The following is a 57,671-nucleotide window of genomic DNA, read 5'->3' as shown; positions in this document are numbered from 1 at the left end:
AATTACACCAGAATCAACTTGGCCTGAGAGTTGGCAATATAGCTATCAATACGATCTGTTAGAAATATATGAGGACACAAATTTTCCTAGATATCTTGGATATGTCTATGCCTATGCTTATCGTCGCAAACATATATTGGATGTAATAAAAAAAGTTGCCAAGCCAGGTGCAAAAATCTTAGATGTAGCTGCTGCTCAAGGAAACTTTAGTTTATCTCTGGCAGAAATAGGCTATGAAGTTACTTGGAATGATATGCGTGCAGAGTTAGCAGATTATGTCAAACTTAAATGGGAATATGGGAATATTAATTACGTAGCGGGAGATGTATTTACACTTGGTTTTAACTCAGAATTTGATGTTGTTTTAATTGCTGAAATTATTGAACATGTTGCCCATCCTGATGAGTTTCTAAAGAATATTGCCAAGATGGTTAAGCCTGGTGGTTACATTGTTATGAGCACACCTAATGGAGAATATTTTCAGAATAATCTGCCCAAGTTTTCTGAATGTTCTGATCCCAGTCAGTTTGAAGCAATACAATTCCAACCTAACTCAGATGGCCACATTTTTTTATTGCATCTAGACGAAGTTGAATCTCTAGCTCAGCAAACCAATTTATCTATTTTGGAAACTCGGCTTTTTAGTAATACGCTAACAAACGGCTATTTAAAGTTAGGAGCTTTACTTAACTTACTACCTAAGAAATGGATTAATAATTTGGAAATATTTACTAATAAAACTCATTTAGTTTTACAAAGAAAACTCCATACTAGTATGGTTGTTTTATTCTCTCGTTGTGAATAATTTCAATTTATCAAATCCAATTTTTACTTTTTTAATAATACAAAAATTGAACCGCTTAAGTGACGCTAACAAATAAGTCAATTCAAATTATTCAAATTGTTCCTCAACTACCCCCATCCATCAATGGGTTAGGGGACTATGCACTAAATCTGGCTCGTCAGTTGCGGAAAGATTACAATATCGAAACGCGGTTTGTCGTTGGCGATCGCAACTGGCAAGGAGCTACAGAAATTGAAGATTTTACGATACAACAAGTAACGGCTAATTCTGCTGAAGCATTGTTCTCTCTATTATCATTTGACAAGAATCAGTCAATCCCAATCTTACTACATTATGTAGGTTATGGTTATGCCGAAAGAGGCTGTCCAGTTTGGCTAGTTAAAGGTTTAAAACGCTGGAAAGCTAACAGTGCTGACTCGCGCTTGGTAACAATGTTTCATGAAGTTTATGCTTCTGGATATCCAATATGGACTAGTTCTTTCTGGTTATCATCCTTACAAAAACAATTGGCCGAGCGCTTAGTAAATATGAGCGATCGCTGTGTCACTAGTAAAGAGAGCTATGCAGAAATTCTGTACAATATGGGTCGAGGAAAACAAACTCAAATTTCACATTTACCTGTTTTTTCTAACATTGGAGAACCAGAGCATACCCCACTTTTAGTAGAGCGAACTCGAAGACTAGTTGTTTTTGGACATAAAAATAGTAAATTGCAAGTTTATCAGCTAGGTCGTCAAGCCTTGGAACTAGCTTGTAATACTTTGGATATTAAAGAAATATATGATATTGGCATTCCGACTGGGTTAGAAATATCTGAAATGAATGGTATTCTTGTTGTGGAAACAGGAGTCATTGAGACAGTAGAAATTAGCAAAATAATGCTAAATTCTATTGCCGGATTTTTAAATTTTCCTCCACCTGCATATCTAGCAAAATCAACTATTTTTGCGGCTTTCTGTGCCCATAGGCTAATTCCTTGTATGGTTACTCATAACGCAATGCCAACAGATGGTCTTCAAAGCGGTAAGCATTACTGGTCTGCTAGGGATCAAAACAGCCAGTTATCTTTAGAATTAGGACAAGTAATTGCTGACAATGCTTATGCTTGGTATCAAACCCATAGCCTGTCTGTGCAAACTAATATTTTTATTACTCACCTTAATGGTTCAAATTCAATAATCATGAAAAATTAAGCTAATAGTTGTTAGAGGTTATTATAACCTTAGTCAATATGAATACACGTAAGTATAGAGTCTTGGTTGTTACTGCAAATCCTGTGCAGTATTCAACCCCAATTTTTCAGTTAATGGCACAAAATCCTAAGCTAGATATCCTAGTAGCTTATTGTAGTTTGCAAGGTGCTGAACAAGGGTTTGACTCTGAGTTTGGTGTAGAAGTCCAGTGGGACATTCCATTATTGGATGGCTATCCTTGGATTCAACTCTCCAATCAATCTCCTCAACCTAGGTTAGGTAAGTTCTTCGGTCTAATTAATTTAGAGTTATGGAAGCAAGTCCGCACTGGAAAGTTTGACGCTGTAATCGCATACACAGGCTATGCATATGCGAGTTTCTGGATTTTAGTAGCTGCTGCAAAAGCTAGTGGAACTGCGTTCTTATTTAGTACAGATGCTCACGATTTAATTCCTCGCAACGGCTCAGCTTGGAAAGTCCATCTGAAGAAGTTATTATTGCCTTGGATCTTTGGTTTGGCAGATACTGTCATTGTTTCCTCGTCACCAGGCGTAAAATTTATCAGTTCTTTGGGAATTTCTGAGCAACGTATAGTAATGACACCTTCTGTCGTTAATAATGAATGGTGGCTAGCTCAGGCAAAGCAGGTGAATCGAGCAGCAGTACGACAACAGTGGCATATTCCAGAGGATTCGCCAGTTATCCTTTTCTGCGCTAAACTCCAACCCTGGAAGCGCCCACAAGATGCTCTACGAGCATTTGTCAAAGCTAATGTGCCAGACAGCTATCTCGTATTTGCTGGTGAAGGCCCATTGCGATTGGAACTTGAAGTTGAAGCTGAAGCTTTAGGAATAGCAGAGCAAGTTAGGTTTCTGGGTTTTGTCAATCAATCGCAATTACCTTCAGTTTATTGCTCTGCTGATTTGTTCGTCTTTCCATCAGAACATGAACCCTTCGGTGTAGTTGTCAATGAAGCAATGCTGTGTGGTTGTCCTGTAGTAGTAAGCGATCGCGTTGGTGCACGCCACGATCTTGTGCAAAATTACCAAACTGGACTTGTTTATCCTTGCGGTAATTTAGATGCTTTAGCACAAATCCTACAGACAGTCTTAGGCGATCAAGAACTTTTACATAAAATGGTTGCTGCTACTACTAAGCGTATGGAATCTTGGTCTCCGCGCGAGAACGTGGAAGCTCTAGTACAGGCTTTAGATAAAGTTCATAACTAGCAAAGTGACAATTTCTTCCTTTTTTCACCTCAACTTAGTCTGAAACTTATATTAAAGAACCTAGTTATATCCCAACATATAATGTCAAACCAACTTTTTGAACTTAGCGAAGTATCAGGTGATATTTTATGCCTGTTGCTGCAAATAAAAAAATAGTTTTTTATTGTTAAATATATGTTATGAAAATTCTTATTTACTCTCCTCTGTTTTATCCCAGTATTGGAGGATTAGAAACAATTATTTCAACTTTAGCTCATGAATTTACTTATCAGGGACACAAAGTCAAGCTAGTCTCACAAACTCCAGCAACAGACTCAAAGTATTTCCCTTTTGAAATTATTCGACAACCTAGTTCAAAACAAGTATTGAAATTAACTCAATGGTGTGATGTTTATTTTCAAGGCTGTGTGAGCTTAAAGGGTCTTTGGCCATTAATATTGATACCTAAACCCTTGGTTATAACCCATCAAACTTGGTATCGTTCCCTTGATGGAGGCATGAATTGGCAAAATCGTCTAAAGCACTTTGTTACTCGTTTAGCAACTAATATTTCAGCTAGTCATGCTTTAGCTCAATCTATACCAGCACCATCTAATATAATTCCTAATTCTTATCGGGAAGATATATTCTATGAAATACCAGAAATCTCTCGTAATCAAGAACTTGTGTTTTTAGGACGTTTGGTTTCTGATAAAGGAGCTAATCTACTCATAGAAGCATTAGCTTACTTGAAAAAGAGGGGACTTACTCCTAAGTTGACCATTATTGGTAGTGGGCCTGAAGAATCTAAATTACATCAACAGGTAGAAGATTTAGACATTGCTGAACAAGTCAATTTTGCAGGAGTAAAAGTTGAGCATGAGTTAGTCAAATTATTAAATGCTCACCAAATTATGGTAGTTCCATCTATTTGGGATGAACCCTTTGGCATTGTTGCCCTAGAAGGAATTGCCTGTGGTTGCGTGGTTGTAGGTTCAGAAGGTGGTGGTCTCAAGGATGCGATCGGCCCTTGCGGGACAACATTTGCTAACGGCAATGTGGAGCAGTTGACTCAGATAATATTTGACTTACTCAGCCATCCAAAAAAACTAGTAATCTACAGAGAAAAAGCTAAAGCACATTTAGCTCGTCACACCAGTAAAGCAGTTGCTAAAGCATATCTTGATATTTTAGAGAGGGTAATTTAATGCAATTGCTCATTGCTTTGATAGGTGCAGCAGCTCTTGTTTGGCTTTCTTACTTTGGTATATATCACTTCAGTTGGCAACGTGCGGTTAAATTTGCATTGGTTATTGTCATTTTTGAAGGTGTGTTGCGAAAGTGGGTACTACCACAAGCAAGTGAGCAAATTTACTTTATCAAAGACTTCTTGCTTTTAATAGCATATCTTAAGTACTACCTAAGTAGGGAACCAAAGTATCCCTTTCGATTGAGTACTTTTAATATTATCTTAATGATGGCATTTACTTGGTGTGTGTTGCAAGTCTTTAACCCCAGTTTAGGCTCACCCATAATTGGTTTGTTCGGGCTAAAAGCCTACTTCTTTTATATGCCCTTAATGTGGATACTGCCTAGTTTATTTCAAACAGAGGAGGAACTATACCGCTTTTTACGCAACTTTATGCTGCTAGCAATTCCGGTCTGCCTCTTGGCTGTAGCTCAATACTTCAGTCCACCCTCGAGTCCAATTAACGTCTGGGCAGGTGGTCAAGAGGCAAATGCTACTGCTGGTGGAGCAATTAGAGTCACAGGTACATTCCCTTATATCGTGGGTTATTCAACTTATCTAATAATTTGTTTCTGTATATTGGTTCCAATGCTAACCCTTGAACAACCACGAATTTGGAGATGGTTAACATACATTGAAGCATTATTAGTAACTGGTACTTCCTTCATGACTGGTGCCCGTCTGTTGCTTTCATTTGAAATTTTGTTTCTTATCGGATATGCATCTATCTTAGGTTTAACTCAACCTGCGATCGCTACTCGCTCAGCTAAAAAACTCATTCTACCTGTTATTTTGATCTCAGCTTTAGTGCCAAAATTTTTCGCTCAGGCAATAGGCACATTTTTCGAGCGTGCAGGCACTTCAGAAAAAGATTCTCAAGATTTTCTGAACCGCGCTTTGTCTTCCTTCTACGAGCCTGTGAATGCCGCGCAATTTAAAGGGCTTGATAGCTATGGGATAGGAGCAACTCATCAGGCAGCCCCAGCTTTGCGTAAAATTTTTCAGCTACCCACAGGTGAGCCTACTCCCCTAGCTGAAGGAGAGATAGGAAGGGTTGTTTTAGAAATAGGACTATTCGGCTTTGCATTATGGTACGGACTACGTATAGTTCTAATGTTTTATAGTTGGCAAGTTTTTTTGAAACTGAAAAGTCCTTTTCTTCGTCAGTTGGCGCTTTCTGTTCTCTTATTACAAGTTATTAATATTACCAATCAATTCGTATTTAACAATACCTTATCAATTTATTCTTGGTTCTTTAGTGGCTGCATTTTCTTATTTCCAGAATTAGAATATCGGCAGTTTTTATCTGACAAATTCTGGGCATCTCAACAGCATGATTAACTCACTTTCCCTAGCTCATCAAATTAATCCTTCTTTTGCCCGCAATGCGGCTTTAGCTTTTGCAGAGGCTAATTTATTGAAAGAGGTAATTACCCCGATCGCTTATGACCCAGAAGCACCCATATGGGGATGTTTAAATGTGCTGCCCAAAAAGCTCAAAACTACTATCACTAATGAATTGAGCAGGCGGACTTGGACTTCTCCTAATGGTGTACCAATTCAGACTTACCCGTGGAAAGAAATCATCCGTATATTTTTATCGCTAACCAAACTAGCACCTACTTTGGGCTTCAGCTACATGCAATTGGTGGATTGGGTATATGTATCTCTTGATAGCCAAATAGCAAAACACCATCTTGACGGGTTAGATGCTATTTACACTTATGAAGATTTGGCTGCAAAGACCTTTGTCAAAGCAAAACAGCAAGGCGTTCTTTGCTTGTACGATCTGCCTATTCCCTTTTATAAGATGACTCATCGGATCATGCGGCAAGAGGCTGAGTTATTCCCTGTCCTAAGCTCAGCAGTTCAATCGATTCAAGACCCTACCTGGAAACTTGAGCGCAAACAGCAGGAAGTAAAACTAGCAGATCATATCTTTGTGGCTTCTTCGGTGACAAAACAGTCATTGCTAGAGATTGGTGTAGAACCAGAAAAAATTACTGTCATTCCCTACGGCGCACCTGTAGACTTATTTCAACCCCAACCGAAAAATGATACTTGCTTTCGTGCCATGTTCGTTGGTCGTCTTTCTCCACGCAAAGGAGTTCACTATCTCATGCAAGCTTGGCAAGAATTGAAACTAAGCGATGCAGAGTTAGTGTTAGTCGGAAGCAATCTCTTCCCGTCAGGTTGGTTAGAACAGTATAAAGACATCTATCGTCATGTCCCTTCTGTACCTCATCTTCTCCTGAATGAGTATTACAGCAGTGCTAGCGTTTTAGTTTTCCCTTCTTTGATAGAAGGTTTTGGTTTAGTAATACTAGAAGCAATGGCTTGTGGTATTCCTGTGATTACTACACCTAACACAGGAGGAATTGATGTTATTACTGATGGTGTAGAAGGATTTATTATTCCCATAAGGGATGTAGAAGCACTGAAAGAAAAACTAGACTGGTGCTACTCCCATCCTCAAGAGTTGGCAGAAATGGGACGAGCCGCTCGTCGCAAAGCTGAGCAATACAATTGGAGCTTATATCGTCAAACATTAGTTAGCAAGGTCAAGGATATCTTAGAGGATGTTTGAAAAGTCCAAGAGGGTATAATTTCGTCATTCTGTAGACGCTTCTGCGGCTTCCCGCAGGGTGTGGAACGTTGGCGGAGCTTCTCGCAGAGAAGAATCTGGGCTTTTGCTGACATACTGAGATATTTCACTCCACTCCGCTGCGTTCAATATGACATAGAGATACCCTTTTAAAACAACCTCTTAGCAACTCGGAGTTCAAGTTTATAAAAAGATTATGAAAGTAATATATTTCATCCTATTTTTGTAAAGTATAAAGCAAACTAGCTTTATATAAAAATATGCTGTAGCGATCCCATGTGGTACAACTGGGATTTAAAAACATTTGTTTTTAATATTTTCATATCTTGCTAAATGATAAATATCAATCAAGCTGTTCATATCATCTTTGTTACACCTCTAGAAAAATATGTTTAGTTTATCATTTCTCAATAGCAGTACTAGTCAAATAGTTAGTGACCTAAAAACTAAGGGATATTTTGTTTGTGAACAAGCATTAATAGAGCAGTGTGTTGAAGAATTATTACAAGAAGTAGATTTTAACAAAATTTTGGTTAACACCAATGATGTTGGCGTAGTTATTGCTTACGACCAAAAATTTTTAACTCATTGTTTGGCTCATTCCAAAAAATCTTTCGACATTATCACTTCCCAAAAAGTTCTCGATATTTGCAAACAATATTTTGATGATAATTACAAGCTAACTAATCATAGAATTTATCAAACCAGCAAAGTAGGAAATATGCCTTGGCATACTGATAACAACCTTCAAATTGGCAAAAAGCTAGTTAGTAAGCACGACATGCCAGGTTTATTGTTTTTATTTTATCTGTCTGATGTAACCAAAAATGCTTTTCAGTTAGTTAAAGACTCTCATATCTGGTCGCCTAAATTCAATCACGAAATTTATCTAACTGAAAGCTTTATCGACAGTAAATATAAAAAGGATATCCTAACATTTTCGATGAAGAAAGGTACTCTAATATTATGTGATATTCACGCAGTCCATAGGGCTGAACCTTTTCAAGATAAAACATATACTAGGTCTACCTTGCTTTTTCAGGTCGATCAAGTTGGTAGTGAATATGTAGGTCATGGTGAAAAAAATATAGTAAATACAGAGTATCTAGATAATTTGAATTTAGAAGTAATGGAATACCTGGGATTTGGTTTCAAAAGAAATTACCCCGCATTCCCTAGCACTTCAGCTGCTACTATGACACCTGAAGACATATTTAGTTTGCAAAAGCAATTGCTACCTCAAATGTTCAAAGCTTTTACGAAAAAGTTAGTAACCAGTTTGCTACCTGGTAAGATTGTAGTTAATATAAAGCGCATTTTGTGGTTGTTAAAAGATAACAAAAAAACGCCTAAAAATAATTGAAATATTTTAAGCTTAATGAAAATTTTGTTGATAGGTAATTACCAACCAGATGCTATTCAAAGCATGGATCTATTTTCTGCCATGCTGGAAAACTACTTAATACAGTTTGGTCATCAAGTACGTGTCATTCGACCCACGCCCTACTTAGGCAATCTTCATTTATTCCCAAATGTATTCAAAAAATGGTTAGGTTACATTGATAAATTGATTCTCTTCCCACGAAATTTGCGTTCAATAATTTCTTGGGCAGATGTAGTTCATACATGCGATCATGGCAATGCAATTTACACTAGATATTTGCAAAACATACCCCATGTTGTGACTTGTCATGACTTATTGGCAATTCGTTCTGGTTTGGGAGAATTTCCAGAGTATAAAACAGGATGGACTGGTAAAATATTACAGTGGATGATTGTAAAAGGACTCAATCAAACCCAAAGAGTTGCTTGCGTTTCGGAACAGACTAGAAACGATTTGATACGTTTAAGTACTCTCAATGAGAAGGCTGTAACTTTAGTTTCTGTGGGTTTGAACTATCCTTATACCCCTATGACAGTCTTAGAAGCTGAGCAACGCTTAAAAGCTTTAGGGCTTCCTCAAGGTCGCTTTATTCTTCATGTGGGGGCAAATCATTGGTATAAAAATCGTTTAGGAGTTTTAGCCATCTTTTCTCAACTAATACTGAAACTTCAACAACCAGAATGGCATTTAGTTATGGTAGGCAAACCTATGACTGACGAAATGCATCAGTTTATTCAAAGTCATAACTTAGATCAAAGGGTAATAGAGCTAGTAGAAGTAGATAGTGAAAATTTGCGAGCTCTTTATTCTTCCGCAGCCGCCTTACTATTTCCTTCTTTACAAGAGGGCTTTGGTTGGCCGATTATAGAAGCTCAAGCTTGCGGTTGTCCTGTGTTTACTTCAAACCGTCCTCCCATGAATGATGTAGGGGGAGAAGCAGCTATATACATAGATCCAAATAATCATGAAGAAACAGCAGAAAAAATTGTTTCATGTCTGCCTAAACTAGAAATATTGAAGTCTAAAGGATTTATTAATTCGCAAAGATTTACAGCACAGAACATGGTTTATCAATATATTGAGCTTTATCAGCTAGCTATTGAGGAAAGATATAAAACAAAGATTACAAATTAATTTATACTAAAAAAATTTAAAAATTAAATAAGGATGTAAATTGCAATATTATAGTAATCATAATTTGATCAATGGAAAAAGCGACTTGAAGAAGTATAATAATTTACAGAAGTAGCGTCTTGAACTAATCAACATAATTAGGTAATTTTTTTAATTAGAATTAACATTAAAAGCAATTTTATTATATATATTGATATAATATATGAATTATTTTAGTAAATATATAAAAGATTTCAAACATGCAAAAATCTCTGAAAAAAAGTACTTTAAATTTATGGTTTCCTAACTTATTTGAGTTCAAAGGTGGCATACAAGTTTATTTACAAGACATCTTGCAAACCATCCAAGAAAGACTACCTAATTCCTCTCTCTGGATTTTAGATAAGCTTGATAAAAGTAAGCCGACAGATAAATTTAATTCAAATAATTATTCATTTTTTTTTAGCGGTCATCTACCCAAGTATTTACGAACGCAACATTTTGCTTTTAACTTAATCAAAACAGCTATACTTAGTCGCCCAAAGTTTATTTTATGTGGCCATATCAATTTTGCACCAGTAGCACTCCTAATTCATCGGCTCACAGGTATTCCTTACGGAGTTATTGTTTATGGGGTTGATGCTTGGGAAATTCAAAATAAATGGCAAATTAAAGCACTACATGCAGCAGAAATAGTTATATCGATTAGCATGTATACACGCGATCGCCTAATTAATGAGCAGAGTATACCTACCGATAAGATAAAAATATTACCAGTTACATTTGATGAGAATCGTTTTCAACCTAGTCCTAAACCAAAATATTTACTAGAACGTTATGGCTTGAGGTCTAATCAGCCGATTATTTTCACTGTGACTCGTTTATCAAGTGAAGATGGCTATAAGGGATACGACAAAATTATTCAAGCGCTACCAAAAATTAAGTCTCACGTTCCAGATGTTCACTACATACTAGGTGGCAAAGGCGACGACCGACCCCGGATTGAGCAACTGATTGCTCAACTCAACCTGCAAGACAGCGTTACCTTAGCAGGTTTTATTCCCGATCGCGAACTCTGTGATTTCTACAATCTTTGCGATGTGTTTGCCATGCCTAGTCGAGGTGAAGGATTCGGGATAGTCTACCTAGAAGCACTAGCATGTGGCAAACCCACAGTGGGTGGCAATCAGGATGGTGCGATTGATGCTCTTTGTCAGGGTGAACTAGGGGCCCTGGTCGATCCTCTAGATGTGAATGCCATAGCTCAAACTCTCATCCAGATTTTGCAAGGTACTTATCCAAATTCTTTAATTTATCAACCTGACGCTTTAAGGCAAAAAGCGATCGATAAATTTGGCTTTGAACAATTCAAACAAACTCTGACAAAACTTATACATCATTGTTTTGCTATTCCTGAATAACCTTGATATAGTTACCGTAATTTTTTAGTCAATGACGCTTAATCCTTTAGCAGCAAAACTGCTAGAAACCGCTACAGACAAACCTCAAGTTTGTCATGTAATTGCAAGTATTAACGAAAATACTGGCGGCACTGCTTTTTTAGTCACTAGACTAGCATCAGCCCTTGCCAATCAGGGAATCCCATCACATCTGTTTGCGCTTGACTATAAACAACTTGGTAGCCAAATTGTGGCTATGGATGTTGCAATACATAGTTATCCTGCAAATTTCTTAGCTCAGCATCTACGAGGATTTGCTCCCAAATCTAGTCATGCTCTAAAATCTTTAGCATCAAAAGAATTAGATCTGATTCACAATCATGGCTTGTGGATGTTTCCGAATCTTTACGCTCGACAAGCTGCATTAGGCAATCGTCTGCCTTTAGTTATTTCACCTCATGGAATGCTTGAGTCTTGGTCATTGAAGCATAGTCGCATGAAGAAGCAGCTTGTTTGGTTTCTGTATGAGCGCAAAAATTTGATTAGTGCTACTGTTTTTCATGTAACTTCTGCTGAAGAAGCGACTTCTGTTCGTCGTCTGGGTTTTCAACAGCCTATCGCACTAATTCCAACTGGTGTTGATATTGCTGAGTTGAATGAACAACAAGACAAAGAAGTATTAACACAATTATTCCCTGAACTTGCTAATAAAAAATGGTTACTTTTCCTGTCAAGACTGCATCCTAAAAAAGGCATAGATAATTTACTCCACGTTTGGCAAAAATTAGAATCCCAATTTTCTGACTGGCATCTTATACTTGCTGGGCCTGACTTAATAGATTACCAAGCAAAGTTAGAACTACTAGTAGACCAGTTGAATTTGAACCACCGGGTGACTTTTACTGGTATGCTATCTGGAAAGTTCAAGATATCTGTACTGACCAATGCAGATTTGTTTGTCTTGCCAACACACTCAGAAAATTTTGGGATTGCAATAGCGGAATCTCTAGCTTGCGGAGTGCCTGTGATTACCACTAAAGGCGCTCCTTGGGAGGATTTAGAACGCTATGAATGTGGTTGGTGGATTGAAGATAACCAGCAAGCACTTATGGATGCATTAGTTGAGGCAATGGAATTGTCTTCTATTGACCGACAAGCAATGGGTTTGAAAGGAAAAAATTTGGTGACAACTAAATATTCTTGGAATTCAATTGCCAAGGAAATGGCAAGTGTTTACTATTGGATTCTCGGTGGTGGGGAACCGCCTAATTGTATTCAGTTTTATGGCTCTTAGGGGGATCAACTGTGATTATTTCCATTGCTACAGGCCCCTGGTTGCCTGTTCCTGCGGTGCAAGGAGGTGCTATTCCTCGAATTTGGCAAGGTTTAGCAGAAGAATTTGCTAACAGAGGTCATCAAGTTAGAATTTTGTGTCGTTCCTATCCAGGACAACCGCAGACAGAAGTAATTAATGGCGTTGAATATATACGCCAGGGTGGACTTCCTCAAAGTACTAATATTGTCCTAGATTTGTTTAAAGATTTGCTGTATGCTTTGCTTACTTTTCCCTCTTTGCCTTCATCTGATATTTTAATTATTAATGACTTTTGGTTGCCAGTGTTTGCTGCTCTACATCCAAAAGTAGGTCAAATTGTTGTTAATGCTGCTAGATTTCCCAAGGGTCAGTATGGCCTTTATGGTGGTGTAGCTCGATTTGCTGCTGTCTCAAAGGCGATAAAAGATGCGATCGCGCAAGAGTATCCTGCTGCAATTCCCAAAATAAAAATTATCCCTAATCCTATTGATACTAATATATTTTATCCATCAATTTGCTCTAGAGTAGAACAAAAAGAGAAAATTATTCTGTATGTGGGTAGAGTCCATCCAGAGAAAGGTATTCATCTTCTATTAGATGCATTCTCAATTCTATCTCAGCAAATTTCCACAGTGAAACTCAGGATAGTTGGGCCCGTAGAAGAAAATCAAGGTGGTGGAGGAAAAACTTACTTACGTACTCTGGAATCTCAAGTTAATAACTTAAATGTTGAGTTTATAAAACCAATATTTGATGTACATAAACTATCTGATTTTTACCGAAAAGCTGACTTATTTTGCTATCCTTCACTTGCAGAGAAAGGTGAATCATTTGGACTTGCACCATTAGAAGCAATGGCTACATCTCTAGCTCCAGTCGTTTCAGACTTAGCTTGTTTCAAAGATTTTATTCAGGAAGGGATAACAGGATACTTTTTCGATCATCGTAGCCCTAATGCTGCCAATAATCTGGCAAATGTTTTAGCGTCAGCTATTCTCAACCCAGAGAAAACAGAGCAAATATGTTATCAAGCAAGGCAGAAAGCATCTGAATTTAGTTATGAACAGATTGCAAATATGTATCTTTCTGACTTTGAGTTATTACTAAGTCATAGTTGTTGAAGTTCATAAATAAACAGATATGCTTAACGAAGTAACTCCGCTTATCCTCACCTACAACGAAGCTCCTAACATTGATCGCACTCTCCAATTTCTCAAATGGGCAAAAACAATTGTAGTCATTGATAGTGACAGCAATGACGAAACCCTAGAAATATTGCAGTTTTATCCACAGGTTAAAGTATTTAAACGAAAATTTGATACTCATGCTAAACAATGGAACTATGGCTTAGAGCAAGTTGAATCTAAATGGGTGCTCTCTTTAGATGCAGACTACATTGTCACAGCTGATTTAAAGGCTGAAATTATAAATTTGCCAGCAGATGGGCAGATCGATGGCTACTTTGCCAGATTTAAATACTGTGTGTTTGGTAAACCGCTTAGAGGTACAATACTTCCCCCTCGTCAAGTTCTGTTTCGCAAAGATAAAGCTGTATACCTAGATGATGGTCACACTCAACTTTTACAACTTGCTGGTAAGTCTGCAACGCTTACTGGTTACATCCATCATGACGATCGCAAACCTCTAAATCGCTGGCTGTGGGCGCAGGATCGCTATATGGTGATTGAGGTAAAAAAATTATTAGAAACACCGATGAGTAACCTCAGTTGGAGCGATCGCATCCGTAGACAAAAGATTTTAGCTCCCTTGATCATTTTGGTCTACTGCCTCATCCTTAAAGGCGGTATTCTTGATGGTTGGCATGGTTGGTATTATGCATTTCAGCGCATTTTAGCAGAAATTCTTCTAGCTATTCGTTTGATAGAAGCTGAAAAAATTAAAATTTAATTATTTTGGTGTGAATAATTCAATGGATAAAAAGCACAGCCTAGCAGAGATAGACTTATTGAAAGGAATCGCAGCTTATGCTGTAGGTTTTATTCATTCCCAAAGTGGAGAATTTGGAGAGCCAAGCCATGTAAATTTACAACTATTAAGATTGTTTGGCTTAGCTGTTCCTTTCTTTTTAGCTACCTCTTTTTATTTAACAATTAACAAAATTTTCTAGAAAATTATTGTTTGGAGGTTAAGTTATTACATTCTGCAAAATTAAAAAACATTGGATACTTTTTTTAGTAGTAGGTTTTATCCTCTTTCTGCTGCTAATGATTCCTGTGCATGTAGCGATCGCACTGTACCAAGCTCCCCAGCCCCAAGCCATTCTCACCCTTGGCGGCGAATCATTAGGAGAGCGAGAAGCATTCACCGCCGAATTTGCTCACTGGTATCCATCCCTAAAAATTTGGGTTTCTTCTGGTGTAGTTCCCAGCGAAGCGCGTAAAATTTTTCGAGACGCGGGTATTTCGGATAGACGCCTTCACTTAGACTATCGAGCTGTTGACACAGTTACTAACTTTACTACCCTGGTTCCAGATTTTAAACAATACAAAATACAACACTTATATTTAATTACTTCTAACTATCACATGCCCAGAGCCAAAGCGATCGCAACCCTGATTCTTGGTAGCCAAGGCATTGCCTTCACTCCACTCTCTGTACCGTCTAACCATCCCAAAGAATCCTTCCTTCCCATTATTCGCGACATTGCCCGCTCCCTGCTTTGGATTTTTACAGGCCATACAGGAGCGAGTCTTAAGCCTGCTGTTAATTCACCATAATATGCGTTTAGATAACTATACTTTAGGTACTTATACTCCAGGCGCACCATACTGGAAACAACTTCTGTGGTATTTTATCGGGTCGCCCTTAGTAGAAAGTTATTGGCTCCCTATATCAGCTTTAAAAATTTGGATACTCCGCTGCTTTGGAGCGCAAATTGGTCAACGCGTCCGCGTTAAGCCAGGAGTAAGAGTGAAGTTTCCCTGGCGGTTAACTGTGGGTGATTACGTTTGGATTGGGGAAGATACCTGGATTGATAACCTAGCTCCTGTCACCATAGAAAGTCATGTTTGCTTATCTCAAGGAGTCTACCTCTGCACTGGAAATCATGACTGGAATCATCCCGATTTTCAACTAATTACAGCCCCAATTCACATACAAGAGGGTAGTTGGATTGCAGCCAAGGCGGTAATAGGCCCAGGTGTAACAGTAGGTAGAGGTGCAGTACTGACCCTCGGTGGAGTAACTGGGCGTTCTTTAGATCCAATGATTGTTTATGCTGGTAATCCTGCTCAGCCCATCAAGAAGAGATTAAATTCTTGGCATTGCTGAATTGAAGTATGAAATTTAAAAACTTAACATCTTAAACTCTTACTCTCTGCGCCTCTGTCTTGAAAAGTTTCCTAGGTTGGGAAACTCCGTTCGCATCATTGCGTCTCCCCTTGGGAGAAGTTCTGTTCGCATGATTGCGTTGGCGGAGCCATCGCTATGCGGGTCTTACTGCCCAACCGTTCTTTCAGAACGGTTGCCTTGTGTCCTTTAGACACAAGGGAGAGGCGCAAGGCTTTGCGCCCAAAGGCAGTGATAAAGACCATCGCCGGACGCCGACGCTCAGACTTCTCTCCACCTACAGAACTTTTCGCTGCGTCTCTGGGTGTTAGCATTCGCGGAGCGTCTCGTAGAGAAGCGGGGCGTAGCCCGGTAAATTCATACCTGGATTCAGCAACGCCAAATTCTTAATATAGCTGTTGCCAGGTAGTCTAGGACATCATCTGATTATAAAGCAGAGGGGTAAAGGGCAAAGGATAAAAGGATGAATTAGGTCGCCCACTAGGAGCGTTAGCGTAGCGAGACGAAGTTCGGTTTTTACCTTACTTGGATAGGCATTTAACTCACTACTGCACTAACCCAGCACGCAAAGCAAGTACAGCAGCCTGCGTGCGGTCAGCAACACAGAGTTTATTTAGAATACCTCGAACGTGAGTTTTTACAGTACCGACAGTTAAATAGAGCCTTTTAGCGATTTCTGCATTGTCACACCCAGCGACAATCAACTCCAAAACATCCATTTCTCGATGAGTCAGGGGATAGCTCTCTATAGTTTTTTCAATTTCTGGGTCAATACCGTCAATCAGTACTCTTTTTCCGGCTGTTCCACTATTACCATCAGGAAAATCCTGTCGTATTTGTCGCAGTACGAGATCTGCGATCGCTGGATCGATCCATGAGCTACCTGCGTAGGTCGTTTGCACTGCCTCTACTAATTTCTCACTTTCGATATCCTTCATGCAATAAGAGTCTGCACCTGCTGCAAAAGCTGCTAAAACCGCCTGTTCACTACTCTGCATTGTTAAAATCAGCAGCTTTGTTGTGTAGTCTTCTGTTTCCGCCTGGTATTGCCTAAATGTGCGTGTCAGTTCTATACCATCCATGTCAGGCAAACCAATGTCAATGGTGGCAACATCTGGCTTGAGAGTTTTTAGAAGCTCTATTCCCTCTGCTGCATTAGCTGCTTCACCAACAATGTTCATTTCTGCCTGGGTTTGTAAAGCAGCCCGTAAGCCGATTCTGGTAAGGTTGTGATCTTCAATTACGAGGATCTTTATTTCACTCATGGATGGTTATCTTTACTGTTATCTATCTAAAAGTACAGATGAAAATAGCTTTGTTCTTCTATTCGGGATTTTATCCGAAAAGAAAGGCGTTTGGTATTGTTCACAAAACTTCATCCATCATCAGTCATAAACGACCTTATTTTCAAATTTTTTTTAAAGCGGTGTTTGAATATAAGAATTTAATTTCCTCAAAAAATATTTTTATACATTATCTTGATGCGAAGCGATTAGGAATCGGTGACTATTAGTTATAGTTAAAGTTGACTTTGCAGCAATAAAAGTCATGAATACATAGCAGTTTGCGTTTCTGTGCAATACAACTGATAAAGTTGGAGGAAAAAAAGTTTATTTTATACAAATCACTAGCTTTTCTAGTGCAATTACTGATAAAAAGAATATCCTTAATTCCGAAAACTTTAAGCGAACATGTGAATCATGATGATCTTAACGCTGGTGAAGTAAGCTATTACTAGATTTGCTAGGGATAGCCAAGCACTTCTTTTTTTATTAACCATGTCTTTAACTAAAACTTCCAAAAAAGATAGAATTCTCGTTGTAGATGACGTTTTTGACAATTTGCTGATTTTAGAAGCAGTCCTAGAGGATAAGGACTATGAACTCAGCTTAGTGGAAGATAGCAAGACAGCTTTGACTATGGTTGAGCAATCGCCGCCAGACTTGATACTTTTAGATGTGATGATGCCTGGAATCGATGGCTATGAATTCACTCGACGCATCCGACAGAATCGGGCGCTACCCTTTATCCCTATTCTACTAATTACGGCTCACTATGAGTCTAGCGTTGTGGAGGGACTCGATGCTGGTGCAGATGACTTCATCCGTAAACCATTCGATCCAGATGAGCTACATGCACGAGTGCGATCGCTTCTCCGCCTCAAGCATAGTATCGACGAACGAGATCAGATGGCTAACTTGCGAGCCGATTTTGTCTCGCGTTTTACTCATGATTTACGTATACCTCTGGTAGCATCCAACCGGATCTTAAAATTATTGATAGAAGGTAGGTTTTGCGAAGTTTCACCACAACTGCAAGAAATAATTAGTACCATGATTGGCAGTAACCAAGACCTGCTGGAAATGGTAAACACCTTACTAGAAGTTTATCGTCATGAGGCTGGCTGTAAAACTTTAAAAATTTCTCCTTGTAATATTCAGGAGTTAGTTAGTGAAGTTGCTCAGGAGTTAACTCCCTTAGCAGAAGAAAAAGGATTAGCCCTAAATCTTGAATTGGCACAAGAAACAACCGATAAGGGCGAAACTCAAAGCACTGTCATGAGCGATCGCGTAGAGATGCGGCGAGTTCTGACAAATATTATCGGCAATGCCATCAAATTTACAGATAAGGGTTCTGTAGATATTCGCTGCCATCTCACTCCGGCTAATGTGACTATTGATATTGAAGATACAGGGCCGGGAATTTCTAAACAAGATCAGGCAATATTATTCGAGCGATTTCGCCAGGGTAAACACCAGCGTTCCGGTAGTGGTTTAGGGTTATATTTATCTCGCTGCATTATCGAAGCACATCAAGGCACAATTAATGTGATATCTGAGCCGGGACAAGGTAGCACATTCACTATCCGCCTACCTGTGGCTACCAACCAATAGAAATATACAAGTAAATATACACTGCACTAATGAATCAGTGTGGAAATAGTAATTTAAGCCCCAAGGTAGTGTGTGTCTTGCCACATAAAAATTTAAGCTGGGCGTAGAAGTTTAGAGAAATAGTTATGAATAAGGAAACAGTTCCGAGTCAAGCTGAAAAAATGAATTCTGAAGGTGATGCATCGCAATTAAGCCCAGAGGTACTCGACAAAATCAAACACCCTCCAAAAATGGATGATGTCATCCGAGAGCAATCGCCAGCAGAACGTAGGAGTAATCCAGCTTTAGTACCCGAAATGCTTGATGAACCAAACGATGAAATGACCGGACTCACCGAAGAATAGAGCTACTAGTGAGGATACAATGACATTCAGTATCCTGCTAGCAACTGTTTTCGCCCTATGCTGCCAGTCATCTATTCTGATGAGTTTCTGGATCACAAAACTGGAAAATACCATCCTGAAAACCCAGAACGCTTGACGGCGATCGCTAACGCCTTAAGAACATCTGCGTTTGCCAAGAAAATTGAATGGCGATCGCCTACACCAGTAGCAGAAAGTCCGTCATTAATGCCTGTATTGGTAAAGGCTCACACCCCAGCATACATCAAGAAAGTTAGGGAAATTGCCTCTACTAGCGGTAGTTATTTGGATGGAGATACGCCTGTTTGCTCACGCAGCTATGATGTGGCATTGTTAGCCGTGAGTGCTTGGCTGGATGGAGTTGAGACTGTGCTGGCAACAGCAAATCCGGCTTTTGTGCTGGCGCGTCCACCGGGACACCATGCTGAAAGTGATGCAGGAATGGGTTTTTGCTTATTTTCTAATGCCGCGATCGCTGCTTTGTTTGCTCTAGAACAACCTGGAATTAATCGCGTCGCCATTTTAGATTGGGATGTGCATCATGGTAATGGTACACAGGCGATCATTGAAACTCATCCGCAAATTGCCTATTGTTCTCTACATCAATACCCTTGCTATCCTGGTACTGGGAGAGTTACAGAACGCGGCTTTCATAATAATGTATTAAATTTGCCCGTACCTCCTGGTAGTGATATCTCTGTATATCAGCCATTACTGGAAAAAAAGGTAGTGCCATTTTTAGCAAATTTTCAACCAGATTTACTAATTGTGAGTGCAGGTTACGATGCCAATGCCGCAGACCCTTTGGCAAGCATCAATTTGCAACCAGCAGATTATGGTTTATTTACTGATTGTTGTCTAGGACTAACTCGTAAAATTTTATTTGGTTTGGAAGGCGGTTACGATTTTGATACACTTTCTCAATCAGTTGTCGCTACAATTGAACGCTGTTTAATTTAGAACTTACCTGAGTTTGCTAGTTAGATCTGCATAATCCCATTTTGCAAGCAAGAATTATCAACGAATAAATAGTTGTGTAGTACTTTATTGCAAATAATTACTGTTAATTTAATTGGTTCTAGTGCGATCGCTAAACAAATTTTTCATATTCAGACGAATTTGTAAATTTGAGTATTTGCTTTTACTGCTAGATACTCTGCTTTGCACCGGCAGAAGCAATTCTATACTCTAGTGACATACTCCTACACTCTATTGCTTGCAATCGGTGTAGGAGTATGTCACCTAAAAATATTTTCTTTGTATTTTATTGATATAGGTTTCAACAATAAACGTTCGGTAGAGATTTCTAAGGATAATAGTTTCATTGTCTTTGTTACGGCTTATGTATTAATACGGTTCCTTTAACTCTTGTAGTTGATATTATTATCAATAATGTAAAAGCCAATAACGAAATAATAAGATTTTCATCTCTTCACAAGCTCTAGCTCATCAATAACTTAACCATATTGGATTTTGTGTAATTGATACCAGCTTAATAGCCAAACTCGCGTAAGTTTCAGGTGGCTAACTTTGGCATTAATCTCAGCCTCAGTACTTTCTTTTACAAATAACTGGTGAAATTCATTGAATCTTCAAAAATAAAAAGTTTAAGGAGTGTTCTGAAAGAGCTAAAGTTTTGTTAAGATGCAATTGCTAGCATTTTCTCAGCGAAATTCACCTATCGGGGTGTGGAGAAATAAAAAGCACTAGCAGCACAAACCTCAAAAGGTGAAGCCAATGACCACCTACATTTTCTTCGATGAAGCCCTGCGGATGTTTGCCAACGCTTATTTGATATCAGCAGTACTGTTAATAGCCGCTTCTGGTATAGGTTTGGCAGTAATTGAAACAATGGAAAAGACAGGAGAACCCTAACTTCACAGATGGCAGTGTATTTGTTGCCGAAAACCATTGGGTACAAGTGTTCGCCATAAAGAAATCCTGGGAACACTAGACTATGAAAGTCTCACAGCGTTGCAGCATTACCTGATATCACAGAACATACAGGTAGCTGTACCGCTATTGAGGCGCAAACCAAGGAGCTACTACAATGGGTCTATTCGACGCTGTGTTGGGCACTGAAAGCCAAGCCCAAACACTACTCAATCCAGCGGAAGCTTTTGCTGTGATCATTTTGGCTGCAACAACCTCAGATGGTTATCTTTCTGCCGAGCAAACAAATTGTATCACTTCTGTGCTGTCTCGGATGAAACTTTTTAAAAGTTATTCTAATGACCTGATGAACAGGCTGTTTGATAAAATTTTGGGCATTCTCCAGCGGGATGATTTTAATTTCTTATTTAATGCAGCGAAAGAATCTCTGTCTCAAGACTTGCGGGAAGCGGCTTTTGCTGTAGCCACCGATTTGGTCTTAGCCGAGGGGACAGTGAACGAAGAAGAAAAAAACTTTTTAAATGATTTATATCAAGCTTTAGGTGTTTCTAGTGAGATAGCAATACAAATTGTACAAGTAATCTTGATTAAAAACCGGGGATAGGTTAGCATTTTCCATGCCGGATCAAACTATATAAATAGTTTATAAACAAAGCGTGCCAAAAGAGTTAAGCTCTTTTGGCACTACTTTTGGTGTTATTGTGACTGTGTGTAAAAAGATTAACTAGAATACTTTATATTTCTTTGCTCACAAGAATTACCTATTACAATTCGGTTTTACTATTTTGAATTGCTTATGCCTTTTTCTGCCACCCTAACCCAACTGGTTGAAATTCTTTTGTGTCGACCTGTAAATTTATCTGAAGCTGCCTTAGCTCAAGTAAGCAGTGGTATACAAACAGATACCAGGATAATAAAGCCAGGTGAAGTATTTTTGGCTTTACGAGGTGAAAAGTTTGATGGACACCAGTTTGTGCCAACAGCGATCGCCAAGGGTGCGTTAGCAGCCATTGTGGATTTTGAATACGAAAATCCTGGGTTCCCTGTATTACAAGTAAAAGATACTCTCCAGGCATATCAAAAAATCGGCAGATGGTGGCGCGATCGCTTTGAGATTCCGGTGATTGGGGTAACGGGTTCTGTGGGCAAAACCACAACTAAGGAACTGCTCGCCGCAGTTTTGGCAACACAAGGAAGAGTTCACAAAACTTATGAGAATTACAACAACGAAATTGGTGTCCCAAAAACTCTCTTAGAACTTGGTGCAGAACATGACTACGCCGTGATTGAAATGGCAATGCGGGGTAGAGGACAAATTGCCGAATTGACGCAAATAGCGCGTCCGACTATTGGCGTGATTACCAATGTAGGGACGGCGCATATTGAGTTACTGGGTTCCGAAGAAGCGATCGCCGAGGCAAAATGTGAGTTATTGGCTGAAATGCCTGCTAATAGTGTGGCAATTCTCAACCACGATAATCCTCTATTAATCGCCACAGCAGCGAAAGTTTGGGCTGGACAAGTTGTGACTTATGGTTTTTCTGGTGGCGATATCCAAGGGTTATTAATTGATAACGAGACTGTAGAAGTAGCAGGAATCCAACTACCCTTACCATTGCCTGGTCGTCACAATGCGGCTAATTTCTTGGCGGCTTTAGCTGTGGCAAAGGTGTTAGGAATTGATTGGTCGTCGCTAAAAGCAGGTGTGATGGTGAATATGCCCACAGGGCGATCGCAGCGATTTGCTTTACCAAACGATGTTTTAATCTTAGATGAGACTTATAATGCTGCACCAGAAGCTATGTTAGCAGCGTTGCAGTTGTTGGCAGACACACCCGGAAAACGCAAGATTGCTGTGTTGGGTGCAATGAAAGAATTAGGAGAGCGATCGCAGCAGTTGCACTCCTCAGTCGGAGAAACAGTCAAAAAGTTGAATTTAGACGGTTTGCTGGTTTTAGTAGATGGACAAGATGCAGAAGCGATCGCTATGAGTGCCGAGGGCATACCATCTGAATGCTTTGCAACTCATGCTGATTTGGTGGCTAGGTTGAAGACATTTGTGCAAGCAGGCGATCGTTTATTGTTCAAAGCTGCTCATTCAGTAGGGCTAGATCGGGTTGTCAATCAGTTGCGTGCAGAATTCTCCAGATAAATTTTGTAGCTATTAGAAAAGAATTACAAATAATAGACTCAAATGGTAGAGACGAGATATATCTCGTCTCTACAAAGGTTTTGACATTAAAGAAAATCATTTTCACACTCTAATGCCTACTGGAATAGTTGTCATTCTGAGCGAAGCGTAGCCTTGTACGTCAAGTTTAAATTGATGGATATAGCGCAATACAGTTCAGTTAAGCCCAAAAAATTAAATTATGTAGGTTGGGTTGAGGAACGAAACCCAACGTTTGCAGGCCTTTGTTGGGTTTCACTGCGTTCAACCCAACCTACAATTATTCTTAACTGAACCGTATTGGGATATAGCGCGGTGAGTCAAGATCTGTAGGCAAAGATAAGTCTGTAGCAAGATCCCGCAGGGTACGCCGGACTAACTTAACAAAATACATAGTTTTAAGAAAGCTACGTCTTTGTCTTACGGAGAATAATCTCACCAACAGATATGTTTTTATAAGTAATTAATCAGATATAGCTAAGTAATCACCGTAGTTATGCATTGCTTGAGATAAAAATCATACTTAACAATTTAAATTATTCAGTGTGCTCAATAGATATACATCCATACCGTATAAATACAGACTTGAAAACTTTGCTCCGGCATCATCATGCACTGCTGTTCATCTAAAATTGTACTCTTCAAGGCAAGGTGAGGTCAGGAGCTAGGAGTCAGAATACAATAGCCTCCTGACGATTAATACTTTCTGGCTCCATAACTTAAATACTGATTTATTTTGGAAGCTGACATAGTTTTTAATGCTTCAGATATAAATTCATGAGCAAAATCTGGGATATTTACAGGCTAGCTTCTGTTCTGGGATTTAAATTATTTTATGTATTTTTTCTAATAATAAGTAGATAAAGTTATCAGAGGTAGCTGGGATATTTACGGACTAGCCTCTGCTCAGAGATTTAAATTATTTTATGTATTTGCTCTGACGGCAATTCGTTTTTAAAGTTTTTATGATAGGGCGTAACGTACATTAAGTGCTAAGTCATTCAGTGGGTTGTGAGCTAGACAGTTATCAAAAAATATTGATAATTAACCAACTATAATTGGCAAGCTCAACCGTAAACTCCACCTTTTGACTTATTTAATACAGGAAAAGTTTGCGGCCAAATTCAACATTACATAGCCACCATTATTTGGTGAGAAAATGGACACGTCAAATCATCTATTAGAAACTTGATGAGGACATCAGGGGCGAGATTTGTTTGCGAAATATTTGCCAGATTTGTTTAGGGAACAAGTCAGCAGAGTTCCTTTAAAGGAGCAATACTTGCTCAACTTTGTTATGGCAGTTACAGCTCTGATGTGCTGTTGACAAATTAGTTTTGAATCTTTCTCTCAGCAAACACGTAAGTTATATCTGCGTGATTTTTGAGTAGCAAGAAACAGTTAACCAAGCATAATGTAGAGGAATTCTTGAATGTCTACTATCACCGTCAATAATACCAAAGATAGTGGTGCTGGTTCGTTAAGAGATGCACTCGCCAAAGCTAAAACAGGTGACACGATCGCATTTGCACAAAATCTGGCGAACCAAAAGATTACTCTTACTAGCGGTGAATTGTCTGTTAAAAAGAGTATCACAATCGATGGTGCGGGAGCAGAGAACTTAATCATCAGTGGCAATAAAGCCAGCCGAATATTCTTCACAGCATACGGAACTGACATTACTCTAAAAAATTTGACCCTTACCGATGGATACAACACAGGAAAAGGCGGTGCAGTTAGAGTCAGTTCCTATAGCAAATTAACTGTGGCCAATGTTCAGTTCAATAATAATGTTGGCGGTCAAGGTGGAGGAATTCACGTTGGTTATCGTAGTGATGCCACAGTAATTGATAGCATCTTCAACAACAACGATGGTACTATTACCAAAAATGGTTTTAGTGCAGGTGCGATCGCTAACGACAATAATGGCTCGCTAACTGTCAAAGGCAGTCGATTCACTAATAACCGTGGTCAAACAGGTGGTGCAATTTACACCCAACTAGGCCCACTGACTGTAGAGAATTCCGTTTTTCTCAACAACCGCTCAAAAGATGGAGCCGCAGGAATTTTTGCAGATGGCGCAAGTAACGGCGGCCCTAGGGCTAAGCCTGATGCGCCAGGTGGCACAATTAAGGTCAGCGGGAGCTGGTTTGAGGGAAATCAGGGATCTGGTGCAGGCGGAGCGCTTTTTCTGTATACCTACGGCAAAGATAAGACAATTGTTGAAAATAGCACGATTCTCAATAATAAGGTCACTACCGATTATAGAGGCCTTGCTATGGGAGGGGGAGCACGACTTAATGGTAATGTGACGGTTCGCAATGTCACCTTTGCCAACAACACTTCCGAAAGACAAGGCGGTGGGTTGTGGTTAGATGGGGATACAACCTCAAAAAATGCGGTTATCAATATTGAGAACAGTACCTTTTCTGGGAACAAAGCAACTAGCGAAAAAGGTTATGGTGGCGCAATCACCATTAATCCCAGTGCATCTGCTAAGCTAAACGTTGTCAACTCTACACTTGTCAATAACTACGCCGAAAATAACGGAGGAGCGTTTTGGGTTGTTGGTAAGCAAACCGTGACACTCGCCAATTCAATCGTTGCTAACAATACAGCAAACAATCTCTTGGGGTCTGGTCAGCAGACCGCATTCCAGTTGCGTGATGGTGGCGGGAATATCGAGTTTCCATCTCCACCAAATAGCAAGAGTCCGAGAGTAACTGCTAATTCCCTTATTGCTGACCCTAAACTAGGTTCTCTGCAAAACATGAATGGTGTCTTGGTGCATCCGCTGCTAGCGGGTAGTCCCGCCATTAATGCAGGTATTACGGGCGCACCAACAATTGATGAGCGCGGTTTTAGCCGTGACAGTAAACCTGATATTGGGGCGTTTGAAGTTGGCGCTAAGAATATCGGCGGTGTCACGACGAATATAGACAAACTCAATGGCACCTCAGCGCGAGATGTCCTAATTGGTACTTCTAACCACGAGCGGATTACTGGTTTGCAAGGTGCAGATACACTCACAGGCGGTGGCGGTAATGACCAATTTATCTACACCAATGTACGCGATCGCGGTGACACAATTACTGACTTCGAGGTTGGCAAGGACAAAATAGTTTTCACCAAGTTACTCGACAGCCTAATTGCCACAGGTTACACTGGCAGCAACGCAATAGCTGATGGCTATGTGAAAGTCGTGCAAGGTAGTAGTGCTAAGAATTTCAGCGTGCAAATTGATGCTGATGGCCCCACTGGTCAGGACATTTTTAAATCTTTGATCACGGTGAACGTCACAAGTACAGACACCTTAAATAGCTCTACCAACTTTGTGTTTTAGGGCTTGATACCCAAAAATAGGAGAGAGGCGATGGGATCTCTCTCCCTAGTAATCTCATAGTTCCCACAAAGAGATATTAGAGGGTATGAGGAAGCCATAGATTGACTTTGAGTTTTTTGCCAAATCGTTCTGCGGTCAAGTTTAGGTGTTATTAGAAAGACTCAGATTGTTACTGTAGCGTCTCTGAAAAAGAATTGCTGCTAAATTAGTCAGCAAACAGCTGATTGCTAGCCACAGCAAAATATAAGTAGGAGGCATTACCACGCCAATCATGAACCAAGTATATACATGCAATATCATCACGAAAGCAAAAATGCTGGCTATTCCGGCAGATTGCCACACTTGATGTGATGGACGACGTAGTGCAGTCAGGCTAATTGTCAATAAGGTAGCAAGTAAGTTTGCTGGCACAAGAAAAGCACAAATACTAATGCAGTTGGTGCGAGAAAACTCAGTTAAGGTGTTGAAATCTAGCATCAATTTTATTGGGATAATGTTTATCTGCTTAGTAATTTAATTTAACTTATTTCCAAATAACGAAATTAACTTTAGCATATATAGTGAGTAATCACATTGTGAGTGTAACATAATTTAAAGCAAAATTTATCTTTAACAATTATGAATTATTAATTATAAATTATGGATTGCTGAGTATGGTGGGTAGCGCCCACCATAGCGGAATTAACCAGGCAAAATCACTGTATCGATAACGTGAACCACACCATTATCAGCTTCGATATCTGCTGCTAAAACAGTGGCATTTTTCACTTCAAAACCATCAGAAGAATCAATTTTAATGGGTGAACCTTCCACAGAATTAACCGTACCTAGCTCTGCCAGATCAGCCTGCAATAGCTTTCCTGAAACGACATGATACTTTAAAATTCGCGTTAGCTGAGGGATATTCTGTAACAGAGTTTGTATAGTTCCCGGTGGTAATTTGGCAAAAGCATCATCATTTGGTGCAAATACAGTAAATGGGCCAGGACTTTTTAATGTTTCCACTAAACCAGCGGCTTGTACAGCCGTTACCAGGGTTTTGAAAGAATCAGCATTAACTGCAATATCAACAATATCAGCCATATATCTTACCTAAATCTCTGCAAAAGATTTTAAAGGATAGTAAACCTATTTTAATTTTTATTAACCAAAATAAATAAGTTCACGCAGGTGGACTTGGTTTTTAAGGAGTTTAGGAGCACAGGGGTATAGGAATTTTAGATTTTGGATTGAACAATTTAAAATCCGTCTTGGAAAGTTCTGTTCGCCCAAGGTGCTGGCTCCCCTTGACTCCTGGCTCTTAACGCAAAGACTCAAAAATTACCGTTATTGTTATTAGACACAACAAGATAATTCCCAGTGGCAGCATAAACTGTTGCAAAAGGTACACCAGTATGGGGAGAATGTGAAAAACACGTAAACCACTTGATAGAGCATAGGCGATCGCAAAGCCAAACAGCATCAACAAGAAATATTTCAGAGACTTAGAGGCCAAGCGGAATAGAAGCGTATCTTGATTTGTAGTCATAAGTTTACTCACGAAAGTAGCTAAATTGTTAGTAGTGAATATTTTTTTACAGGTAGCCAATCACCTTACTAGGTGAATAGTAAATAGACTCTTGCTGTTTTTGTTGAGTATCTTGCTTTTCGTTATTGGCTAATAGCTGGAATGCGATAAACAAAACAAACAACAACAGCAGAAACGAGCCTAAACCAGAGGGATACTTATTTATTTCTCGCTCTATACCACATTTGAGGCAGACATATCTATTGGGATTACCTGTATCTTGAGCAAAGGGGCAATAACTCGGATTGCAATCATGATGACAATTTTTGTCCAACATTATTGAACCTCCTGTAGGGTGAAAACTTACATAATGGTTGTAAACACGCCTCTACAGAATCTAGTTAGTTAATACCTACTGCCTATTTAGTAAACACCACTTTCATGAGTCATTAATATCAGCGGGTAAGAGTAATATCTGTGATTTACTAAGCTTGCAGTAGCAGCGCTGGTAAAATCTCTCCTCAACCACATTTTCTTGGCGCTTAACTTAACTTCGACTGTATTAATTACAAGAGTAATACAATCTACTATGGCTTGCAGTCGGATAAAGTAGTTTAATATTCGGTAGGAAAAAGTAGTTTGTAGTATGACCAGTAGGAATAAGTACTAAAAATATAGTTATAATGAAGTAAAAATGATACATCAAGTCAGCAAATGGGTGCAGAAGAAGCCTTAGAGTTTGTAGACAGCTTAGTTTTTCTCAAGACGGGAGAACACTTAGATAAAACTCAAAGGATTATCTTGGTTCATTTGTGGGAGGATGAAAAGCGGACTTACCAGGATATTGGCAACAGTTGCAGTTATACAGAAGCGCATTTAAAAGCAGTTGGTGCAGGACTTTGGCATCTACTATCAGATGTTTTAGGAGAGAAAGTCTCAAAATCAACCTTCCAAGGCGTGGTTCAGGGATTTTGGACAACCCAGCACTCACAAAAATCTCATGTCCTCAATTTAAGCAGTAACAATACTAAACCCCAAGATATAGATTCTAGCTTTATAGGACGCGATCGCGAAATAGCCGAGATCCACACCCTCGTTAGTAGAGAAGCAAAAGTTATTCTCATCCAAGGTGAAGGCGGTGTTGGCAAAACAACCTTAGCACGTAAATATTTTAAAAATCAAAAGTTTGATTTTGTTCTAGAACTATGGATGGCTACAGAAATCCAAAACCTCACCCCTGTAGAGAGTGTGGTGGAGGAATGGCTACGGCGAGACTTTAACGAAGAACCAGGACGCGATTTTGGCATCAACTTAGAGCGACTGCGGCGGAAGTTGCGAGAGCATACTCCCAAAATTGGCGTATTTATCGACAACCTAGAAACTGCTCTAGATAAAAATGGCAAGTTCCTAGAATGTCGTCGGCCTTATGTTGAGTTATTAAGAGTATTAGCAGATCCAGATGTACATTCTGTTACCTTAGTAACAAGTCGTGAGCGTTTGCGTGAGTCTAGTATAGAAGTTCATCTTTACACCTTAGAAGGGTTAGATGATGAAGCGTGGCGGCAATTTTTCAGCCGTCGCCAAATAAATTGTGATTCTACTGTTCTCAGTGAAATGTGCAAAGCTTATGGAGGTAACGCCAAAGCAATGCAAATTCTCCGAGGCGCTATCTTGACGGATTTTAATGGCGATATAAATGCTTATTGGCAAGAAAATCGCACAGATTTGTTAATAGAAAGAGAGTTAAAAGATTTAGTCGCCAGTCAATTTACCCGTCTCCAACAGATTGATATTGAAGCTTATTGCTTACTGTATCGTTTAGGATGCTATCGCTATCAAGATATTCCTTCTATACCTATCGAGGGAGTTTTATGCTTGCTTTGGGATGTACCTGAACAACAGTGTAAACGTGTAATCAAAGCCTTGCAAGATTTGTCTTTAATAGAAACTAAAAAAGGGCAATACTGGCTACACCCTGTAATTCGTGATGAAGCAATCAGTAGATTAAGGTTAGTAGGCGAAGAATGGGAAATAGTGAACCGCAAAGCAGCAGATTTTTGGACACAAAAGGTTGAAATAGTCAAAAATATTACAGATGCCTTGACAGCTTTAGAAGCATATTATCACTATGTAGAAATTAGTGATTTTGAGCAAGCTGGTGATGTAATTTTACAAGGGCGAGGTCAACAGTGGAGTACAGGATTACCTTTAGGTTCCTCGTTTTATCAGTTGGGATTGCTCCAGAAAAATTTTTCTGTGATTAAGCGGATAATAGATGATATCAAATCGCAAGAAAGATTAATTAAACTTTACATTATCCTGGGCTATACATATCGAATTATCGGTTGTATTAGAGAAGCTATAGAGTGCTATGAAAGATCAAGTGAAATATTAGATAATTTAGATGTAAAGCCAACAAAAATTTCTATTTGGTTCAATAAAGGACTTTGTAAGCTTGAACTGGGGGAAATGGAAGCAGCTGAAGATTGTTTCATTTCTGTTTGCAGCCTTGCTGAACAAAATAGCCAGCTTGATGATTACATGGCTTATGCTCAATGTTGTTTGGCTTTAATCAAATCATGTTCTGGTAGTAGAGAAGATGCCTTTTATATTGCAGAAGAGGCATTTTCTGCAATGTCATTATCAAGTAGAGTAACTTTATGGGGAATAGGACATAGTTTAATAACTCTCTGCTTAACTTACAAAAATTTAGGGAATACTAAAAAATCGTTTGATTTGTGCAAAAGAGCTATATTTCACTCTGACGATAACAACTTTACCCAGATTAAGGCTAAAGCTATAAGTTGCCTAGCTGAGTTGTATCGTGAACAAGGAGAATTTGCTAGAGCGCTTTTTCACCATTCAGAAGCAATAGAAATTCTGGATAAGATAGGTGCTAAATCAGATTTAGCCGAGGCTTATTTTCAACGTGCGTTGACTTATCAAAAAATGAATGAAATTAATAAAAGTCGGGAAGATTTTGTTCAAGCGATCGCTCTTTTTAATGAAATGCAAGCACCTAGGCAAATTCAGAAAGTAGAAACAGCAATGGAGTGTTTTGAGAAATAAGTAGTAATAATATTAGTAAGTGCTGTCCAGGAGAATAGATAGTCATGGTAACTGCTACAGTTATTACAAATGTGTCACCAGATGTTTCTTTAGAAGACTGGATGCAAAATCCCCCTGATAATACAGAATGGGTGGATGGGGAATTAGTGGAGAAAAATGGAGTGACACTAAAGCATAGTCGGATTCAAGCCAATGTAGCTTATTACTGGAGAAATTACAAAGATTCTAGCGGACAAGGGGGACAAGTTTATACAGAAGTACCCTGTCGCACTAACAAACAGGGACGTGTTCCTGATGTTGCTTATCTCACACCAGAATTAATTACTCAGTTTGGCGAACCCGCTGCGTTACCCCAAAGTTTTCCACTAATTGCTGAGATTGTTTCCCCTACAGATATTGCTGAAGAGATTATTGCCAAATCTCAAGAATATTTGCAATCTCAAGGTGAAGAAGTATGGTTAGTATTTCCAGAAAACCGTTGGATTATTGTGATCACTCAAAACCAGCAATTTGTATTTATTTCTGGTGAGGTTGTCAGCACTCAAACTGTGCTAAAAGGTTTCAGCGTAGCAGTCGATGAATTATTGGCTTGATAACGCAAGATTCCCGACTTTTCTAAAAAGTCGGGAATCTTAAATCTGAGCCGAGGCGATAAAATCTGAAATTAACGGAAACCTAAAATTTCCGAAACCGCCGCTACAATATCAAGATAAAAGTTGCCTTTCACGGCGCGAAACAACTCAAATTTAGAGTCAGGAGCACCAAAAAACGGTCTGAGAAACCATCCTAACTGTACGCCAACAAAAGCATAAAGTAATAACCAGGATCTTAAAATAGTAGTACGGGTTTTTTTGCCGACTTCGTCTTGTTGGGAAAGTAACTGCATTCCCTCATACAGGAACCTAACGCCAAAAATACCTGTGATGCCAAAAATTAATACATTCAACAGTTTAAAAAATTGATAAGAGTCGGGAGTAGTGATCAGAAAAAATAGTGTTACAGGTGCCAAACTGAATAAAAGCACACTAATCACTGATACAGATGTGAGTAACACAACAAAATGCTGTTGAATACTGCTTCGAGAACCAAACAAAACATTAAAAAAGAATAAAGTCGGAAAACAAATGATGAGTGTTAATAAGTAGAAAGCTGGGAGTTTGATCGCACCAGATAAAGCCTGCGCCCAACTGTGAGATGCGCCGATAATTGCACCATAAATAGCAAAGAAAATGGAACTAGAAACGAACAGAGAACTGATTTTATTTTGTAGTCGCACTCCCTGACGAATTTCTTCTAAAAACCCCTGGCGATCGCGTAGTAAATTAACTAAGACACCAAATTGTTGAATTTCACGAGATTTATTTTTTTCTAACATAATCTTTTGAGATTAATGATTAATTAACGAAATCCTAATAGATAGGTAATAGCTTGAATTACACTTAAATAGAAATTGCCTTCTCGTTCGCGAAACAGTTGAAATACAGAGTCAGGTGTACCAAAAAACGGTCTGAGAGTCCATCCTAGTTGACTACCTACAAAAGCATAAAGAAATAGCCAAAATTGCAGAATCTTTTGGCGCGTATTACTACCTTCATTCTCTTGTTCTAAAACCAAACTTGTAGCGTGATATAAAGACGAAATACCAATAAATCCAGTTATTGCAAAGAGAAATACATTTAATAAAATTAAAAACTGGTAATTATTAGTAGTAATCAGAAAAAATAGTGTGATTGGTGCAAAGCTAAATAAAAGCACACTAGTAACTGAAACCGCAGTTAGCACTAATGCTAAATGCTGACCAAAAGTCCGCTTTGAACCAAAAATAATATTAGCAAAGTACAAAGTCGGTATACAAATCAGCAGTGTGATTAAATAGAGAGCTGGCAGTTTAATGGCGGAAGATAAAGCTTGCATCCAGCTATGGTATGCACCAATAATTCCGCCATAAATAGCGAGAAATATGGAACTACAAACTAGCAGAGAAATGATTTTATTTGGTAATCTCGTACCTTGTCGAACTTCCTCTAAAAATCCATTGCGATCGCGCAATAATTCAATCAATACTGCAAAGTACTTGATCCCTGATGATTTCCGCTCAATCATGTTATCCTCACACACATATTATTCAAGTTCCATCCGAATAATCAGCGCCAGAACCATACTTCCATGCATCAACCAAACGATGCCAATAATATTGTTGTTCGCTTGGTTGATTCTTAAGCCATGTTTCTAACATTGGGCTTAACCAAAATAAGGCAGTATAAACACCCAAATTTCTATAATGCACCATCCAATCTAGTAAACTTCCCAAACCTACTTGCGGAATTATTTTGGCAACTAATCCCGGATGTGCCAAACCAGTTTTTAACAATGTTTGTGTCAGCGCCGAAAACTGCACTATATCTTGCAAAAATGGTTTTAACACTGGCGTACCCAACTGTTGCATTTCTTGAAACACAGCAGAGAGCAGTTGGTTAATTTGATCTGGGGCAATCTTCTGATTCACGCCGACACTCATTGCCCTTTGAAACAACCAAGTAACAGTCAAACTAGGCTGATAAGGTTGCAGTAGTGACAGTGCTTTAGCAGATAATTGCTCAGTTTGTAGTGCCTCGTAGATGCCAAATGTTAAACGCTTTAGGTGACGCACCATCGCACCAAAACCACCAAAACTCAAGGGTGATTGACTCCCACTGCTATCTCCCACTGGCACAATGCGGCTCCAAGGGGTTTTGAGGGGACTTTGGCGATAGGTAGGAAAGAATCCAAACAGCGCTCGTTGAAACTTTAACTGGCTCAATTCCACACCTTGGTATTCTGGTAAGAGACGCAGATATTCTTCAAATAGAGCTTCCAAACTTAAGCGTTGTGGATGTGCATCCATGTAAGTGAATAAGTAAGTGGTTCTGCCATCTCTGGCTGGGAAGGCTTCCCAGAAGTACTGGCATTGATTCTGCAAGGATGTAAATGATAATAACAAGTCGCCTGAGTGATTTTCCGGAAAACCTTGGGCGCAACTTCCCACTACTAGGCAAAGGGCATCTGGTTTCTTTCCTTGGCGTGCTTGCTGGGTGATGGGAGAAAGATGCCCCATTGCATCGATTAACAATCTAGCTTTGAATTGGTTATTTACGATCACCCCATCTGGATGAACTACGGCTTCGGTAAAAGGTGTATTTTCTAACAACTTTCCACCAGCAGACAAAAATTTTGTTTTCAAGGTAGCCAGTAAATAAACTGGATCTATGCCAATATTTAGCACATCCTCTACCCAAACTTCTGTACCACCGTGAAAGCTGACTCGTGCTGGGTTATATTTGGTAGCGATCGCTTGTTCTAATTCCGCATCTGTCAATAGGTTTAATTCCAAAAATACATTTAACTCATCTTGAGAGATATTCCATTCTTGTTCTCTACCACGTAAGATCCCCCTTTCTATAAGTGCCACTCGCAATCCCTTCACAGCTAAGGCACAACCAATTAAAATTCCTAATGTGCTACCGCAAATAATTACATCCCAGTCAATATTACCTAAAGGTTGCTGACTTTCTTTAACTAATGTTGGCACTGGTGCAGTGTTTTCTCTGAGTGATGTTAAGATGCGATCGCCTTGACGCAATCCTCCCAGAACATCGCCCGGTAGTTGGGAAAGAATCTTTTCAGTTAAGGACATAAAAGTTAATTTCAGCAGAGTTACTAGTACTGATCGTATCTTTGCTAGATTTTTTAGCGTGATTTTTCAGATAAAATCTTGACTCTCATCATTAATAATCTGCGCTTATGATCAGTACTAATAAAATAGCTCTCAATTTGTCGATTTTTAAATGCCAAATCATTTTGCTGTAGGCTTTGTAGGCTTTTAATCAGCATTAAAAAACATGCGTTGCTTTACTGTTTCTTTAAAAATATTTATTTAAAATTTTATTTCCTTTAAATAGAGAACAAATATATACTTAAAAATATTGTTATAACAAGAGAGAACTTTAGAGCAAAAGTAAGCTTCGCATCAGGCTATAAACAGTCAATACGCTTTTAAGTGTTTCCCTATGAAAATCGCCTTTATAGTCGGGAAGTTTCCTGTATTATCAGAGACATTTGTTCTGAACCAAATTATAGGTTTGATTTGCCGTGGACATGAGGTAGATATTTACGGTTATCAACCAGATGATACTTTTAAAGTTCATCCAGACGTAGCAAAATATCACCTATTAGCTCGTACCTACTATCCACCAGAAATACCCAGAAATTATTTTTTGCGTTTCCTCAAAGGTCTGCAATTAGTACTCACAAATTTTCATACAGCTCCTTTAGTATTATTGCGATCGCTCAACTTGTTCAAGTATGGTGGGCGATCAACCTCCTTGCGCTTACTGTACTCAGTTATCCGGCTATTAAAAGCTCAGCCGTATGATATCATACATTGCCAATTTGGAACATTCGCCCAAGAAGGCCTAATTTTGCGTGATATTGGCGCCATCCAAGGAAAGTTAATTACTACATTTCGGGGTTACGATATCAGCCAAGTTGTTCAGCAACGTGGAGAAGATGTTTATGACTCACTATTTGCTAAAGGAGATTTTTTCTTAGCAAATTGCGAGTATTTCAAGAAAAGAGCCATCAAACTAGGTTGTGATGAGAAAAAAATCGTCGTGCATGGTTCCGGGATAGATAGCAGTCGGTTTCCGTTTAAACTTAGAAATCCTCATCCCGATGGCAAGGTTCGCATTACGACAACTGGTCGTCTGATCGAAAAAAAAGGCATAGAATATAGCATACGTGCTGTTGCTAAAGTATCCAGTATTCATCAGAACATCGAGTACAATATCATCGGTGATGGATATTTAAAAGAAAATTTACAACAGTTAATTGAGGAACTAAATATTGCAGATAAAGTCCAGCTTCTAGGTTGGAAAAATCAGCCAGAAATTATTGAGATTCTCGACAATTCCGATATATTCATGGCTCCCAGTGTTACAGCTACAAATGGCGATCAAGATGCTCCTGTCAATACTTTAAAAGAAGCAATGTTGATGACTTTGCCAGTTATAGCTACTCGTCACGGTGGTATCCCTGAACTTGTGCAAGATAGTATTTCTGGTTTTCTAGTTCCAGAACGAGATGCTGATGCGATCGCAGAGAAATTAAGTTATCTCATAGAACATCCAGAAATTTGGTCACAGATGGGTCAAGCAGGTCGTACCTATGTAGAATCAAACTACGACATCAACAAGCTAAACGATGAGCTAGTCCAAATTTATCGACAAGTATTGATAAATGATCTGCAATCTCAAGATTTGGCGCTATTAGCTTCAACATGAGGTTTTGCAGTAAACTATACATTTCTCAAGAAATGGAAATAGCAATGCAATATCAACTACAGACGCTCATTACAAAAGTAGAAATCTAAAATTTTCATCTTTCAACTTTCATTCTGTTTTTAGTCTTTCCCAACTACATCAATTGAAATTAACCAAGGATATTGATTTAGATATGAACTCGTCAGCGATCGCAACTCCAGAAGTTACAATTATTGTTTCCCCACGGGAGCGTTTCAGCCATACCCGTGAATCCTTGGAAAGCATTTACGAACATACTGAATATCCCTTTCAGTTAATTTACGTAGATGGAGGTTCCCCTCGTCACATCAAAGATTACTTGGCAGAGCAAGCAAAGCAAAAACAATTTCAGTTGATTCGCACTGATTACTATCTCTCGCCAAACCGCGCCAGAAACATGGGTCTGCGTCAAGTTACGAGCAAGTATGTCGTTTTCATTGATAATGACGTAGTAGTTTCTTCCGGTTGGCTCAAGTCCTTAGTGCAGTGTGCAGAAGAAACAGGCGCGACCATCGTTAGCCCCCTCGTCTGCCAGGGTAAAACTCTACACGAAGAAGTACATTGTGCAGGTGGAGAATCTGGCGTAAAGGTGGAAACTAAAGGCGAAACAACAAGACGACGAATAATTGAAAAGATTTATAAACAAGGTCGGCGGGTTGCAGATGTCCGTCCCCAGCTGCAACGGCAAAAAACTGGGCTAGCAGAGTTCCACTGCATGATGGTACGCACAGAGATATTTCAGCAAATTGGTCTGTTAGATGAAGCACTGCTAAATACCAAAGAACACGTTGATTTGTGCATCTTGGTAACTGAAGCTGGTGGTACAGTCTACCTAGAACCCGAATCTCTGATGACTTACATGACAGGACAACCACTGGAGTTGACAGACATAAATTATTACATGCTACGTTGGAGCGATGCCTGGGAACTAGCAAGTCTCAAACGCCTGCGCGACAAATGGAACCTCACCGAAGATGAATACTTCAAAAATAAGTACAAACGGTTGGGGTGGCGGCGAAATATGGCAATCATCAATCCCTTTGCTAGTAAACTGCCCATCGGCAAATTTGGCTCACGAGCGGCTGTTAAAATTTTGAGTGTTATGGACAAAGCGCTCAACCGTTATATTACTACCCGCTATACTCAAACTTTGCCTGTGCAAAACCAAGCCCCAACAAATTTAGAGAAATCTGCAAGTACAGCGTCATTGCGTGGTTGATGGTGGTTCTGGCCTGTCAAGTTGATGACGACTGGTACTGTCATCAGCTCGATGCCTCAACGTGGGTTTCCTACTGCCCAGATCTCCATGCTAGCTGGATAAGCGACATTCTCATTATCAACGCTGCTCACAACTATGCACTTCGCACTTCTGCTTGGGACAGAACAGGCCCGTCGTTTTGGTACCAATCAAATCGATCTGATTTCTAGAACAGTCCCGAGTTGAGCAAATATCCCTGTAGCCCAGAAGATCAGTATTTTGGTATTCTCAAGGCGATCGCAACTAAATTATCTTGCAACCCATTGTTATGTTTACAAAAAAGTTGCAGATCAGCTGCGATGGAAATTATGATTGCCTCGTTAATAAGGATAAAAATTATGCAGCAGAATGAGGGTTTAAGATGCCGCCTGAGGTAGTTTACACACCTGAAAGCCTACTTAGGCATCCTAAACGATTGTTTCAACAAATGTGGCGAGACCTGCTAGCTGCTCGCGAACTTACTTGGCGACTGATGATAAGGGATATCAGCGCCCAATACCGTCAGTCATTTTTAGGGGTAGCCTGGGCTTTTTTACCCCCAATTGTCATGGCAACTGGGTTCACCCTTGCTAAGGATGCCAATGTCATTAGTGTTGGGGCAACAGATTTACCCTATCCAGCTTATGTCATGTTCAGCACCGCTTTGTGGCAGACATTTGTTGAAGCTTTGAATGGCCCCGTGCAAGCAGTGACGGCCGCAAAACCTATGTTAGCCAGAGTCAACTTTCCGCGAGAAGCACTGATTTTGGCAAAGCTAGGGGAAGTATTTTTCAACTTTGCCATCAAGCTGATTCTCATCGTGGCGTTGTTTATCTGGTTTAAAGTGTCTGTGAGTTGGACGGCGATTTTAGCGATCGTGGCATTAATTCATTTAGTATTACTAGGAACATTTATTGGTGTTTTGTTAGCTCCTTTGGGTGTATTGTATCAAGATATTTCCAAAGGACTAACTATGATTACAGGATTTTGGCTTTTTGTGACTCCAGTTGTATATCCAGTTCCTAGTAGTGGAACCTTTGGTTTTTTGGTAAAACTGAATCCTGTTACTCCTCTATTAGTAACAGCTAGAGAGTTAGCAACAACAGGAGTTATATCAGACCCTTATAGATTTTGGGTGGTAAGTGTAATTACTTTAGTTGGCTTAGTATTTACTTGGATTGGATTTCGTCTTGCTATGCCTTTCGTGGTTGAGAGAGTGAGTTCCTAATAATGACTAATTTAGTAGATAGAGAGATTACCGTTCCATCCCAATATACTGAAATAGTTATTGCAGTTGATAATGTTTCCAAGAAGTTTTGTAGAGACTTAAAACGATCCTTATTCTACGGTGTTCAAGATATTGCCACAGAGTTAACAGGAGGCACTAGAAAAAGTGATACTTTGCGACCTAAAGAGTTTTGGGCGCTCAAAGATGTTAGTTTTCAAATACGGCGAGGAGAAGCGATAGGTTTAGTAGGTTCAAATGGAGCGGGAAAAAGTACGCTCTTACGGATCATTAGTGGTTTGATTAAACCTGATACTGGCTCTGTGCAAGTTAATGGTAGGGTGGCTCCATTAATTGCGCTAGGAGCAGGGTTTAATCCCATCTTGACAGGGCGAGAAAACATCTATGCAAATATGTCCATTTTAGGACTACCCACAAAAGAAATTAAGAAGAGATTTGAGGATGTCATAGATTTTGCAGAAATTTCGGATGCCATCGATTCTCCTGTGCAAACTTATAGTTCTGGGATGGCCGCACGCCTAGGATTTGCTTGTGCAGTTCACATAGAACCAGATATTTTGCTCATTGATGAAGTGCTAGCTGTTGGGGATATAAAGTTTAGAATGAAATGCTACAAAAGGCTAGCTAAACTTCGGGAAAATGGCACAGCTTTTGTCTTAGTTTCTCATAATCCTCATTCTATATTAAATGTATGTGATTCTGCTATTTATTTGGCAAAAGGTCAGTTAATTACATCTGGTGAAACAGAAGTTGTTTTTCGTAAATATGAAGAAGATCTCAGTTTGGGAGGAACAGAAACATCTCTAGGAGCCATGTATTTAGCAGAAAAACCAGAGAGTGAAAGTTTGGGTTTAGATATTCTGTCTGTTTATTTTAAAGATGAGCAAGGAAATATAATTGCAGCACCACTTTGCGGTGAACCTGCTTATTTTTGTGTAGAATGCAAAGCACTCCAACAAATTGATGATGCCATTTTAGGCATAAAGATTTCAGCTTTATCTGGAGAGAATGAGCGAGTTTTATATCTCACCTCAGCAAGTGATAATGTAACTCTCAAAATACTTCCTGGAAAAGTTGAGATCCAAATGCAGATGCCTTACTGTGGCTTAGTACCTGGTTTATACAACGCCAAAATCTATGTGAAAGAGGGTGTATGCTCTTTTGATATAGTTGAATCTTTTAGATTTGCAGTAAAACCAAGCAAATATAGCGGTCAATGTTTGTATTATCAACCCCGGACATGGAAAGTTGTCAGTAAATAATCTAATTATTCGGTAATTTCAAACTTTGACAAACAAAGGTATTGAAGATGAGCAACCCTCTACTCAGTATTATCATCCCAACTCATAACCGCCCTCATCTAATCACACATGCTGTCAAAAGTGCCCTTGAACAAACAGTAGAAGATTTGGAGGTCATCGTAGTTGACGACGCTTCGACGCAGCCCATAGACTTGCCAAGTCGTCCTCGACTGCGGACGATTCGCCTATCAGAGTCTCATGGTGGTGCGGGAGCTCGTAATATCGGTCTTGACGCCGCCCTCGGTCGATGGGTTACTTTCCTTGACGACGATGACCAGCTCCTTTCCCACATGGCAGCCGTGTCGCTAGAAGCACTGTCTCAGGCAGCATTACCAACACCTGTAGCAGTCATATCTGGCTTGGAAGAAGTGAACTCTCAGGGTCAAGTCTTCGGCACGCGCCTACCTCCTCCACTGCGTCCACGCGGCGCTCACTTCTTTCTAGAAGAGCTTGAACCGGGTAAATCATATAATACCAAGCAAACCCTAGTTGTAGAGCGTGAGGTGCTTCAGCAAATCGGTGGCTGGGATCAGACATTTCGCTCTCGTGTCCACTCCGAACTCTTCCTACGGCTCAATCCAGCTTGCTCGTTGCTCGGTTTACCTATCGTTACTTACCAACTCTATACCCACGAGGGAGATAGAGTTTCACGTAATCCAAAGCTTCGTCAAGAAAGTTTTCTCCGTCTTGTGCATAAGCATAAATCACTTTTCAAAGCGCATCCGAAGATGTTCGCTAAGTTTGTGTATGAACACGCTCACAGATCCTACGATATGGGTCAAAAACGTGCAGCTTTATTCAGCTTATGCTGGGCTATAGGAATCGATCCACTTCATACCTTTCCCCGCATCGCTTCACGGTTTTATCAATCAAGATTGAAAAAATTATCGACTGCATACAAAGTATAAGTGTTAGATTTGGAAACTTATTTTACACATTTCATATAAAAGTATGAAAGTAACAGGGCCATCGTCACAACACTAGCAACCTATTTTTTTCATATTAGGTAAATCTTTATGACCAAGCTCGTTTCGGTAATCATACCCTGTTTTAATGCAGAAAAATGGTTGGCAGAAGCAATTAATAGCTGCTTGGAACAAACCTATTCCAATATTGAAATTATTGTAATTGATGATGGTTCTACGGACAATTGTTTAGAGATTATCAAAAGTTACGGAGATAAGATTATTTGGCAAAGTTTGGCCCATAAAGGAGGAAATTACGCTAGAAATAAAGGCTTTGATTTGTCCAAGGGAGACTACATTCAGTACTTGGATGCGGATGACTATATTTTACCAGAAAAGATAGAAAAGCAAGTTGGTTTTCTAGAGGAAACGGGAGCAGATATTGTTTATGGTGATTGGAGACATCAGCGTCATTTGTCTAATGGCTCAAGTTTCATCATGGAAAATATAGAAATTTCTGAAGCACACGCAGATATCTTGGCTTCTCTGTTAGCAAATTGGTGGGTTGCTCTTGCTGCTTTACTTTATAAAAGAACCGCCGTAAAAAATAGTGGCGGCTGGGATGAAACTTTAACCGCTGCACAAGATAGAGATTTTTTCTTATCAGCGGTAATGAATGGAGCTAAGGTTGTATATCAACCTGGCTGTTATTCGATTTATAGACGACATGGTTCTGTAACAGTTTCTACTTCCTCTAAAAGCCGCTGGTTAAAAAGCCATTATCTGGTATTACAGAAAGTCGAAAGGCAATTATTAGAGATGAATAAACTTTCAATAAAGTATCGTCATGCTTTAGCTAAATCATATTTTGAACTGGCTAGAGAGTCATTATTTGTTGATTATTCACAATATTTAATATTTTTAGAAGAGGCTTTAGCTCTATTCCCAGAGTTTAAAACTAACAGTAAAAGAGCAGCCTACAAAGTTGTGCAAAATGTTTTAGGTTTTCGGCAAACTGAAAGAATTGCCTGTCGTGCCTTATGTGTTAAAAAGTTTATAAATTCAAGCTTTGTTCACTCAAGGGGAAAATTGGGCGTCACATCCTAATTTAATGCCCCTTCTGCAAGCTCAAAGGATGTCTGAAAAGCATGGTGGGGATATTTTGTTATTCTGACTCGAACAAAGCGTCAGGTTCGCGCAGCGTCTCGTAGAGAAGAATCTCCTCCGTTAATTTATGAAATGCCTATGGAGCCAGACGCTACGCGTAGCTTGCTTGTATAGTGAGGGTAAATTACGCGATCGCTCCGAGTATAGCATTTTTGACTTCTCAGACATCCTTGTTGTACTTACGAATGTTTAATCACGACCATTGATGGCAATTAGCAGCCGCAAAATAAAGACGAACAGGTTGATGTAGGTGAGATACATCGATAAAGCAGCGGGTAGATACTGGTCATCGCGGTAAGTGCGGGGCAAGATGTAAAAATCGACAACAGATACCCCAACAAATAGAAATACCCCCAAACCTGAGATAGCGATTTCTAACCAATTTGGCGTGTAAACACCAAACATGGCAAACACAAATTGTGTGAGACAGACAACCACCAAGGCAATGACGCCGAGATTGATGGTTTTTGTCAAAGCCATCCCGTCTTGCTCAGAGAGATTTGAACCAACTTGGCGAGCGGCAATAAAAGTGACACCACAACCAAGAGCAGCTAAACCAATACCTTGAATGCCAACACCTTGAGTTCTCAAGGCGACGAACACTAAACCACTGAGAGTATATCCAGATAGAAGGCTGTAGGTTGCTAATAGAGGTAGTGCAAGACCTTTGTTGCCTTTTTGGGCAACATTTTGAGCAACAAAGAACAGAATTAACTCTACAATCACTGCACCGATAAAGGTGGGAAAGAACAGACCGGGGTTGGTACGGATAACTCCCAGACCGCCATAAGTTCCCAATGCGGTTAGCACAAGACCACCGCCCACATAGGGGAGGGCATTGGCAATTACATTTGGGCCAACGAGTGCGTGGGATTTAGCCTCACGGATAGCTTCACGGAAATTGCTGGTATTGCTCATAATGAAAAACTAGTTTTTTAGAGAAACATCTTGATTATTCTCATTCTTACCAATATTTAAGTCAAGAAACCAGTGTTTAGTTCTACAAGTTAGGAATAAACTCGACAAAAAAGATTATGCAATGCTCAATTATTATCTGAAAAACAAAAATAACCAGCAACAGATAGGGTTACAAAATCATGCGTACAAATACTGAATTGTGGAGTCAGACCCCTCACAAGTTCAGTAAAACGACGATGGCTTATTCAAGCTTGACTAAGGAAAATAATGACAGCTTTGAAGAAGAAATACGCAACTCCAATTTCTGAATAAAAGGAGTTACACCAAAGGAATTTATATGGCAATAAGTGAGTCCTCTTTACGAACTGAAGGTATAGAATTATTACACTATTACCACCAGAATCCCTCTATTAAACTTCGTAATAAACTTGTACAGTTGCACACTGGCTTAGTGCGAAAAATGGCTCATAAATTCAGCCATCAATGTAATGAACCTTATGAAGATTTAGAACAAATCGGTTATTTTGGTCTAATTAGGGCAATTGAGCGCTTCGACCCCAGCCAAGGATATGCTTTTAGTTCTTTTGCTGTGCCATACATTCGAGGTGAGATGCTGCATTTTTTGCGTGATCGCAGTACTCTATTAAAAATTCCTCGTCGTTGGCAAGAACTGTACAATGAGGGACAAAAAGTTCGCAAAGAATTGGCATTGTCTTTAGGTCGCCCTCCCAAAGATGCTGAAATTGCTAACGAACTTCAAGTATCTGTGCAAGAATGGCAAGAAACCAAGTTAGCAGCTCAAAACCGGATGCCTTTGAGTTTAGATGCGACGGCTGTTAATTATGTTGATTGTCAAATAACCTTGGGTGAAGCACTTCCTTGTCCCCGTTCTACTGCTCTCCAGCAACTAGATGAAGAACGGCAGCAACTCCAAGGAGCAATAGGTATGTTAGAAGAAAAGCCGCGCATGGCAGTTGAAATGGTGTTTCTCAAGGAACTTTCTCGCAAGGATGCTGCGAAGAAAATTGGCACGAGTCCTATGACAGTAACACGGTATCTGCAAAAAGGAATTCAGGATTTGATTTGCTACTTGCAACCTCAAGTAATGCCAACTGGGTCTTAGTTATTGACAAATGACAAATGACTAATTACCGAGATTTTAAATCAGCGATCGCACCTTTAGTCATGGCAGCAATCGCTTGATCTGTCGCTTTCGGTAAATGATAATATTTACCTGCTGCTGTTTGTGCTAATTCCTTAGCAAAACCAGTAGAAACAAATTTACTTTCAGTGTCAATTACTAACAACTGTATTCCCAAAGCACGGATTCTGGCTGCAATTTCTATCAATTCCGATTTTATATCAGGCTTTTCTCCTGGTTCTAGCTGTTCGCCTAAAGAACGCGCCAAGGGAATATTACCCCGCCCATCGGTTATCGCTACAATCACAACTTGCCCAATATCTCCACTCATCTGGGCATTCAAGCCGACACGCACAGCTTGTGTTAAACCATGCGCTAGTGGCGAACCTCCACCACAGGGCAACCTTTCTAGGCGGTTTCGTGCCAAAGCAATAGAACGTGTTGGAGGCAATAGTACCTCTGCCTGTTCTCCCCGGAAGGGAATCAACGCTACTTGATCTCGGTTTTGATAAGCTTCTGTCAAAAGTTGCATAACAGCACCTTTAGCTGACTGCATTCGGTTGAGAGCCATTGAGCCAGAAGCATCTACGACAAATACCACCAACGCCCCAGCTTTACGTACCAAGCGCTTCGAGCGAATGTCACCCTGCTCGACAATCACTTTTTTATCTGGGTGTCTTTCACGTCGTGCTTTTTGATATGGAGCAGCGGCTCTGAGCGTGGCATCTACAGCAATGCGTTGTACTTTCCCTTTAGGCAACATCGGCTTAATGTAACGCCCCCGGTCTTCGGAAAAGATGATACTGCGACTGCCAGATTTGCCCTGCCGCTTCGCCATTTGCGTAAAATAAAGCACGCTGTTGTCAAGGATCACCCCTTCCGGGTCAAAAATGAACTCTTCCGGGATGCTGGGGGGTTCTTGCTCTTGATTTTCTTCTTGTTCTTCCTGTTCTTCCTCTTCGGATTCGTCTGGGGGTTCTTCTTGATTTTGAGGTGGAGGTGGAGGCGGTGGCGGTGATTGTTCGGGTGGCGGTGTCTGCACAATTGTTGCTCGTGGGACAATCACCAATTCCACAGCACGGCGCAAATCTTCAGCATTGACTGTTGTCCGTCCTTCTAAAGCCGCCGCAGCCTTGGCAACTCGCGTGGCAAATAACTCAGCGCGATGTCCCTGAACTCCGCCGCGAATTGCTTCATCTACCAAGTAGGCAATTTGTTCATGGGTAATGCAGACATCCTTGAGCCATTCCCGTGCCAGGATGATTTGAGTTTTGAGAGCGTCTAAGTCTTCGCTGTATTGTTGGAGAAACTGTTGGGGAGATTGGGAATAGGCAATGGCTTGCTCTACTGCTGCTACTCTTTGATCTAAGCCGAGTACACCGTCTGCCGAGAGAGCGATCGCAATTCTATCTAATAAATGCTCTCGCAATCCCCCTTCTTCTGGGTTATAGGTAGTAATAAATAACGACTTGCAAGGATGCTGAAAACTAATACCTTCTCGCTCAATCTGGTTGCGTCCCTCAGATAATACTGTTAACAGTTGATTTGATATTTGGTCATCTAATAAGTTGATTTCATCAACATATAGGACACCTCGATTAGCTGAGGCGAGTAACCCAGGCTGAAATATAGTATCACCTTGTTTTACTGACTGTTCGACATCTACAGAGCCCAAAAGCCTGTCTTCTGTCACACCTAGAGGGATTTGTAAAAAAGGCGCGGGGATGATTTCGACGGGGACATTCTCAATATCTTTATCTGCATACTCCGCCAATAGTTGGTCATCCCATTCTTCTGGGTGATTGGGGTTGCAATTGCTGATTGAGCCTTTCACAACTTCAATTGGCGGTAGTAGGGCGTGAATAGCACGAGCCATTACAGATTTTGCCGTACCGCGACGACCTGCGATCGCTACTCCCCCCAACCCCGGATCGACTGCTGCTAATAGTAAGGCTAATTTAATTGCTTCTTGACCGACTACAGCTGTCAGGGGAAAAGCCGTGATAGTAGGGTTAATAGTGGGCGCAGGCATGGTTTGAATAATAGTTAGTCTAGGCTTTTAGCATACCAATTTCTGGCACATTTAGAATATAAGGGCAATCGCCTCCGGCGGGCGGTTACGCCATCGCATTTCCTTTGGGAGGAACATTTATGAGTATTGCTCAGGCTAAACGCTTCACACTGGATGAATACCACAAGCTTACTGAATTAGGTTTTTTCCATGAAGATGACCATATTGAATTAATCAATGGGGAAATTATTGAAATGGTATCGAAAGGTACAGCCCATGAAACTTGTTTGCGAAAATTGTGGAAAGAACTCCCAAAATTGTTGGGAGACAAGGCGACTCTGCAATCTCAAGCTCCGATTACTTTGCCACCTAACAGCGAACCTAAACCAGATTTTGGTATTGTTCAAAATCGTTTTGATGATTATCTTTCGGCTCACCCTCAACCTGCTGATGTATTATTGGTGATGGAAGTTTCTGATTCTTCTTTAAATTATGACCAAGATGTGAAAATACCCCTCTATGCTAAAGCAGGTATTTCCGATTATTGGATATTCAATTTATTTGATAATTATCTAGAATGTTACAGTGAACCCTATCAGGATAATCAAAGTAAGCATGGTTATTTAAATAAGAGGATTGTCTTACCTAATCAAGTAATCATCTTACCTGGTTTCCCTGATTTATTTCTAGATTTAAGTAGAGTGTTTCCGCCTAAACTAAATTATTAATTTGCTATAATCATGAGATTTGGGAAAGATTTTTATGGCTTATAGTGATTTTAAGCTTCTTGAAATTCTTGATTTTTCTGGTTTAGTTATCAACGAATCATCTGGACTATTTGCAAATGTACAAGAACAATAATGTAGTGATTTATTATCTATTCTTCTTAAAGAAAATGTTGATTTAGCTGTAGCGATAATTTCAGAAAAAGCTCGATGTGAAATGATAATTAGCCCCATCTTATTAGAAATTAGGCGTAAATTTAATTATGAGTTCAGTTTATTTTCAGGAGTTGATTTTACCGTTGATAGCCAGCAATGTTTAAATGGTTTTTGTGATTTTATTTTAAGTCTTTCTTCTGAACAGCTACTTGTACGCAGTCCGGTGATTGTCTTAGTAGAAAGTAAAAACGAGAATCTTAAGTCTGGTTTAGCATAATGTATTGCCGAAATAGTAGCTGCCCAACTTTTTAATGAGAGAAATAAAAATCAGATAAAAGCTATATATGGTGCTGTGACTATCGCAACTATCTGGCAATTTATCAAGCTTTAGAGCAATGTAGTTTCGATTGATTTGAGCGAGTATTATATTAAGGATATTAATAAAATTTTAGGTATTTTATATAGTGCGATCGCACAGAATAAACCGTAAATTCTTTATTAGCTAAAATCTTATTTAAATAATCAATATAACAGAACATTAGAGATGATGAATGTCAGGCGATCGCTTTTCCGAATCTTCATAAATCACTTTATTGACATCCAACATCAGCTATGCAAATGTATATTTAAGACAGCAAAATAACCGCACTCTAAAGCGCAAGTTTTTGGTGTTGTCTCAGCAGCAGAATTCCTAGTTTCCTGCCGAGCTTCGTGTTATCCCTTCGGCTGAGTATTCAGCCTGGTGTCAAGTCAAGCAATTGACTAGACTTTCAGTGGAAGATGAGATGTTCAGCGGGAGGAATGACGAGGAACTTGGTAGGAAGCCAGGAATTCTACTGCTGAGACTTAAACCAAACGAAAGCAAATGTAGAGAGCTTTATCGCAAGGAAGTACTTTTTGAATATAAATTCCTCATATAAAGCCTTGCTACTGCTAGATGTGTGATTTGTTGAAACTGTCCAGTTCACCACAAAACCCTGGATATATTACTGTGACACACGCGAATAAATCTTCTAAGAGATAAACAAGCCAACAAAAAAACTCTATCGCTATCTTTTGTGATCTTCAGAACGTCTACTCAATTCAAAAAACAGCTACTTTTTTGCTAGATTTTGCCCAATTTTAAGGGAGTGTAGAGTGCAAAAACTATATTACAATTCATATTATCAAAATCAAGTTTTTGCCAAAAACCATTTAGAATTTCTTGGTTTTAACTGTGTTGATGTTCCTGACAATACAGAGAACAGCGCAGATTATAGATTGATGGCTGACTGTGTTCAACTGTTCGCTCCAAAACCTTCACCTAGTCCTAATGCAATTATTCTGGTAGTAAGAGATTGGGACTATGCTGGCTTAATTTGCATATTAAAGACTTTGGGTAAAAAGGTGATAGTTTTTGCTCAAAGAGGTAGTGCTAGTCCAAAGTTGATTAAACTAGTAGGTAATGAGAACTTTTACTTTGTAGATGAATTACCTCAGCTAGTTGGCAATAGCAATAAGACTCAACCTCGAAATACGGATATTCTGTCTCAGATTAATTACAATAAGGCTATAGAGTATCTAATTGAAGCCATCAACACTGCTTTAAGTCAAGGTAAGCCTACTGTATTTGGTCGCATTGATAAATTGATGCGTCAACTTTGTGCTAACTATCAAGGATGCTCATCTATTTCTACGTCTGATGGCAAGAAATTTAAGAGTTTTAGTCAGTTTATTGATGCTGCTGTAAAGGATGGTAAAGTCCGAAAACAAAATCAGGAATTGTTTTTAATTGAATTAGACAGACTGGCTGCTTAAAATAGCTTTTAAAAACTCAGTTAAATACAAAAACTGGGTTTTAACAACACCGCTATTTGCGGTTTTTTCATGCCTGAAGACAGACATATTTGTACATCTTTCCAACAGTTAATTTTTGCAACAATACAAAATACAAGAATGCACAAAATTCTAATATTCCATGATGAAAAACTTCTACGCCATGCACTTACACACCGTTCTTATGTTCATGAAAATCCTGAAGAAGGGGAACACAACGAACGTCTAGAATTTCTCGGTGATGCTTTGCTAAATTTCTTAAGCGGCGAGTATCTTTATCGTTGTCACCCAGAAAGAGGAGAAGATGAATTAACGCGGCGGCGTTCTGCACTTGTAGATGAAAAGCAATTAGCAAAGTTCGCTATTGAGGTAGGTTTAGACTTTAGGATGCGGCTAGGAAAAGGCGCAATTCGAGACGGAGGCTACCAAAATCCCAATTTACTTAGCAGTACCTTTGAAGCAGTTCTTGGTGCTTACTATCTAGATAATAATTCGGATATTGAAGCAGTTCGCGCTGTTATAGAACCGCTGTTTGATTCTGTTCCTGAACAGATTGTTGTATTTCGCTCCAATGTAGACTCAAAAAATCGCTTTCAGGAATGGGTGCAACGCAATGTTACCCCAAATCCTCCCAAATATATTACAGTGCAAATAGGCGGTTTGTCTCATGCGCCAGAGTTCTTAGCCAAAGTGCTTGTAGATGGAAAAGATTACGGAGAAGGTAAGGGGCGCAACAAAAAAGATGCAGAAAAAGCTGCGGCTGAAGATGCGCTAGCTAGATTGAAGAAACAAGGATTGTTGTAGTGTCAACTTTCTGATATCTCTATTTGCAAGGGCAAAATCACAGTGAAAGTGGAACCAACCCCCAACTGAGAAACTAAGTGAATTTGACCTTGCAGTAGTTGCACCAATCGGGAGACTATTGCTAGCCCTAACCCAGTGCTGTCGGGAAGATAAGATTTATTATCAGGACTCACACGAAAGTAGGGTTCAAATATCTGGGTTTGGTTTTCTGGCGCAATACCAATTCCAGTGTCAGAAACTATAATCGCAAAGTATGCTCTATTATCTAACGGTTTCTCTGGAACTGTTGCCCTAGGAACAGGAGAGGAATTTTTCAAAGGCACATCAGGCAACATAGGAGCGAGTGCCCATGTATCATTGTCTAGCACCTGATACGCGATGTTAATAGTTCCCGACTCTGTATAGCGAATCGCATTACTAATAAGATTTGTGACAATCTGTTGTAGTTTCAAAGAATCTGTTGTTATTTCTTTGGGAGCGCGATCGCCTTTAGTATTGGCAAAGCTATCGCAATCTACTACGATTTGTAAATTTTTATCAGCAGCTAAAGGTGCTAACATTTCACACACATTATTAATCAATTCAGGCACATTGGTGAGTGCTAGTTGAAGTTTGATCTGCCCTGTCTCATACCGAGAGAGTTCTAGTACATCATTGATCAAGTGGAGTAATTGTCTACCATTACGTAATACGCGCTCAATATGTTCTAAGTTGGCATAGTTATCTTTCACATCAGTTTTTCGTCGTTGCTGGCGTAAAAACAGATCCGAGTAACCAATAATGGAAGTGAGAGGATGTTTCAATTCGTGGGCTAGTTGGGAAAGATACTCTTGATTAGCGTTAATTAAGCGAGTCAGTTCCTCATTATGAAGCGCTAATGATGAATGCAACTGCTGTAATTCTCGCAAGCGTTCCTCAACATAACTCTTGAAACACCGAGCGATCGCTTCATCTACGATAGCGTCAATCAAGCGCATAGAACGAATTATCTCTATTGGTGTTCCCTTCAATAAATCTGCTTGTATAGTGTCAAATATTACTGTTCGCAGTAAATAATATTCTCTGGCAATTTCTGCTGGATCAAAGCCTTGCTCGGCTCGAATAGCGCCATGCTGGAAACTAGCAGTAACTATCGACTCAATATCATTATCCTGATATTTTGATAGTACTGTCACCATCGCTTGTAAAACATCAGGGATATGATCTTTTATCGCTGTGTAGGATAGGTCATCAGCACTTTCAATTCGTCTATCTTTGCGAACTGCCGCAACCCATATCTTTAGGATGGTATCCTTTTTTTCAGCCAGTACTTGACTAAAATCCATTATGTTAAATTCAGCAACGAGATAGATGAGTCAACTTCCATATTCAATTAGTCTAGCGATTGCGATAGTGTATTACCAAAATTAGTGAAATTGTTCACCTACCAAAAGAAGTATATATTCTTTATTTTCAATGTTGTCTAGATTGGCTACCCGGAGATTGGGAATTGTTTTGTATAATATCTGTCTAAATAGACAAATAATAGCCAAGCAAGTAACAGTCTTGATGCTTGACTTCACTGCGTCATTTAGCTTGCTGTGTAGGGAGTTCACTCACAGCACTACCAAAAGTATAATTTTTCTTGATTACCGAAAAGCAATGAAAGCCGCTTGACTTCGGTATTTAAATAAACAACATTTATCATAAGACAGATGTTTTCACTGAGCAACGATGCTATATTACGCAAGGAGTATCCATTAGAGTAAGTCAGCCTAATCTAGCGCATTACAATACACAGCGTTGGAGCGGAGGAACCATATTGATATTGTGGGGCGTATCTCTGTATCGATTGCTTAGGAATTTGTGATTGGAGACTAATCCAAAATTCAAAATCCAAAATTGATTAGAGAGGGGCATCTCTCAGCCCTAGCCCGTCAGCTAACTTCGTAGGCATTGAGAGGAGACTGAAGAGACGGAATTATTGTAATATTCTGATCTCATCAGTGTCCAAGGCTGGTACTGCTCAGATTTTTGTACCCGTGCTAAACTCTGTTGAGGTTGTAAATGGTATTTCAACTAAATCTAGCTGCAATCATTGCGGTTGCTGGACAAGCTGCTTGGAAAAAAGCAAAACCTGCAATCACCAAGGATGTTTTTTTACTACCTTTATTAGGGTTCATAGGGATCATCTTGCTGTGGTGGGTGGTTGCACTTGCTAATCATGAATTGATGCCCACCCCGCCGGAAGCGCTAGCCGCTAATCTAGACTACATTTTAAATCCCTTTTATCAGAGAGGCCCGGGCAACTTAGGTATTGGCTGGTTGTTGATCGCCAGTCTGCGACGGGTATTATTGGGCTTTTTATTAGGTGCAGTAGTAGCGATTCCTCTAGGGTTTCTAATTGGCATGTCCAGACCGGCAATGCTAGCGTTCAATCCCATCATTCAGATTTTTAAACCGGTATCGCCCCTAGCTTGGCTACCTATTGCCCTAGCTATTTTCAATTTGTCAGATCCTTCAGCCATTTTTGTAATTTTCATTACCTCCTTATGGCCGACAATTATTAATACTGCCCTAGGAGTTTCCAGCGTTCCCAAAGATTATTTAGATGTGGCAAGAGTGCTAGAAATGCCTCGTTGGCGGCGGATTACAAAAATTATCTGGCCTGCAAGTTTGCCATATATCTTTACAGGTTTGCGAATTAGTTTAGGAATTGCTTGGTTAGTAATTGTTGCTGTGGAAATGCTCACAGGTGGTGTAGGTATCGGCTTTTTTGTCTGGGACGAGTGGAGCCGTTTAAATCTGAGTTCAGTCTTCCTCGCTGTGTTGGTAATTGGCTTAACTGGATTAGTCCTTGATTACGCAGTAGGCAAAATTCAAGAATTAGTAACTCGTCGCCCTACAGCTTCTAATTAACAAAATTTGATTCATCACAAAATAGCAAAACGCAACGACAATTTGCGACTTTGCACAAGCAATTAATCACCATTGGAGCTATAGGAATGGGTGATAGTAATCAGAATAACTGGACTCGAAGAGATTTCATCAAAGGAATAAGTGCGACGACAGCGGGAATTGGGTTGTCCTCATGTGCCATATCTGGAAATACTGGTGCTAAAGGGCTAACTGAAGAAGCCTTAGCAGTTGAACCAGTAGTAAGAGGACAAGACTTGCCAGAGAAGCCGGATATTACAGTTGGTTATGTTCCTGTCAATGATTGTGCGCCATTTGCGATCGCCTGGAAAAAAGGTTTCTTCCGTAAATACGGTTTAAACGTCAAACTCAACCGCGAAGCCAGTTGGGCAACCTCCCGTGACGGCTTAATTTTTGGTCGTCTCGATGCTTCACCCGTGGTATCTGGTGCCGTTACTAATGCCAGAATTGGTGCTGAAGGCGCACGCCACGCCCCCTTGTGTGCAGCTATGACCATTCACCGCCACGGTAACGCCATGACGATGAACAAAGCCATGTGGGATTTTGGGCTGCGTCCGTGGTATGAATACCAAGAAAAATATGGCGATGGCGCCCTAGAAGCCTTTGGGAAAGACTTCCGAGGCTACTTTGACAAACAACCGCCAGAACGCAAAGTCTGGGCAGTAGTACTGAGTTCTTCCATTTATGAATACTTTGTCCGCTACTTATCTGCCGCTGCTGGTGTCGATCCACTCAAGGAGTTTCGCGTCATCATCGTCCCGCCTCCCCAGATGGTGACAAACGTACGAATTGGGGCAATGCAAGCTTACATGGTGGCAGAACCTTGGAATACACGAGCAATTACAGGTAACGAAGGCATCGGTTTTACTTTCGCACAAGGCAAAGAAATCTGGCTGGGACACCCAGATAGACTTCTGGGAGTGATGGAATCTTTTATCGTCCAATATCCCAAAACCTATCGTTCCTTAGTGAAGGCGATGATTGAAGCCTGCCAGTATTGCAGCAAACCCGAAAATCGCCAAGAAGTTGCCGAATTACTTACAGATCGCTCCTTTACTGGTGCAAAACCGAAAAAGAAGGATGCCCCAATCACGAAGTTGACAGGGCCGGGAATTCTTGGCAATTACAACTATGGTGGCTTTGATGGCAAAGACCGCACTATCAAAGCTGCTGATAACACAATTTTTTTTGATATTCCTGAAAACCTTCCCAAACAGCCAGCAGAACACTCAACATTTTTATGGCGTTCCAGAAGTCTCTGGTTGATGACACAAGCAGCTCGCTGGGGACAAATTAAAGAATTACCCAAAAATGCCGATAAACTAGCCGCACAAGGCTGGAGAGCAGACTTATATCGGGAGATAGCATCGGAAATGGGCATTGAGTGTCCCAAGGATGATTACAAAGTCGAACCTCCAGAAGTATTTATAGATAAAAAAGGTTTCGACCCCAGCGATCCTGTTGGCTATCTCAATAGTTTTGCAATTAGGGCTAATGCTCCTACTCGTTTTTTCATGTCTTAAATTCCAAGTTTAAATATTGACTAAGTGACTCAATTTTTTTCGGAGCATTTGATGATGGAATACACCTCATTACCTGTTAATACTCACAACCCAGTTATGCCCCGTAGTGGATTTTTAGAAGTTGAAAATTTAGTCAAGTCTTATCCAACACCTGATAAAGATAATTTTGTTGTCTTAGATGGTGTAAATCTCACAATTGGTGAAGATGAATTTATTTCTGTAATTGGTCACTCTGGTTGTGGTAAATCAACACTACTCAAGATTATTGCTGGTTTAGAAAAAGCCACTTCTGGCTCAGTAAGGTTAGATGGACAAGAAATTCGCAAACCTGGTGCTGAGAGAATGATGGTATTTCAAAACTATTCATTACTACCTTGGTTAACTGTGCGGGAAAATATCCGCTTAGCTGTGGATGAAGTGCTAAAAAATGCCAAACGGGCTGAAAAAATTAGCATTGTAAATGAACACTTGGCAATGGTAAACTTAACGGCGGCGGCTGACAAGTATCCCGATGAACTCTCTGGAGGTATGAAACAGCGGGTAGGTATTGCTAGAGCTTTGGCAATCAACCCAAAAATGTTGTTGATGGATGAACCTTTTGGAGCACTAGATGCACTAACTCGGGGTAAATTGCAACGGCAAGTATTAGATATCTGGGAAAACCATCGCCAAGCTGTGATGATGATTACCCATGATGTAGATGAAGCCATTTATATGTCTGATCGCATCGTATTGATGACTAATGGCCCAGCTGCTACCATAGGAGAGATATTAGAAGTTCCTTTTGAGCATCCCCGCGATCGAGCCGCCATGCGAAACTCAAAAGAGTATTTTGAACTCCGCAATCACGCCCTAAATTTCCTTGACCGATATTTTGCTCAAGACTAACAAGTTAGATTATCATTTTTTAGTGGGTAGCCTAATTCAAATTTATGAAAGCTAGATTTGAAACGGAGGAACCAATGTTTGGGGCTAATCTTACGAGAGACACCTTCCAGTCTTAGCCCGTCAGCTAACTCCGTAGGCAATGGAAGGAACCTCCAAAACTTGGCTGTATACCAGTTGTTATTGGGGTTTCCTTAACTAATTTAAGATTTTAGTCATTAGTCATTGGTTAAGAGCTAAAGACAAAGGACAAAATCTAAAATTGGTTGCCCTGCTTCTCGTTTGTAATTCGTTTCATTAGGAGAAGTAAAAGCAGTGGAAATTAAGCCAATGTTAGCGCGTTTACAAAGCGCCATCGGTCGAGATGATTTAATTGAGCAAATGGTATTATTACCAGAGCCAAAAAAACCCTTTTCTCAAAAAGTTCAAAAAGTAGAATCTGTTAACTTAATCGTCGCTTATGACGCTTCCCCAAATAGTCATACGGCGCTGGATATTGCCTTCTGGATTGCCCACCAAACGCGTTTAGCCACCAACACACAAGTCACAGTTCAAGCCGTTTATGTGGTTGACAATAATCAAAGCACTCAGTATCCCGATATCTTAAATCTTCCAATAAATCAGCCTCCATTAGAGTGTTCAATCAGCGAAGTATCAAAGTCTGTCACACTCGTATTAACTCAACCAAAACTCCAAGCCGCTGTTACTCCTATCCAACAAGCAGACAGAATCCTCTGGCAAGCACGAAGTCTGGCTGAAGAATGGCAGGGTTCCTTCAAATCTCATCTACGGTTTGGCTGCATTGGTACAGAACTTAAAAAAGTTGTTGAATTAGAAGCTGCCGATATATTGTTTTTGGGTTGTAAATCTATCAATCATTCTATTATTGAGGCACTAGGTTCTAATTTCCCCTGCGCCGTCCTGGGTATTCCCAGTTGTATTGATGAATAATCGCTGTTCTTAATTTCAGTGATTTTTAATTTAATTATGAGCGTAAATAAGTCACCTATAAATAGGTGGCTTATTTCGCTACTTATACAACCAATGAGACTTCAAAAGGTAGGGTATGGAAAACTGGCAAGCTTACCTAAGTGTTATTACATTTTTAGGCGTAATTATCTTAGTCATGACGGAATGGGTGCATCTCACAATTGCTGCTTTATTGGGGGCATTATTACTAGTTTTTAGCAACGTCATGACTTTACAAGAAGCTGTGGGTTACATCGGTAACAGTCATGGAACATTAGGTTTATTCTTCGGAGTTATGGTATTAGTACGGGCATTTGAACCTACCAAGATATTTGATTATTTAGCCACTCAAATAGTGTTATTGGCTAAAGGACAAGGTAAGCGTCTATTACTGGGTATCGTGGCTATGGTTACTCCCATTTGTGCAGTGTTACCAAATGCCACAACGGTAATGTTGTTAGCACCTTTAATTCCGCCGATGGCGCAGGAAATTGGGATAAATTTTGTACCATTACTGATTTTAATGGTATTTGTTGCTAACAGTGCTGGACTGCTGACATTAGTTGGCGATCCAGCTACCTTTATTGTTGGTGATGCTGTAAATATCAGCTTTACAGATTATTTATTGAAATTGAGTTTGGGAGGAGTAATTGCCGTTGCCGTCGTGATAGCAACACTACCATTTTTATTCCGCAAAATTTGGAATACACAACTAGATAATCTCGAAAATTTACCACACCCACAAATCAATCACCCGCGAGTTTTGAGCGTGGGTGCAGTGATTGTAGCTTTCGTCTTAATATTTTTTGTCATTGGAGAATCTCTACCAGTTCCTATCTCGCCTGCTGCCGTAGCTTTGTTAGGAGCAGCTTTGGCTTTGCTTCTATCTCACCATAGCAAAATCGATTCAGTAAACAATATATTGCGGGATGTAGACTGGAGTACATTAATTTTTTTTATGAGTATTTTTGTGCTAATTGGAGGATTGGAAAAGACTGGCGTAATCAACGGTTTATCAGGTGTATTAGCAGTAATATTGGGAAAAAATATTGTATTGGGTTCGTTGGTTTTGTTATTTGTTGTAGGGATATTATCTAGCTTGATTCCTAATATTCCTTTAGTAGTGGCGATGGTACCCTTACTCAAACAGTACATTGTCAATGTCGGGTTAGCACCCCCAGAGGTTTTAGCACAAGACTTTCAAGGACAGTTTCCCCCAGAAGTGTTACCACTGTTTTATGCAATGATGTTTGGTGCAACTTTGGGAGGTAATGGCACACTAGTAGGTGCATCCTCTAACATCGTAGCCGCCGGTATTTCTGAGCAGCACGGACGTCGTATCTCGTTTAAAACTTTTCTACACTACGGCATCCCAGTAATGGTACTGCAACTTGTAGCTTCAGCATTGTATGTGTTAGTTCGTTTTTTGCTTTAGGTAGAAAAGGTATAAAACAAGTTTTATTAGCAATAACTTTGCCAATTTACAACGATTTTCAATTGAAGCGCCGACTTCCAGCGATGGTCTGTATGACTGCAATAGAGGCGCTTTATAAAAATTAAAATTACATAATCCTACTTAACTTATCTCAAGATGTATTCCTATCTTTGGGAAATAGAATCTGCTATTCTATGTCTAAAGAATCTGCCGTAGAGACTAATATCTAAAAGCTGAATCTAGTACAACAAAGTAGGAGCAAAATCGGTTCCTATCTTCTGCTTATAAGCTCAAAAAGGTTAAATCTATGAATCCGCCAGAAGAATATATCAATAATAATTTTCCAGAACAGTATCAAGATA

General features: G+C 39.8%; 52 protein-coding genes and 2 riboswitches (2 of these 54 running past the window's edge). Of the genes, 40 read left to right on the top strand and 12 right to left on the bottom strand.

Annotated features, from left to right (window positions below; all coding sequences use genetic code 11):
* The 15 genes from HCR01_RS08585 to HCR01_RS08515 form a co-directional block, all read left to right on the top strand.
* A protein-coding gene (locus HCR01_RS08585; RefSeq protein WP_193195807.1) for a class I SAM-dependent methyltransferase crosses the window boundary here: on the top strand, window positions 1–805 show its 3' portion. The gene continues 8 nt to the left of window position 1, outside the view; only the last 805 of its 813 coding nucleotides appear in the window; its start codon lies beyond the left edge, outside the window; its stop codon occupies window positions 803–805.
* A gap of 59 nt (window positions 806–864) precedes the next feature.
* Window positions 865–1,998, top strand: coding sequence for a glycosyltransferase family 1 protein (locus tag HCR01_RS08580; protein ID WP_226889204.1), 1,134 nt, complete (start codon window positions 865–867; stop codon window positions 1,996–1,998).
* A gap of 38 nt (window positions 1,999–2,036) precedes the next feature.
* Complete coding sequence (locus tag HCR01_RS08575; protein WP_193195806.1) at window positions 2,037–3,227, top strand: glycosyltransferase family 4 protein; 1,191 nt, start codon at window positions 2,037–2,039, stop codon at window positions 3,225–3,227.
* A gap of 179 nt (window positions 3,228–3,406) precedes the next feature.
* Window positions 3,407–4,414, top strand: a complete 1,008-nt coding sequence (locus HCR01_RS08570; RefSeq protein WP_193195805.1) for a glycosyltransferase family 4 protein — start codon at window positions 3,407–3,409, stop codon at window positions 4,412–4,414.
* Window positions 4,414–5,796 (top strand): hypothetical protein, encoded by a 1,383-nt coding sequence (locus HCR01_RS08565; RefSeq protein WP_193195804.1) that lies wholly within the window; start codon window positions 4,414–4,416, stop codon window positions 5,794–5,796. Before HCR01_RS08570 ends, HCR01_RS08565 begins: the two co-directional genes overlap by 1 nt.
* Window positions 5,789–7,042, top strand: a complete 1,254-nt coding sequence (locus HCR01_RS08560; protein WP_193195803.1) for a glycosyltransferase family 4 protein — start codon at window positions 5,789–5,791, stop codon at window positions 7,040–7,042. Before HCR01_RS08565 ends, HCR01_RS08560 begins: the two co-directional genes overlap by 8 nt.
* A gap of 406 nt (window positions 7,043–7,448) precedes the next feature.
* Complete coding sequence (locus HCR01_RS08555; RefSeq protein WP_193195802.1) at window positions 7,449–8,423, top strand: phytanoyl-CoA dioxygenase family protein; 975 nt, start codon at window positions 7,449–7,451, stop codon at window positions 8,421–8,423.
* Window positions 8,424–8,438: 15 nt separating this feature from the next.
* Complete coding sequence (locus tag HCR01_RS08550) at window positions 8,439–9,578, top strand: glycosyltransferase family 4 protein (RefSeq protein ID WP_193195801.1); 1,140 nt, start codon at window positions 8,439–8,441, stop codon at window positions 9,576–9,578.
* 239 nt (window positions 9,579–9,817) lie between these two features.
* Window positions 9,818–10,978 (top strand): glycosyltransferase, encoded by a 1,161-nt coding sequence (locus tag HCR01_RS08545; protein ID WP_193195800.1) that lies wholly within the window; start codon window positions 9,818–9,820, stop codon window positions 10,976–10,978.
* A gap of 31 nt (window positions 10,979–11,009) precedes the next feature.
* Entirely contained in the window at window positions 11,010–12,251 is a 1,242-nt protein-coding gene (locus HCR01_RS08540; protein ID WP_193195799.1) for a glycosyltransferase, read from the top strand.
* Window positions 12,252–12,262: 11 nt separating this feature from the next.
* Window positions 12,263–13,393: a glycosyltransferase family 4 protein gene (locus HCR01_RS08535; RefSeq protein WP_193195798.1), complete on the top strand. Its 1,131-nt coding sequence runs from the start codon at window positions 12,263–12,265 to the stop codon at window positions 13,391–13,393.
* Between the two features lie 19 nt (window positions 13,394–13,412).
* Window positions 13,413–14,180, top strand: a complete 768-nt coding sequence (locus tag HCR01_RS08530; RefSeq protein ID WP_193195797.1) for a glycosyltransferase family 2 protein — start codon at window positions 13,413–13,415, stop codon at window positions 14,178–14,180.
* 22 nt (window positions 14,181–14,202) lie between these two features.
* Window positions 14,203–14,400, top strand: coding sequence for a hypothetical protein (locus tag HCR01_RS08525; RefSeq protein WP_193195796.1), 198 nt, complete (start codon window positions 14,203–14,205; stop codon window positions 14,398–14,400).
* 97 nt (window positions 14,401–14,497) lie between these two features.
* On the top strand, window positions 14,498–15,010 hold the full coding sequence (locus HCR01_RS08520; RefSeq protein ID WP_193195795.1) for a YdcF family protein: 513 nt from the start codon (window positions 14,498–14,500) through the stop codon (window positions 15,008–15,010).
* Window position 15,011: 1 nt separating this feature from the next.
* Window positions 15,012–15,563: a WcaF family extracellular polysaccharide biosynthesis acetyltransferase gene (locus tag HCR01_RS08515; RefSeq protein WP_193195794.1), complete on the top strand. Its 552-nt coding sequence runs from the start codon at window positions 15,012–15,014 to the stop codon at window positions 15,561–15,563.
* A gap of 95 nt (window positions 15,564–15,658) precedes the next feature.
* Here the strand turns inward: HCR01_RS08515 and HCR01_RS08510 are convergent, their stop codons facing one another.
* Both HCR01_RS08510 and HCR01_RS08505 read right to left on the bottom strand, forming a co-directional pair.
* Window positions 15,659–15,895, bottom strand: coding sequence for a hypothetical protein (locus tag HCR01_RS08510; RefSeq protein ID WP_193195793.1), 237 nt, complete (start codon window positions 15,893–15,895; stop codon window positions 15,659–15,661).
* A 231-nt stretch (window positions 15,896–16,126) separates the two neighbouring features.
* Window positions 16,127–16,846 (bottom strand): response regulator, encoded by a 720-nt coding sequence (locus HCR01_RS08505; RefSeq protein WP_193195792.1) that lies wholly within the window; start codon window positions 16,844–16,846, stop codon window positions 16,127–16,129.
* A gap of 513 nt (window positions 16,847–17,359) precedes the next feature.
* Here HCR01_RS08505 and HCR01_RS08500 point away from each other — a divergent pair.
* The 7 genes from HCR01_RS08500 (at window position 17,360) to HCR01_RS08470 (ending at window position 26,243) form a co-directional block, all read left to right on the top strand.
* The gene (locus HCR01_RS08500; RefSeq protein ID WP_193195791.1) at window positions 17,360–18,475 is read left to right on the top strand and encodes a hybrid sensor histidine kinase/response regulator; all 1,116 of its coding nucleotides are present in this window, start codon (window positions 17,360–17,362) and stop codon (window positions 18,473–18,475) included.
* A 125-nt stretch (window positions 18,476–18,600) separates the two neighbouring features.
* Entirely contained in the window at window positions 18,601–18,819 is a 219-nt protein-coding gene (locus HCR01_RS08495) for a hypothetical protein (protein ID WP_191759157.1), read from the top strand.
* Window positions 18,820–18,876: 57 nt separating this feature from the next.
* Entirely contained in the window at window positions 18,877–19,797 is a 921-nt protein-coding gene (locus tag HCR01_RS08490; RefSeq protein ID WP_193195790.1) for a histone deacetylase family protein, read from the top strand.
* A 777-nt stretch (window positions 19,798–20,574) separates the two neighbouring features.
* Window positions 20,575–20,712 carry a hypothetical protein gene (locus HCR01_RS08485; RefSeq protein ID WP_191759159.1) on the top strand — a complete coding sequence of 46 codons (138 nt, stop codon included), beginning with the start codon at window positions 20,575–20,577 and terminating at the stop codon, window positions 20,710–20,712.
* Between the two features lie 175 nt (window positions 20,713–20,887).
* Window positions 20,888–21,334 carry a tellurite resistance TerB family protein gene (locus HCR01_RS08480; RefSeq protein ID WP_193195789.1) on the top strand — a complete coding sequence of 149 codons (447 nt, stop codon included), beginning with the start codon at window positions 20,888–20,890 and terminating at the stop codon, window positions 21,332–21,334.
* Between the two features lie 192 nt (window positions 21,335–21,526).
* Entirely contained in the window at window positions 21,527–22,882 is a 1,356-nt protein-coding gene (locus tag HCR01_RS08475; protein WP_193195788.1) for a UDP-N-acetylmuramoyl-tripeptide--D-alanyl-D-alanine ligase, read from the top strand.
* Window positions 22,883–24,332: 1,450 nt separating this feature from the next.
* Window positions 24,333–26,243 (top strand): choice-of-anchor Q domain-containing protein, encoded by a 1,911-nt coding sequence (locus tag HCR01_RS08470; protein ID WP_193195787.1) that lies wholly within the window; start codon window positions 24,333–24,335, stop codon window positions 26,241–26,243.
* A 141-nt stretch (window positions 26,244–26,384) separates the two neighbouring features.
* On the opposite strand, the gene HCR01_RS08465 is transcribed toward HCR01_RS08470, so the two are convergent.
* From HCR01_RS08465 to HCR01_RS08450, 4 genes are all read right to left on the bottom strand, one after another.
* Window positions 26,385–26,720, bottom strand: a complete 336-nt coding sequence (locus HCR01_RS08465) for a hypothetical protein (RefSeq protein ID WP_193195786.1) — start codon at window positions 26,718–26,720, stop codon at window positions 26,385–26,387.
* 204 nt (window positions 26,721–26,924) lie between these two features.
* Window positions 26,925–27,326: a fasciclin domain-containing protein gene (locus HCR01_RS08460; protein ID WP_193195785.1), complete on the bottom strand. Its 402-nt coding sequence runs from the start codon at window positions 27,324–27,326 to the stop codon at window positions 26,925–26,927.
* A gap of 217 nt (window positions 27,327–27,543) precedes the next feature.
* Window positions 27,544–27,771 (bottom strand): hypothetical protein, encoded by a 228-nt coding sequence (locus HCR01_RS08455; RefSeq protein ID WP_193195784.1) that lies wholly within the window; start codon window positions 27,769–27,771, stop codon window positions 27,544–27,546.
* Window positions 27,772–27,817: 46 nt separating this feature from the next.
* Window positions 27,818–28,087, bottom strand: a complete 270-nt coding sequence (locus HCR01_RS08450) for a hypothetical protein (protein WP_193195783.1) — start codon at window positions 28,085–28,087, stop codon at window positions 27,818–27,820.
* Between the two features lie 377 nt (window positions 28,088–28,464).
* Here HCR01_RS08450 and HCR01_RS08445 point away from each other — a divergent pair, with 377 nt between their 5' ends.
* Both HCR01_RS08445 and HCR01_RS08440 read left to right on the top strand, forming a co-directional pair.
* On the top strand, window positions 28,465–30,819 hold the full coding sequence (locus HCR01_RS08445; RefSeq protein ID WP_193195782.1) for a tetratricopeptide repeat protein: 2,355 nt from the start codon (window positions 28,465–28,467) through the stop codon (window positions 30,817–30,819).
* 44 nt (window positions 30,820–30,863) lie between these two features.
* On the top strand, window positions 30,864–31,412 hold the full coding sequence (locus HCR01_RS08440; protein ID WP_193195781.1) for a Uma2 family endonuclease: 549 nt from the start codon (window positions 30,864–30,866) through the stop codon (window positions 31,410–31,412).
* Between the two features lie 71 nt (window positions 31,413–31,483).
* On the opposite strand, the gene HCR01_RS08435 is transcribed toward HCR01_RS08440, so the two are convergent.
* From HCR01_RS08435 to HCR01_RS08425, 3 genes are read right to left on the bottom strand one after another with little or no spacing between them, the layout of a single operon-like run.
* Window positions 31,484–32,194, bottom strand: coding sequence for an actin-binding WH2 domain-containing protein (locus HCR01_RS08435; RefSeq protein ID WP_193195780.1), 711 nt, complete (start codon window positions 32,192–32,194; stop codon window positions 31,484–31,486).
* Window positions 32,195–32,217: 23 nt separating this feature from the next.
* Window positions 32,218–32,922, bottom strand: a complete 705-nt coding sequence (locus tag HCR01_RS08430) for an actin-binding WH2 domain-containing protein (RefSeq protein WP_193195779.1) — start codon at window positions 32,920–32,922, stop codon at window positions 32,218–32,220.
* 22 nt (window positions 32,923–32,944) lie between these two features.
* Window positions 32,945–34,492 carry an NAD(P)/FAD-dependent oxidoreductase gene (locus HCR01_RS08425; protein WP_193195778.1) on the bottom strand — a complete coding sequence of 516 codons (1,548 nt, stop codon included), beginning with the start codon at window positions 34,490–34,492 and terminating at the stop codon, window positions 32,945–32,947.
* Between the two features lie 373 nt (window positions 34,493–34,865).
* Here HCR01_RS08425 and HCR01_RS08420 point away from each other — a divergent pair, with 373 nt between their 5' ends.
* The 6 genes from HCR01_RS08420 (at window position 34,866) to HCR01_RS08395 (ending at window position 41,951) form a co-directional block, all read left to right on the top strand.
* Window positions 34,866–36,137, top strand: coding sequence for a glycosyltransferase (locus HCR01_RS08420; RefSeq protein ID WP_193195777.1), 1,272 nt, complete (start codon window positions 34,866–34,868; stop codon window positions 36,135–36,137).
* Between the two features lie 172 nt (window positions 36,138–36,309).
* Window positions 36,310–37,374, top strand: a complete 1,065-nt coding sequence (locus HCR01_RS08415; RefSeq protein ID WP_193195909.1) for a glycosyltransferase family 2 protein — start codon at window positions 36,310–36,312, stop codon at window positions 37,372–37,374.
* Between the two features lie 400 nt (window positions 37,375–37,774).
* Window positions 37,775–38,620, top strand: coding sequence for an ABC transporter permease (locus HCR01_RS08410; protein ID WP_193195776.1), 846 nt, complete (start codon window positions 37,775–37,777; stop codon window positions 38,618–38,620).
* 2 nt (window positions 38,621–38,622) lie between these two features.
* Entirely contained in the window at window positions 38,623–39,900 is a 1,278-nt protein-coding gene (locus HCR01_RS08405; protein WP_193195775.1) for an ABC transporter ATP-binding protein, read from the top strand.
* Between the two features lie 47 nt (window positions 39,901–39,947).
* Entirely contained in the window at window positions 39,948–40,847 is a 900-nt protein-coding gene (locus tag HCR01_RS08400) for a glycosyltransferase family 2 protein (RefSeq protein ID WP_193195774.1), read from the top strand.
* 108 nt (window positions 40,848–40,955) lie between these two features.
* Window positions 40,956–41,951, top strand: a complete 996-nt coding sequence (locus HCR01_RS08395; RefSeq protein ID WP_193195773.1) for a glycosyltransferase — start codon at window positions 40,956–40,958, stop codon at window positions 41,949–41,951.
* Between the two features lie 249 nt (window positions 41,952–42,200).
* Here the strand turns inward: HCR01_RS08395 and HCR01_RS08390 are convergent, their stop codons facing one another.
* Window positions 42,201–42,929 (bottom strand): Bax inhibitor-1 family protein, encoded by a 729-nt coding sequence (locus HCR01_RS08390; protein WP_162397954.1) that lies wholly within the window; start codon window positions 42,927–42,929, stop codon window positions 42,201–42,203.
* 337 nt (window positions 42,930–43,266) lie between these two features.
* On the opposite strand from HCR01_RS08390, the gene HCR01_RS08385 reads away from it, so the two are divergent.
* Complete coding sequence (locus HCR01_RS08385) at window positions 43,267–44,052, top strand: RNA polymerase sigma factor SigF (RefSeq protein WP_193195772.1); 786 nt, start codon at window positions 43,267–43,269, stop codon at window positions 44,050–44,052.
* A 25-nt stretch (window positions 44,053–44,077) separates the two neighbouring features.
* On the opposite strand, the gene bchD is transcribed toward HCR01_RS08385, so the two are convergent.
* A complete protein-coding gene (bchD, locus tag HCR01_RS08380) occupies window positions 44,078–46,102 on the bottom strand; it encodes a magnesium chelatase ATPase subunit D (RefSeq protein ID WP_193195771.1) in 2,025 nt (674 codons plus the stop codon).
* Window positions 46,103–46,221: 119 nt separating this feature from the next.
* Between bchD and HCR01_RS08375 the strand changes: the two genes are divergently transcribed.
* From HCR01_RS08375 to rnc, 3 genes are all read left to right on the top strand, one after another.
* Entirely contained in the window at window positions 46,222–46,809 is a 588-nt protein-coding gene (locus HCR01_RS08375) for a Uma2 family endonuclease (RefSeq protein WP_193195770.1), read from the top strand.
* 1,290 nt (window positions 46,810–48,099) lie between these two features.
* Entirely contained in the window at window positions 48,100–48,759 is a 660-nt protein-coding gene (locus tag HCR01_RS08370; RefSeq protein ID WP_320073092.1) for an NYN domain-containing protein, read from the top strand.
* A gap of 138 nt (window positions 48,760–48,897) precedes the next feature.
* Window positions 48,898–49,581, top strand: coding sequence for a ribonuclease III (rnc, locus tag HCR01_RS08365; RefSeq protein WP_193195769.1), 684 nt, complete (start codon window positions 48,898–48,900; stop codon window positions 49,579–49,581).
* 2 nt (window positions 49,582–49,583) lie between these two features.
* On the opposite strand, the gene HCR01_RS08360 is transcribed toward rnc, so the two are convergent.
* Entirely contained in the window at window positions 49,584–50,906 is a 1,323-nt protein-coding gene (locus HCR01_RS08360) for a sensor histidine kinase (RefSeq protein ID WP_193195768.1), read from the bottom strand.
* 416 nt (window positions 50,907–51,322) lie between these two features.
* Window positions 51,323–51,531: riboswitch (cyclic di-AMP (ydaO/yuaA leader) on the top strand.
* A 96-nt stretch (window positions 51,532–51,627) separates the two neighbouring features.
* On the opposite strand from HCR01_RS08360, the gene ntrB reads away from it, so the two are divergent.
* The 6 genes from ntrB to HCR01_RS08330 all read left to right on the top strand — a co-directional run.
* Window positions 51,628–52,479 (top strand): nitrate ABC transporter permease, encoded by an 852-nt coding sequence (gene ntrB / locus HCR01_RS08355; protein ID WP_193195767.1) that lies wholly within the window; start codon window positions 51,628–51,630, stop codon window positions 52,477–52,479.
* An 86-nt stretch (window positions 52,480–52,565) separates the two neighbouring features.
* Window positions 52,566–54,020, top strand: a complete 1,455-nt coding sequence (locus HCR01_RS08350; RefSeq protein WP_193195766.1) for an ABC transporter substrate-binding protein — start codon at window positions 52,566–52,568, stop codon at window positions 54,018–54,020.
* Between the two features lie 54 nt (window positions 54,021–54,074).
* Complete coding sequence (locus tag HCR01_RS08345) at window positions 54,075–54,908, top strand: ABC transporter ATP-binding protein (RefSeq protein ID WP_193195908.1); 834 nt, start codon at window positions 54,075–54,077, stop codon at window positions 54,906–54,908.
* A gap of 18 nt (window positions 54,909–54,926) precedes the next feature.
* Window positions 54,927–55,060, top strand: a riboswitch (cyclic di-AMP (ydaO/yuaA leader).
* Window positions 55,061–55,235: 175 nt separating this feature from the next.
* Complete coding sequence (locus HCR01_RS08340; RefSeq protein ID WP_193195907.1) at window positions 55,236–55,856, top strand: universal stress protein; 621 nt, start codon at window positions 55,236–55,238, stop codon at window positions 55,854–55,856.
* Window positions 55,857–55,971: 115 nt separating this feature from the next.
* On the top strand, window positions 55,972–57,309 hold the full coding sequence (locus tag HCR01_RS08335) for an ArsB/NhaD family transporter (RefSeq protein WP_193195765.1): 1,338 nt from the start codon (window positions 55,972–55,974) through the stop codon (window positions 57,307–57,309).
* 307 nt (window positions 57,310–57,616) lie between these two features.
* Window positions 57,617–57,671, top strand: the start of a protein-coding gene (locus HCR01_RS08330) for a hypothetical protein (RefSeq protein ID WP_193195764.1). Its footprint extends 536 nt past the window's final position; the window shows 55 of its 591 coding nt (coding positions 1–55); the start codon lies at window positions 57,617–57,619; its stop codon lies beyond the right edge, outside the window.

The sequence above is a fragment of the Nostoc sp. MG11 genome, from assembly GCF_014904695.1.
Lineage (GTDB): Bacteria > Cyanobacteriota > Cyanobacteriia > Cyanobacteriales > Nostocaceae > Komarekiella.
The sequence above is the reverse complement of the archived record's forward strand: the minus strand, read 5'-3'. Positions and strand labels throughout refer to the sequence as shown.

What these genes read in the sequence shown, in the direction of transcription:
- HCR01_RS08575 (WP_193195806.1), top strand. Translation starts at nt 2,037, where the DNA reads ATGAATACACGTAAGTATAGAGTCTTGGTTGTTACTGCAAATCCTGTG.
- HCR01_RS08570 (WP_193195805.1), top strand. Translation starts at nt 3,407, where the DNA reads ATGAAAATTCTTATTTACTCTCCTCTGTTTTATCCCAGTATTGGAGGA.
- HCR01_RS08565 (WP_193195804.1), top strand. Translation starts at nt 4,414, where the DNA reads ATGCAATTGCTCATTGCTTTGATAGGTGCAGCAGCTCTTGTTTGGCTT.
- HCR01_RS08560 (WP_193195803.1), top strand. Translation starts at nt 5,789, where the DNA reads ATGATTAACTCACTTTCCCTAGCTCATCAAATTAATCCTTCTTTTGCC.
- HCR01_RS08555 (WP_193195802.1), top strand. Translation starts at nt 7,449, where the DNA reads ATGTTTAGTTTATCATTTCTCAATAGCAGTACTAGTCAAATAGTTAGT.
- HCR01_RS08550 (WP_193195801.1), top strand. Translation starts at nt 8,439, where the DNA reads ATGAAAATTTTGTTGATAGGTAATTACCAACCAGATGCTATTCAAAGC.
- HCR01_RS08545 (WP_193195800.1), top strand. Translation starts at nt 9,818, where the DNA reads ATGCAAAAATCTCTGAAAAAAAGTACTTTAAATTTATGGTTTCCTAAC.
- HCR01_RS08540 (WP_193195799.1), top strand. Translation starts at nt 11,010, where the DNA reads ATGACGCTTAATCCTTTAGCAGCAAAACTGCTAGAAACCGCTACAGAC.
- HCR01_RS08530 (WP_193195797.1), top strand. Translation starts at nt 13,413, where the DNA reads ATGCTTAACGAAGTAACTCCGCTTATCCTCACCTACAACGAAGCTCCT.
- HCR01_RS08525 (WP_193195796.1), top strand. Translation starts at nt 14,203, where the DNA reads ATGGATAAAAAGCACAGCCTAGCAGAGATAGACTTATTGAAAGGAATC.
- HCR01_RS08520 (WP_193195795.1), top strand. Translation starts at nt 14,498, where the DNA reads ATGATTCCTGTGCATGTAGCGATCGCACTGTACCAAGCTCCCCAGCCC.
- HCR01_RS08515 (WP_193195794.1), top strand. Translation starts at nt 15,012, where the DNA reads ATGCGTTTAGATAACTATACTTTAGGTACTTATACTCCAGGCGCACCA.
- HCR01_RS08510 (WP_193195793.1), bottom strand. Translation starts at nt 15,895, where the DNA reads ATGCTAACACCCAGAGACGCAGCGAAAAGTTCTGTAGGTGGAGAGAAG.
- HCR01_RS08505 (WP_193195792.1), bottom strand. Translation starts at nt 16,846, where the DNA reads ATGAGTGAAATAAAGATCCTCGTAATTGAAGATCACAACCTTACCAGA.
- HCR01_RS08500 (WP_193195791.1), top strand. Translation starts at nt 17,360, where the DNA reads ATGTCTTTAACTAAAACTTCCAAAAAAGATAGAATTCTCGTTGTAGAT.
- HCR01_RS08495 (WP_191759157.1), top strand. Translation starts at nt 18,601, where the DNA reads ATGAATAAGGAAACAGTTCCGAGTCAAGCTGAAAAAATGAATTCTGAA.
- HCR01_RS08490 (WP_193195790.1), top strand. Translation starts at nt 18,877, where the DNA reads ATGCTGCCAGTCATCTATTCTGATGAGTTTCTGGATCACAAAACTGGA.
- HCR01_RS08485 (WP_191759159.1), top strand. Translation starts at nt 20,575, where the DNA reads ATGACCACCTACATTTTCTTCGATGAAGCCCTGCGGATGTTTGCCAAC.
- HCR01_RS08480 (WP_193195789.1), top strand. Translation starts at nt 20,888, where the DNA reads ATGGGTCTATTCGACGCTGTGTTGGGCACTGAAAGCCAAGCCCAAACA.
- HCR01_RS08475 (WP_193195788.1), top strand. Translation starts at nt 21,527, where the DNA reads ATGCCTTTTTCTGCCACCCTAACCCAACTGGTTGAAATTCTTTTGTGT.
- HCR01_RS08470 (WP_193195787.1), top strand. Translation starts at nt 24,333, where the DNA reads ATGTCTACTATCACCGTCAATAATACCAAAGATAGTGGTGCTGGTTCG.
- HCR01_RS08465 (WP_193195786.1), bottom strand. Translation starts at nt 26,720, where the DNA reads ATGCTAGATTTCAACACCTTAACTGAGTTTTCTCGCACCAACTGCATT.
- HCR01_RS08460 (WP_193195785.1), bottom strand. Translation starts at nt 27,326, where the DNA reads ATGGCTGATATTGTTGATATTGCAGTTAATGCTGATTCTTTCAAAACC.
- HCR01_RS08455 (WP_193195784.1), bottom strand. Translation starts at nt 27,771, where the DNA reads ATGACTACAAATCAAGATACGCTTCTATTCCGCTTGGCCTCTAAGTCT.
- HCR01_RS08450 (WP_193195783.1), bottom strand. Translation starts at nt 28,087, where the DNA reads ATGTTGGACAAAAATTGTCATCATGATTGCAATCCGAGTTATTGCCCC.
- HCR01_RS08445 (WP_193195782.1), top strand. Translation starts at nt 28,465, where the DNA reads ATGGGTGCAGAAGAAGCCTTAGAGTTTGTAGACAGCTTAGTTTTTCTC.
- HCR01_RS08440 (WP_193195781.1), top strand. Translation starts at nt 30,864, where the DNA reads ATGGTAACTGCTACAGTTATTACAAATGTGTCACCAGATGTTTCTTTA.
- HCR01_RS08435 (WP_193195780.1), bottom strand. Translation starts at nt 32,194, where the DNA reads ATGTTAGAAAAAAATAAATCTCGTGAAATTCAACAATTTGGTGTCTTA.
- HCR01_RS08430 (WP_193195779.1), bottom strand. Translation starts at nt 32,922, where the DNA reads ATGATTGAGCGGAAATCATCAGGGATCAAGTACTTTGCAGTATTGATT.
- HCR01_RS08425 (WP_193195778.1), bottom strand. Translation starts at nt 34,492, where the DNA reads ATGTCCTTAACTGAAAAGATTCTTTCCCAACTACCGGGCGATGTTCTG.
- HCR01_RS08420 (WP_193195777.1), top strand. Translation starts at nt 34,866, where the DNA reads ATGAAAATCGCCTTTATAGTCGGGAAGTTTCCTGTATTATCAGAGACA.
- HCR01_RS08415 (WP_193195909.1), top strand. Translation starts at nt 36,310, where the DNA reads ATGAACTCGTCAGCGATCGCAACTCCAGAAGTTACAATTATTGTTTCC.
- HCR01_RS08410 (WP_193195776.1), top strand. Translation starts at nt 37,775, where the DNA reads ATGCCGCCTGAGGTAGTTTACACACCTGAAAGCCTACTTAGGCATCCT.
- HCR01_RS08405 (WP_193195775.1), top strand. Translation starts at nt 38,623, where the DNA reads ATGACTAATTTAGTAGATAGAGAGATTACCGTTCCATCCCAATATACT.
- HCR01_RS08400 (WP_193195774.1), top strand. Translation starts at nt 39,948, where the DNA reads ATGAGCAACCCTCTACTCAGTATTATCATCCCAACTCATAACCGCCCT.
- HCR01_RS08395 (WP_193195773.1), top strand. Translation starts at nt 40,956, where the DNA reads ATGACCAAGCTCGTTTCGGTAATCATACCCTGTTTTAATGCAGAAAAA.
- HCR01_RS08390 (WP_162397954.1), bottom strand. Translation starts at nt 42,929, where the DNA reads ATGAGCAATACCAGCAATTTCCGTGAAGCTATCCGTGAGGCTAAATCC.
- HCR01_RS08385 (WP_193195772.1), top strand. Translation starts at nt 43,267, where the DNA reads ATGGCAATAAGTGAGTCCTCTTTACGAACTGAAGGTATAGAATTATTA.
- bchD (WP_193195771.1), bottom strand. Translation starts at nt 46,102, where the DNA reads ATGCCTGCGCCCACTATTAACCCTACTATCACGGCTTTTCCCCTGACA.
- HCR01_RS08375 (WP_193195770.1), top strand. Translation starts at nt 46,222, where the DNA reads ATGAGTATTGCTCAGGCTAAACGCTTCACACTGGATGAATACCACAAG.
- rnc (WP_193195769.1), top strand. Translation starts at nt 48,898, where the DNA reads ATGCACAAAATTCTAATATTCCATGATGAAAAACTTCTACGCCATGCA.
- HCR01_RS08360 (WP_193195768.1), bottom strand. Translation starts at nt 50,906, where the DNA reads ATGGATTTTAGTCAAGTACTGGCTGAAAAAAAGGATACCATCCTAAAG.
- ntrB (WP_193195767.1), top strand. Translation starts at nt 51,628, where the DNA reads ATGGTATTTCAACTAAATCTAGCTGCAATCATTGCGGTTGCTGGACAA.
- HCR01_RS08350 (WP_193195766.1), top strand. Translation starts at nt 52,566, where the DNA reads ATGGGTGATAGTAATCAGAATAACTGGACTCGAAGAGATTTCATCAAA.
- HCR01_RS08345 (WP_193195908.1), top strand. Translation starts at nt 54,075, where the DNA reads ATGGAATACACCTCATTACCTGTTAATACTCACAACCCAGTTATGCCC.
- HCR01_RS08340 (WP_193195907.1), top strand. Translation starts at nt 55,236, where the DNA reads ATGTTAGCGCGTTTACAAAGCGCCATCGGTCGAGATGATTTAATTGAG.
- HCR01_RS08335 (WP_193195765.1), top strand. Translation starts at nt 55,972, where the DNA reads ATGGAAAACTGGCAAGCTTACCTAAGTGTTATTACATTTTTAGGCGTA.